This window comes from Sphingopyxis sp. (assembly GCF_035998965.1).
GTDB lineage: Bacteria > Pseudomonadota > Alphaproteobacteria > Sphingomonadales > Sphingomonadaceae > Sphingopyxis.
This window is the reverse complement of sequence record NZ_DASYHE010000025.1, coordinates 1-57,671: the sequence shown is the minus strand read 5'-3', so window position 1 is coordinate 57,671 and position 57,671 is coordinate 1. Positions and strand designations below refer to the sequence as shown.

At 62.5% G+C, this 57,671-nt stretch carries 49 protein-coding genes and 2 tRNA genes (1 of these 51 running past the window's edge); 28 read left to right on the top strand and 23 right to left on the bottom strand.

What is annotated here, in order from left to right; translation table 11 throughout:
• The 4 genes from miaB to VGN68_RS03245 all read left to right on the top strand — a co-directional run.
• Nucleotides 1-43 carry the 3' end of a tRNA (N6-isopentenyl adenosine(37)-C2)-methylthiotransferase MiaB gene (gene miaB, locus VGN68_RS03260; RefSeq protein WP_327473835.1) on the top strand. Its footprint begins 1,304 nt before the window's first position, so only the last 43 of its 1,347 coding nucleotides appear in the window; the start codon falls outside the window, past its left edge; it ends in the stop codon at nt 41-43.
• A 180-nt stretch (nt 44-223) separates the two neighbouring features.
• A complete protein-coding gene (locus tag VGN68_RS03255) occupies nt 224-1,231 on the top strand; it encodes a PhoH family protein (RefSeq protein ID WP_293698298.1) in 1,008 nt (335 codons plus the stop codon).
• 302 nt (nt 1,232-1,533) lie between these two features.
• A complete protein-coding gene (locus VGN68_RS03250; protein WP_327473829.1) occupies nt 1,534-3,756 on the top strand; it encodes a TonB-dependent hemoglobin/transferrin/lactoferrin family receptor in 2,223 nt (740 codons plus the stop codon).
• A gap of 22 nt (nt 3,757-3,778) precedes the next feature.
• Nucleotides 3,779-4,753, top strand: a complete 975-nt coding sequence (locus VGN68_RS03245; protein WP_327473826.1) for a DUF6607 family protein — start codon at nt 3,779-3,781, stop codon at nt 4,751-4,753.
• 188 nt (nt 4,754-4,941) lie between these two features.
• Here VGN68_RS03245 and VGN68_RS03240 read toward each other — a convergent pair whose 3' ends face one another.
• Complete coding sequence (locus VGN68_RS03240) at nt 4,942-5,319, bottom strand: DoxX family protein (RefSeq protein ID WP_327473824.1); 378 nt, start codon at nt 5,317-5,319, stop codon at nt 4,942-4,944.
• Nucleotides 5,320-5,457: 138 nt separating this feature from the next.
• Between VGN68_RS03240 and VGN68_RS03235 the strand changes: the two genes are divergently transcribed.
• From VGN68_RS03235 to VGN68_RS03210, 6 genes are all read left to right on the top strand, one after another.
• Nucleotides 5,458-5,913 carry a carboxymuconolactone decarboxylase family protein gene (locus VGN68_RS03235; protein ID WP_327473822.1) on the top strand — a complete coding sequence of 152 codons (456 nt, stop codon included), beginning with the start codon at nt 5,458-5,460 and terminating at the stop codon, nt 5,911-5,913.
• Entirely contained in the window at nt 5,913-6,779 is an 867-nt protein-coding gene (locus tag VGN68_RS03230; protein ID WP_327473820.1) for a sigma-70 family RNA polymerase sigma factor, read from the top strand. Before VGN68_RS03235 ends, VGN68_RS03230 begins: the two co-directional genes overlap by 1 nt.
• Nucleotides 6,780-7,181: 402 nt before the next feature.
• Nucleotides 7,182-7,688: an rRNA maturation RNase YbeY gene (gene ybeY / locus VGN68_RS03225; protein ID WP_327473818.1), complete on the top strand. Its 507-nt coding sequence runs from the start codon at nt 7,182-7,184 to the stop codon at nt 7,686-7,688.
• Nucleotides 7,689-7,707: 19 nt separating this feature from the next.
• On the top strand, nt 7,708-8,649 hold the full coding sequence (locus VGN68_RS03220) for a hemolysin family protein (RefSeq protein ID WP_327473816.1): 942 nt from the start codon (nt 7,708-7,710) through the stop codon (nt 8,647-8,649).
• A gap of 40 nt (nt 8,650-8,689) precedes the next feature.
• Nucleotides 8,690-9,847 (top strand): glycosyltransferase family 1 protein, encoded by a 1,158-nt coding sequence (locus VGN68_RS03215; protein WP_327473814.1) that lies wholly within the window; start codon nt 8,690-8,692, stop codon nt 9,845-9,847.
• Nucleotides 9,848-9,854: 7 nt separating this feature from the next.
• The gene (locus VGN68_RS03210) at nt 9,855-11,177 is read left to right on the top strand and encodes a replication-associated recombination protein A (protein WP_327473812.1); all 1,323 of its coding nucleotides are present in this window, start codon (nt 9,855-9,857) and stop codon (nt 11,175-11,177) included.
• A 29-nt stretch (nt 11,178-11,206) separates the two neighbouring features.
• Here VGN68_RS03210 and VGN68_RS03205 read toward each other — a convergent pair whose 3' ends face one another.
• Entirely contained in the window at nt 11,207-11,623 is a 417-nt protein-coding gene (locus tag VGN68_RS03205; RefSeq protein WP_327473810.1) for a GFA family protein, read from the bottom strand.
• A 190-nt stretch (nt 11,624-11,813) separates the two neighbouring features.
• On the opposite strand from VGN68_RS03205, the gene VGN68_RS03200 reads away from it, so the two are divergent.
• The 5 genes from VGN68_RS03200 to VGN68_RS03180 all read left to right on the top strand — a co-directional run bounded on the left by VGN68_RS03200 (nt 11,814) and on the right by VGN68_RS03180 (nt 16,789).
• On the top strand, nt 11,814-13,505 hold the full coding sequence (locus VGN68_RS03200; protein ID WP_327473808.1) for a hypothetical protein: 1,692 nt from the start codon (nt 11,814-11,816) through the stop codon (nt 13,503-13,505).
• An 86-nt stretch (nt 13,506-13,591) separates the two neighbouring features.
• Nucleotides 13,592-14,824: a glycosyltransferase family 2 protein gene (locus VGN68_RS03195; protein WP_327473805.1), complete on the top strand. Its 1,233-nt coding sequence runs from the start codon at nt 13,592-13,594 to the stop codon at nt 14,822-14,824.
• The gene (locus tag VGN68_RS03190) at nt 14,821-15,744 is read left to right on the top strand and encodes a glycosyltransferase family 2 protein (RefSeq protein ID WP_327473803.1); all 924 of its coding nucleotides are present in this window, start codon (nt 14,821-14,823) and stop codon (nt 15,742-15,744) included. The genes VGN68_RS03195 and VGN68_RS03190 overlap by 4 nt, the downstream gene beginning before the upstream one ends.
• Nucleotides 15,745-15,746: 2 nt before the next feature.
• A complete protein-coding gene (locus tag VGN68_RS03185; RefSeq protein ID WP_327473801.1) occupies nt 15,747-16,376 on the top strand; it encodes a class I SAM-dependent methyltransferase in 630 nt (209 codons plus the stop codon).
• The gene (locus VGN68_RS03180) at nt 16,370-16,789 is read left to right on the top strand and encodes a GtrA family protein (RefSeq protein ID WP_327473799.1); all 420 of its coding nucleotides are present in this window, start codon (nt 16,370-16,372) and stop codon (nt 16,787-16,789) included. Before VGN68_RS03185 ends, VGN68_RS03180 begins: the two co-directional genes overlap by 7 nt.
• Here VGN68_RS03180 and VGN68_RS03175 read toward each other — a convergent pair.
• From VGN68_RS03175 to VGN68_RS03155, 5 genes are all read right to left on the bottom strand, one after another.
• Entirely contained in the window at nt 16,779-17,474 is a 696-nt protein-coding gene (locus tag VGN68_RS03175) for a class I SAM-dependent methyltransferase (protein WP_327473797.1), read from the bottom strand. The genes VGN68_RS03180 and VGN68_RS03175 overlap by 11 nt on opposite strands.
• A gap of 2 nt (nt 17,475-17,476) precedes the next feature.
• Entirely contained in the window at nt 17,477-18,124 is a 648-nt protein-coding gene (locus VGN68_RS03170; RefSeq protein WP_327473795.1) for a 2OG-Fe(II) oxygenase, read from the bottom strand.
• 233 nt (nt 18,125-18,357) lie between these two features.
• Nucleotides 18,358-20,655: a phosphoenolpyruvate--protein phosphotransferase gene (gene ptsP, locus VGN68_RS03165; RefSeq protein WP_327473793.1), complete on the bottom strand. Its 2,298-nt coding sequence runs from the start codon at nt 20,653-20,655 to the stop codon at nt 18,358-18,360.
• A gap of 90 nt (nt 20,656-20,745) precedes the next feature.
• Nucleotides 20,746-21,501: a hypothetical protein gene (locus VGN68_RS03160; RefSeq protein ID WP_327473791.1), complete on the bottom strand. Its 756-nt coding sequence runs from the start codon at nt 21,499-21,501 to the stop codon at nt 20,746-20,748.
• A gap of 32 nt (nt 21,502-21,533) precedes the next feature.
• A complete protein-coding gene (locus VGN68_RS03155; protein WP_327473789.1) occupies nt 21,534-22,538 on the bottom strand; it encodes an NAD(P)H-dependent flavin oxidoreductase in 1,005 nt (334 codons plus the stop codon).
• A 190-nt stretch (nt 22,539-22,728) separates the two neighbouring features.
• Here VGN68_RS03155 and VGN68_RS03150 point away from each other — a divergent pair, with 190 nt between their 5' ends.
• From VGN68_RS03150 to katG, 3 genes are all read left to right on the top strand, one after another.
• On the top strand, nt 22,729-22,899 hold the full coding sequence (locus tag VGN68_RS03150) for a YezD family protein (protein ID WP_327473787.1): 171 nt from the start codon (nt 22,729-22,731) through the stop codon (nt 22,897-22,899).
• Nucleotides 22,900-22,989: 90 nt separating this feature from the next.
• Nucleotides 22,990-25,524 (top strand): TonB-dependent receptor, encoded by a 2,535-nt coding sequence (locus tag VGN68_RS03145; RefSeq protein WP_327473785.1) that lies wholly within the window; start codon nt 22,990-22,992, stop codon nt 25,522-25,524.
• A gap of 317 nt (nt 25,525-25,841) precedes the next feature.
• Complete coding sequence (gene katG / locus VGN68_RS03140; protein WP_327473783.1) at nt 25,842-28,040, top strand: catalase/peroxidase HPI; 2,199 nt, start codon at nt 25,842-25,844, stop codon at nt 28,038-28,040.
• 110 nt (nt 28,041-28,150) lie between these two features.
• On the opposite strand, the gene VGN68_RS03135 is transcribed toward katG, so the two are convergent.
• Complete coding sequence (locus VGN68_RS03135) at nt 28,151-28,579, bottom strand: hypothetical protein (RefSeq protein ID WP_327473781.1); 429 nt, start codon at nt 28,577-28,579, stop codon at nt 28,151-28,153.
• A 687-nt stretch (nt 28,580-29,266) separates the two neighbouring features.
• On the bottom strand, nt 29,267-30,514 hold the full coding sequence (locus VGN68_RS03130) for an aspartate kinase (RefSeq protein ID WP_327473779.1): 1,248 nt from the start codon (nt 30,512-30,514) through the stop codon (nt 29,267-29,269).
• A 158-nt stretch (nt 30,515-30,672) separates the two neighbouring features.
• Between VGN68_RS03130 and ubiG the strand changes: the two genes are divergently transcribed.
• Nucleotides 30,673-31,407, top strand: coding sequence for a bifunctional 2-polyprenyl-6-hydroxyphenol methylase/3-demethylubiquinol 3-O-methyltransferase UbiG (gene ubiG / locus VGN68_RS03125; RefSeq protein ID WP_327473777.1), 735 nt, complete (start codon nt 30,673-30,675; stop codon nt 31,405-31,407).
• A gap of 84 nt (nt 31,408-31,491) precedes the next feature.
• On the opposite strand, the gene VGN68_RS03120 is transcribed toward ubiG, so the two are convergent.
• From VGN68_RS03120 to VGN68_RS03085, 8 genes are all read right to left on the bottom strand, one after another.
• Nucleotides 31,492-32,163, bottom strand: coding sequence for a glutathione S-transferase family protein (locus tag VGN68_RS03120; RefSeq protein ID WP_293698219.1), 672 nt, complete (start codon nt 32,161-32,163; stop codon nt 31,492-31,494).
• A gap of 78 nt (nt 32,164-32,241) precedes the next feature.
• Nucleotides 32,242-32,685 (bottom strand): hypothetical protein, encoded by a 444-nt coding sequence (locus tag VGN68_RS03115; protein ID WP_327473773.1) that lies wholly within the window; start codon nt 32,683-32,685, stop codon nt 32,242-32,244.
• Nucleotides 32,686-32,950: 265 nt separating this feature from the next.
• A complete protein-coding gene (gltB, locus tag VGN68_RS03110) occupies nt 32,951-37,480 on the bottom strand; it encodes a glutamate synthase large subunit (protein WP_327473771.1) in 4,530 nt (1,509 codons plus the stop codon).
• Nucleotides 37,481-37,506: 26 nt separating this feature from the next.
• A complete protein-coding gene (locus VGN68_RS03105; protein ID WP_327473769.1) occupies nt 37,507-38,697 on the bottom strand; it encodes a DUF2059 domain-containing protein in 1,191 nt (396 codons plus the stop codon).
• Nucleotides 38,694-39,308: a DUF2059 domain-containing protein gene (locus tag VGN68_RS03100; protein WP_327473768.1), complete on the bottom strand. Its 615-nt coding sequence runs from the start codon at nt 39,306-39,308 to the stop codon at nt 38,694-38,696. Before VGN68_RS03100 ends, VGN68_RS03105 begins: the two co-directional genes overlap by 4 nt.
• Entirely contained in the window at nt 39,305-40,747 is a 1,443-nt protein-coding gene (locus VGN68_RS03095; RefSeq protein ID WP_327473766.1) for an NAD(P)-dependent oxidoreductase, read from the bottom strand. Before VGN68_RS03095 ends, VGN68_RS03100 begins: the two co-directional genes overlap by 4 nt.
• A 158-nt stretch (nt 40,748-40,905) precedes the next feature.
• Complete coding sequence (locus VGN68_RS03090; RefSeq protein WP_327473764.1) at nt 40,906-41,706, bottom strand: undecaprenyl-diphosphate phosphatase; 801 nt, start codon at nt 41,704-41,706, stop codon at nt 40,906-40,908.
• Between the two features lie 74 nt (nt 41,707-41,780).
• Nucleotides 41,781-42,719 carry a complex I NDUFA9 subunit family protein gene (locus tag VGN68_RS03085; protein WP_327473762.1) on the bottom strand — a complete coding sequence of 313 codons (939 nt, stop codon included), beginning with the start codon at nt 42,717-42,719 and terminating at the stop codon, nt 41,781-41,783.
• 202 nt (nt 42,720-42,921) lie between these two features.
• On the opposite strand from VGN68_RS03085, the gene VGN68_RS03080 reads away from it, so the two are divergent.
• From VGN68_RS03080 to VGN68_RS03065, 4 genes are all read left to right on the top strand, one after another.
• Nucleotides 42,922-43,008: transfer RNA gene (locus tag VGN68_RS03080), tRNA-Leu, on the top strand.
• A 217-nt stretch (nt 43,009-43,225) separates the two neighbouring features.
• The gene (locus VGN68_RS03075; RefSeq protein WP_327473759.1) at nt 43,226-44,443 is read left to right on the top strand and encodes a tyrosine-type recombinase/integrase; all 1,218 of its coding nucleotides are present in this window, start codon (nt 43,226-43,228) and stop codon (nt 44,441-44,443) included.
• 72 nt (nt 44,444-44,515) lie between these two features.
• Nucleotides 44,516-44,890 (top strand): MbcA/ParS/Xre antitoxin family protein, encoded by a 375-nt coding sequence (locus VGN68_RS03070; RefSeq protein WP_327473757.1) that lies wholly within the window; start codon nt 44,516-44,518, stop codon nt 44,888-44,890.
• A complete protein-coding gene (locus tag VGN68_RS03065; protein WP_327473755.1) occupies nt 44,862-45,602 on the top strand; it encodes an RES family NAD+ phosphorylase in 741 nt (246 codons plus the stop codon). The genes VGN68_RS03070 and VGN68_RS03065 overlap by 29 nt, the downstream gene beginning before the upstream one ends.
• A gap of 52 nt (nt 45,603-45,654) precedes the next feature.
• Here VGN68_RS03065 and VGN68_RS03060 read toward each other — a convergent pair whose 3' ends face one another.
• From VGN68_RS03060 to VGN68_RS03040, 5 genes are all read right to left on the bottom strand, one after another.
• On the bottom strand, nt 45,655-46,389 hold the full coding sequence (locus VGN68_RS03060) for an NYN domain-containing protein (RefSeq protein ID WP_327473753.1): 735 nt from the start codon (nt 46,387-46,389) through the stop codon (nt 45,655-45,657).
• Between the two features lie 44 nt (nt 46,390-46,433).
• Nucleotides 46,434-47,144 (bottom strand): hypothetical protein, encoded by a 711-nt coding sequence (locus VGN68_RS03055; RefSeq protein WP_327473751.1) that lies wholly within the window; start codon nt 47,142-47,144, stop codon nt 46,434-46,436.
• Between the two features lie 79 nt (nt 47,145-47,223).
• Nucleotides 47,224-47,493, bottom strand: coding sequence for a DUF3892 domain-containing protein (locus VGN68_RS03050; RefSeq protein WP_327473749.1), 270 nt, complete (start codon nt 47,491-47,493; stop codon nt 47,224-47,226).
• A 40-nt stretch (nt 47,494-47,533) separates the two neighbouring features.
• Nucleotides 47,534-47,794, bottom strand: a complete 261-nt coding sequence (locus VGN68_RS03045) for a hypothetical protein (RefSeq protein WP_327473747.1) — start codon at nt 47,792-47,794, stop codon at nt 47,534-47,536.
• 48 nt (nt 47,795-47,842) lie between these two features.
• Nucleotides 47,843-51,178 carry a TM0106 family RecB-like putative nuclease gene (locus VGN68_RS03040; protein ID WP_327473745.1) on the bottom strand — a complete coding sequence of 1,112 codons (3,336 nt, stop codon included), beginning with the start codon at nt 51,176-51,178 and terminating at the stop codon, nt 47,843-47,845.
• A 62-nt stretch (nt 51,179-51,240) separates the two neighbouring features.
• Between VGN68_RS03040 and VGN68_RS03035 the strand changes: the two genes are divergently transcribed.
• The 5 genes from VGN68_RS03035 to VGN68_RS03015 all read left to right on the top strand — a co-directional run bounded on the left by VGN68_RS03035 (nt 51,241) and on the right by VGN68_RS03015 (nt 57,475).
• On the top strand, nt 51,241-52,233 hold the full coding sequence (locus VGN68_RS03035) for a helix-turn-helix transcriptional regulator (protein ID WP_327473743.1): 993 nt from the start codon (nt 51,241-51,243) through the stop codon (nt 52,231-52,233).
• 96 nt (nt 52,234-52,329) lie between these two features.
• The gene (locus tag VGN68_RS03030) at nt 52,330-52,599 is read left to right on the top strand and encodes a DUF4258 domain-containing protein (protein WP_327473741.1); all 270 of its coding nucleotides are present in this window, start codon (nt 52,330-52,332) and stop codon (nt 52,597-52,599) included.
• Between the two features lie 72 nt (nt 52,600-52,671).
• Nucleotides 52,672-53,073 (top strand): DUF4268 domain-containing protein, encoded by a 402-nt coding sequence (locus tag VGN68_RS03025; RefSeq protein ID WP_327473738.1) that lies wholly within the window; start codon nt 52,672-52,674, stop codon nt 53,071-53,073.
• Nucleotides 53,073-56,180: an AAA family ATPase gene (locus VGN68_RS03020; protein WP_327473736.1), complete on the top strand. Its 3,108-nt coding sequence runs from the start codon at nt 53,073-53,075 to the stop codon at nt 56,178-56,180. The genes VGN68_RS03025 and VGN68_RS03020 overlap by 1 nt, the downstream gene beginning before the upstream one ends.
• The gene (locus VGN68_RS03015) at nt 56,177-57,475 is read left to right on the top strand and encodes an McrC family protein (protein ID WP_327473734.1); all 1,299 of its coding nucleotides are present in this window, start codon (nt 56,177-56,179) and stop codon (nt 57,473-57,475) included. The genes VGN68_RS03020 and VGN68_RS03015 overlap by 4 nt, the downstream gene beginning before the upstream one ends.
• A 71-nt stretch (nt 57,476-57,546) precedes the next feature.
• Here VGN68_RS03015 and VGN68_RS03010 read toward each other — a convergent pair.
• A tRNA-Thr gene (locus tag VGN68_RS03010) sits at nt 57,547-57,622 on the bottom strand.
• Nucleotides 57,623-57,671 lie beyond the last annotated feature (49 nt).

The window sequence follows — 57,671 nt, the reverse complement described above, 5'->3', positions numbered from 1 at the left end:
GAACAGTGTTGCCGCTGAGCCATTGATGGAAGCGGTCGCCTAGTGCGGTCAGCCGACCTTAAAACCGTTTGTCCTGAGCTTGTCGAAGCCTGTCCTGAGCGCCTGCAAGGCAGTCGAAGGGGACCGTTCTTTCTTTCGACGTTGCAAGAAGGGCTGTGCTTCGACAAGCTCAGCACGAACGGATTCTCATACCGCGTCTTTTGACTGAAAGAGCCCTGCCCATATGTCCAAACGCCCGCTGACCGCCTCGACCCCCGCCGAGCCCGGCGACCGCGTCCGACTGACCGCGGAATTTGAGCGAACGCAGCTGTTGGGCATATTGTTTGGCGAGTTCGACCGCAATCTGGTCGGCATCGAAAACCGCCTCGGCGTATACATCTCAGCGCGCGGCAACCGGGTGCAGATCGAGGGCGAGGCCGAAGCCGCGGCGCGCGCGCGCGATGTGCTCCTCGATCTCTACAACCGCATCGAACAGGGGCAGGAGGTCGACGCCGGGATGGTCGACGGGGTGATCGCGATGTCGGCGCAGCCGACCCTCGCGGGCATCATCCGCCACGACAAGGACGAAGCGCCAACGGTGATGATCCGCACGCGCAAAAAGACGATCGTGCCGCGCGCCCCGTCGCAGGTGCCCTATATGAAGGCGCTGGCGCGGGACGATGTGATCTTTGCGCTCGGCCCGGCGGGGACAGGCAAGACCTATCTCGCGGTCGCGCAGGCGGTGGCACAGCTGATCACCGGCAGCGTTCAGCGGCTGATCCTGTCGCGGCCCGCGGTCGAGGCGGGCGAAAAGCTCGGCTTCCTGCCCGGCGACATGAAGGAAAAGGTCGATCCCTATCTGCGCCCGCTCTACGATGCGCTCCACGATTGCCTGCCCGCCGAACAGGTCGAACGCCGCATCGCCAGCGGCGAAATCGAGATCGCACCGCTTGCCTTCATGCGCGGCCGTACGCTCGCCGACGCCTTCATCATTTTGGATGAGGCGCAGAATACGACAATCCCGCAGATGAAGATGTTCCTCACCCGCTTTGGCATGAACAGCCGAATGGTCATCTGCGGCGACCCCAAACAGGTCGATCTGCCGATCCCGGCGTCATCGGGGCTGGCCGACGCGGTCAGCCGGTTGGAGGGCGTCGAGGGCATCAATGTCAGCTACTTCACCAGCGCCGATGTTGTGCGTCACCCGATCGTCGGGCGGATCGTCGATGCCTATGAAGGGCCGGGGGCTTAACTCCTAAAAATCCTCCCTGTGGCGAAGCCATGGGGAGGGGGACCACTTGCGCAGCGAGGTGTGGAGGGGCGCCGCGACTTTGCGCAACGCCCATCCGTCAGTCCTTCGGACTGCCCCTCCCCATGGCTTCGCCACAGGGAGGACTGCTTTAGTCTCACCGCGCATAACGCTGCGTACAAATCCCCATATCGTTGAAGTACCATACGCAAACGAGTCGCAATAGCATAAAACTTGACCCCTTGATTTCGCGCGCCTAGAGCGACGCTATTGCGAATCACTCGCAACCAAATAGGGGAAGAGTTTTGACTAGCTACCGTTCGCCGTCCACCGTCCGTCTCGCGGCGGGTACCGCTCTGGGTTTCGTGCTCGCCGCGACCGCCGCGCCGGTCTTTGCGCAGGACAATGACGGCGAGTATTGGGCGGCGCGCAAGAGCCAGATCGTCGTCACCGCGACGCGCACCGCCGTGAAGGTCGAGGACATCCCGGTCACCGTGACCGTCAAGAATGCCGAACAGATCGCCGACGAACTGGTCACCGACATCCGCGATCTCGTCCGTTTCGAGCCGGGGGTCAGCGTCCAGCGTCAGCCGGCGCGCTTTGGCGCCGCGCTGGGCGCGACGGGGCGTGCGGGTAACGACAGCTTCAATATCCGCGGCATCGGCGGCAACCGCGTCCTGATCCAGGTCGACGGCGTCCGCGTCCCCGACGGTTTCACCTTTGGCGCGCAGGCTTCGGGGCGCGGCGATTATGTCGATCTCGGCCTGATCAAATCGGTCGAGATCCTGCGCGGCCCGTCGTCGGCGCTGTACGGTAGCGACGGGCTGGCGGGCGCGGTCAGCTTCATCACCGCCGACCCCTCGGACTTCCTTGAGGAAGGCAAGAGCGTTGGCGGCCTGCTCCGCGCCGCGTACAGCAGCGCCGACAAGGAGTTCAGCGAAACCGGGATCCTTGCGGGCCGCAGCGGCGACTGGTCGGCGATGGCGGCCTACACGCGCCGCGATTATCAGGAGCTCGACAATCAGGGGACTGTCGGCGGCACCGGCGCCGCGCGGACACGGCCCAATCCGCAAGACGGCCGCTCCGACGCCGCCCTCGCGCGCCTCGTTTACGATCCCGCGAACGGCCACAAGCTGCGCCTGACCGGCGAATATCTCGACACGCACCTCTATACCAACGGCCTTTCGGGCCTCAGCGCCTCCGTCGACCGGCTCGAAGGCTTCGACAGCGGAACCCGCAAGCGCGTCTCGCTCGACTGGAGCTGGGAAGGCGGGGGGGCGATCGATTTCGCGCGCGTCGCGCTCTACTGGCAGGACGGCGAGGATCGCCAATATACCGAGGAGGATCGCACCCCGCTCGCCGACCGCACGCGGCTCAACACTTTCGAGAACCGTGTCGTCGGCGCGTCGGCCGACGCCCGCGCCGATTTCACGACCGGCGCGATCGCTCACCGCCTGGTTTTCGGCGGCGACATCAGCCAGACGCGCCAGCGCGGCCTGCGCGGCGGCACCGTGCCGCCGGCGGGCGAGACCTATCCGACGCGCGCCTTCCCCAGCACCGATTTCACCCGCGCCGGGCTGTTCGTCGGCGACGAAATCGCGATCGCCGACGGGCGCCTGCTGCTCTACCCGGCGCTGCGGTTCGATTGGTACGATCTGTCCCCCGACAACGATCCGCTGCTGCCGACCTTTGCCGGGGCGAGCCAGGATGGCTCGCGCCTGTCGCCGAAGTTCGGTGCAGTCTGGAAAATCACCGATCAGGTGCGGCTGTTCGCCAATTATGCGACGGGCTTCAAGGCGCCCGAGCCGGGACAGGTTAACCAGTTCTTCGAAAACCTGACCTCGCCCTTCTTTTCCTACCGCTCGATCCCCAATCCCGATCTCGGTCCCGAACGCAGTGAAAGCGTCGAAGGCGGCATCCGCTTTGCCAGCGATGCGGTCAGCCTCGACGTCACCGGCTTTTCGGCGCGCTACAAGGATTTCATCAGCCAGGAACAGATTGGCGGCGCGGGGACGATCGCCAATCCGATCCTCTTTCAATTCGTCAATCTCGACCGCGTCCGGGTCAAAGGGGCCGAGGCGCGGTTCGAGGGGCGAGCGTCGTCCGGCCTGTATGCGACGCTCGCCCTTTCCTATGCCAAGGGGGACGTGATCGATCCCGCGGGCGCGCGCGCACCGCTGTCGACGATCGATCCGTTCAAGCTGGTCGCGGGGGTCGGCTATCGCGAAGCGCAGGGGCGTTTTGGCGGGCAGTTGATCATGACACACAGCGCCCGCGTCAGCGCATCGCGGACCACCGGCATCTGCACCCCCGACTGTTTCCGCCCCGATGCCTTTACGATCCTTGATGCGACGGCGTTCGCCCGCATCGTTGACGGGGTGACGCTGCGCGCCGGGGTCTTCAACATCCTCGACAAGACATATGCCTGGTGGAGCGATGTCCGCGGCCTCGCGTCCACCTCGACCGTCACCGATGCCTACACCCAGCCCGGCCGCAACGCGTTCGTGTCGCTCAGCTTCCGTTTCTAACCACGATCGAAGGACAGCCATGATGAACAAATATCGCAAGTTCGCTGCCACGCTGCTGCTGTGCGCCGTAGCGCTCCCCGTTGCCGCCCCCGCGCACCCACCGATCGCCGCTGATGCTGCCGCGGCCAATTTCGAGCAGGACCGCACCGATATCCTAGCGATGGCGGGCAATTACCGCGTTCGATTTGACATGCAGGAATCGACGCGCTGGGATCCGTCCTATCAGCCTCTCGAGCCCAAGAAATCGGGCGGCAACGAGGTGGTGCGCGTGATCGAGGATACGGGTCGCAAGATCGTGCTGCAACACCTGCTCGTCATCGAGCATGAAGGCAAGTCGCACATTATCAAGCATTGGCGGCAGGATTGGGAATATGAACCCGCCAAAATCCTCGCCTATTCGGATCGCAACAGCTGGGCTTGGGAAGATGTCCCCGAACGCATGCGTACGGGGCGCTGGTCGCAGACTGTTTATCAGGTCGATGACAGCCCGCGCTATGCCGGCTGGGGCCAGTTCGAGACACAGGGCGGCGTCCGCCGCTGGCGGTCTAGCTGGACCTGGCGCCCGCTCGCGCGCCGCGACGCGGTGCGTAACCCGGTCTATGACCGCTATCTGTCGATCAACCGCCACCAGAGCTCGCCCGACGGCTGGGTCCACTGGCAGGACAATACCAAGATGGGAACAAAGGACGGCAAGCTGGTGCCGGTCGTGCAGGAATATGTCCTCAACACCTATACCAAGAACGACCAGTATGACGTGAAGGCCGCCGACGATTATTGGGCGGCGACAAAGGATTATTGGGCCGCGGTGCGCGCCGAATGGGACCGCGTCGCGGCGACAAAGGGCGGCATTGCGATCGACGAGGAAGCGCAGACCGGCACCGTGATCAGCGGCCGCCTGCTCGAAATCGCGGACGAGGTGCAGGACAAGAAGCAGACCACCGCCAAGGCCATCGCGGAGGCGAAGAAACTGATCGAGGCGAATACCCGCAAGCTGTGACGATCTTCACGATGTGAAGCCTGCAACCGGGGGGCGGCCGCATCGGTCGCCCCCGTTTTGTGGTGGTGCGATGCGATGTCGGTTTTGGGGGAGGAAGCTGCTCTTGACGATCCTCCCCATGGCTGCGCCACAGGGAGGATCAATGTCAGCTATCGGTCGAAAACCGCCATCAACCCCTTGCTGCGCTGTTATTTCCGCGATCCATCCACGCTCCAGATCCCCGCTCCGCGCGTCGCGATGAACAGGAAGATGAAGCAGTAAAGCGCAATCGTCTCGCCGCCATTGGCGATCGGGAAGGGGCTTTGCATCCCGTGCGCGACCCAATAGCCGACCGCCGACATGCCGCTGGCGATGAACGCCGCGGGGCGGGTGAACAGGCCGACGGCGATCAGCACGCCGCCGATCAGCTCGATCGCGCCTGCGGCTTGCAGCATCGGAGTTAACGGATAGGGAAAGGCGGTGGGGAAGTTGAAGAACTTTTGCACCCCATGCGCCATGAACAACAGACCCGCGATGATGCGCAGCAGCGCATAGGCCTGTTCGCCGAAACCATCGAGAAACTTCATGATTGGACCCCTCCTCATCATTATCGAGGCGGGCAAGCTACCGGATTTTCACGTCCGTGCGGAATTTTTTGCGTGCCATGTCACAGCCGCCGATCCTGTCTCGTCATGTCGGTACAAACCAACCAAAGGAGACAGATTATGACCGTCGTAACAGACCCCTTCGCCGCGGCGCCGCAGCTGATGAAACAGTGGATGGGCGTCAGCCTTGCGGTGCAGGACAGCCTGGAACCGAGCCTTATCGAGCTGGTAAAAATCCGCGCCTCGATCCTCAACGCCTGCGCCAATTGCATCAACATGCACACCGCCGAAGCCCGCGCCAAGGGCGAGACCGAGCAGCGTATCTATCTGCTCGCGGCGTGGCATGAAGCGCCGGTCTATACCCCGCGCGAACGCGCTGCGCTGGCGTGGACCGACGCCTTGACCCGTCTGGCCGAAGGCCACACACAACAGGCGGCAAAAGACGGGCTTGAAGCGCATTTCACGGCGGAGGAACAGGTGAAGCTGACGCTGATGATCAACATCATCAATGGCTGGAACCGCATCGCGGTCGGTTTCGACCTCTGGCTCGAAACCCCCGCGGCCAAGGCGGCCTGATGACCCGACCGGGTTCCCATGACGCGGCGGGCGCGGCGGTCAGTTTTGATCCGCTGCGCCCGCTGCTCACCCGCGTCGCGTACCGCATGCTCGGCTCGGTCGCCGATGCCGAGGATGTGGTGCAGGACGCCTTCATCCGCTGGCTCGGCACCGATCGTGCCGACGTGCGCGAGCCCGCGGCGTTCCTGCGCCGCACCGTAACCCGGCTCTGCCTCGACCAGATCAAATCGGCGCGCCGCCAGCGCGAAACCTATGTCGGTCCCTGGCTCCCCGATCCGTTGGTCGAAGAGGAAGAAGAGGACGATGTCACGTTGCCGCTGATGCTCGCACTCGAACGCCTGTCGCCGCTCGAACGCGCCGCCTTCCTGCTCCACGATGTTTTCGGCGTCGAATTCGACGAGGTGGCGAAGACGATCGATCGTGACCCCGCGGCGACGCGCCAGCTCGCCGCGCGCGCCCGCACCCACGTCCGCGACGCGCGCCCGCGCTACAAGCTTGAGAAAGAGCAGGGACTCCAGATCGCCAACGCCTTCTTCGCCGCTTCGCGCAGCGGCGACATGGCGGCGCTCGGCGCCATGCTCGCCGCCGATGTCGGCCTGTGGTCTGACGGCGGCGGCAAGCGAGCCGCGGTGACCGAGCCGGTGTTCGGTCACGACATCGTGCTAAAGCTGCACCGCAGCCTGGCGGTGCTGTTCGGCAAATATGGCTCGACGCTGGTCCACGCCGGGACGATCAATGGCCTGCCGGGTTTTGTGACGCGCGAGGCTGACGGCGAACTGCAAACCACCGCGCTGGAGATCGAGGATGGCAAAGTCGTCGGCATCTATGTGATGCGTAACCCCGACAAGCTGGCGCATGTGCATTGAGGGTGATGGGCGGAGTGCGGATCAGCGATCCTCCCCCAGCGGGGGAGGGGGGACCACCCAAAGGGTGGTGGAGGGGCACAGGAGGTCATCGCAGCACTGATCTGAAAGGGCTGACCTTTTCCGGGAGCTCAGTGGAGGCCCACCTCCTCACCAGCAAGCAAACCGATGGTGCCCCTCCACCAGCTTCGCTGGTCCCCCTCCCCGTTCCGGGGAGGATCGGCTTGCGCCCGCTCCCCAACTCAAAGCAACTCCAGCCGGATCGGAAAAAACGCTGTCCTACATTCCCGCGCCGCGGTAGCGGATAGGTATGACCTTCAACGATCGTCCAGCAGGCGCGCGGAAAACGCGAATTGCGAGTGAAGTTGCGCAGTTTTCCGCCATTTCCCTTGCGCGAGATATTGCGTGCTGAGCGTCGAAACCCATGAAGCTACCCCCTGGCCTGACGCGCTCGATTGGGAAGATCGCGCCGCGGAAGCCGTCGCCGCCGCGCTCGCGCTGACGCCCTTCGCATCGCTTGCCCAGGCTGCCCCGCTGGTCGAAATCGCGGTGCGGCTGACCGACGACGCCGAGGTCCAGACGCTCAACCGCGATTTCCGCGGCAAGGACAAACCCACGAACGTGCTGTCCTTTCCGCAAGTGCAGGACGATCTCCTCGAAGGCCTCGCCAACAGCGACGATGGCGAAATCCTGCTCGGCGACATCGTGCTGGCGCGCGAAACCTGCGCGCGCGAGGCGGACGAGAAGGGCGTGTCGATCATCGATCATGCGACGCACCTGATCGTCCATGGCACGCTGCATCTGGTGGGATATGATCATGGCGACGACGTCAGCGCCGGGGCAATGGAGGCGTTGGAAGTGAAAGCGCTTGCATCGCTGGGCATCGCCAATCCATATGCGGATCAGGATTAACAGAGGAACCGCAAGATATATGCCCGACGACCAAGGGTCTTCGAACCGATCGGAAGACGACAGTAGGTCCGGCCTCTGGGCCGGGCTTCGGACATTGTTGTTCGGCGGCGACAAGGAACCGTCGCTGCGCGAACAGATCGAAGAGGTCATCGACGAGGCTGAGGAAGAGGGGCCAGACCGGCGCGGCAGCAACATTGTCGGTGATATGTCGCCGATCGAGCGCAAGATGCTGCGCAACCTGCTCCATTTCGGCGAACAGACGGTCGACGATGTCGCGGTGCCGCGCGCCGACATCATCGCGATCCCCGAAAGCGCCAGCTTCGACGAAATCGTCGCGCAATTTGCCGAGGCGGGCCACAGCCGCTTGCCGGTTTACCGCGAAAACCTGGACGAAGTGGTCGGCATGATCCACGTCAAGGATGTGTTCGCGGTGCTCGCCGAGGGGCGCCCGCCGCCGCCGCTGATCGACCTGCTCCGCCAGCCGCTCTATGTGCCGCAATCGATGGGGGTACTCGACCTGCTCGCCGAAATGCGGGCGAAACGCACCCATCTGGCCATCGTCATCGACGAATACTCTGGGACCGAAGGCTTGCTGACGATCGAGGATCTCGTCGAGGAAATCGTCGGCGAGATTGAAGACGAGCATGATGACGAGCCGACCGCGCTGTTCATCGCGGGCGATGACGGCTGCTGGAACGCCGATGCGCGCGCCGAACTCGACGATGTCGGCGAAGCGATTGATCCTCGGCTCGCCGAGATCGACGAAGATGTCGATACGCTCGGCGGCTTGGCCGCGGTGCTTGCGGGCCATGTACCGCAGGTCGGCGAAATTTTGTTCCACCCAAGCGGTTGGCGGATCGAGGTGACCGAGGCCGACGAACGCCGCGTTCATCGCCTGCGCCTGCACCCGCCCGTCGTCGTCGATCTGGAAGCTTCGACCGAGCGCCGCGAGGAGTTCTGACGAATTGCCTTTGTCGGCGTGAGGGACTAGCTGGGTCCCAATGGACGTCTCCGACCTGCGCATCGCCCTGTTCAGCGGCAATTACAATATGACCGTCGATGGGGCGAACAAGGCGCTGAACCGCCTTGTCGGCTATCTGCTGGCGCAGGGCGCCGCGGTGCGGGTTTATTCGCCGACCGTCGCCAACCCCGATTTCGAACCCACGGGCGATCTGGTCAGCGTACCCTCCTTCGCAATCCCTGGCCGCAGTGAATATCGCATCCCGGTCACTTTTTCATCGCGGGTGCGGCAGGACATCGCCGCTTTCGCACCGAATATCCTCCATATCTCCAGCCCGGATCGCGTGTCGCGACAGGCGGCCTCGTGGGCGCGGCGGCGGCGGTTGCCGGTCGCCTGTTCGGTCCACACGCGCTTCGAAACCTATTTCCGCTATTACAACCTGTCGTTCCTCGAACCTGTGATGGTGGCGTGGCTGCGCAAATTGTACCGCAAGTGCGACGCGCTGATCGCGCCGTCGGAGAGCTTTGCGCAGGTGCTGCGCGACCAGCGGATGAATTACGATATCGGAATCTGGACGCGCGGCGTCGAGCAGGGCGTGTTTCATCCGGGCCGCCGCGACATGGCGTGGCGCCGTTCGCTGGACATCGCCGACGACGTTCCCGCCATCGCGTTTCTGGGACGGCTGGTGATGGAAAAGGGGCTCGATGTGTTCGCCGACGCGATCGATGTGCTGGCCCGGCGCGGGGTGCCGCACAAGGTGGTCGTCATTGGCGAGGGGCCGGCCGGTGACTGGTTCGAATCGCGGCTTCCGAACGCCAGCTTTGTCGGCTTTCAGGGCGGCGAAGACCTCGCCCGCGCGCTCGCGTCGTGCGATATCTTTTTCAACCCGTCGGTCACCGAAACCTTTGGCAATGTGACGCTGGAGGCGATGGCGTGCGGACTTCCCGTGGTCGCGGCGCGCGCCACGGGGAGTGCCAGCATTGTCAAGCACGGCCGGACGGGGTATCTGGTCGCGCCGGGGTCGATCACCGGTTTTGCCGACCATCTTCAGCGCTATTGCCGCGACATGTCGCTCCGCGCCGACCATGGCGCGGCGGCGGTGACCGAAAGCGGCGCGTATCAATGGGATGCGATCAACCAGGCGGTCGCCGACACCTATCTGCGCCTGATCCGCCAGAAACAGCGGCGCGGGGGCTGATCGTCCGATGGGCGGAGACTTGTTCGGCAGCGACACCCCGGGACAACGCGAAGCCGCTGCAACCGGCCCGGTGCCACTCGCCGAACGTCTCCGCCCCCGCGCGCTGACCGATGTCGTCGGGCAGGACCATCTGACCGGACCCGAAGGGACGATCGGCCGTATGGTCGCGGCGGGGCAATTGTCGTCGATCATCCTGTGGGGGCCGCCCGGCACGGGAAAGACAACGATTGCGCGGCTGCTCGCAGAGGCGGTCGGCATGCGCTTTTCGGCGCTGTCCGCGGTCTTTTCTGGCGTCGCAGATTTGCGGACGGCGTTTGCCGATGCCGAAAAAATGGCCGCAGCGGGCAAACGAACCTTGCTGTTCGTCGATGAAATTCACCGCTTCAATCGCGCGCAACAGGACGGCTTCCTGCCCTATGTCGAGCGCGGCACGGTGGTACTGGTCGGCGCGACGACCGAAAATCCTAGCTTTGCCTTGAACGCGGCGCTGCTGTCGCGGGCGCAGGTGCTGGTGCTCAACCGCCTCGGCGAGGATGCGCTGAAGCAGCTCGTCGCGCGTGCCGAGGGCGATATCGGACGCAGCTTACCGGTCACCGACGAAGCCCGGGCCGCTTTGGTCACGAGCGCCGACGGCGACGGACGCTTTCTGCTCAACCAGGTCGAGACGCTGTTCGCCGCGGCGATCCCTGATCCCCTCGATCCGGCAGCGCTCGCGCAGTTCCTGCACCGCCGGATGCCGGTCTATGACAAGGACCGCGACGGTCACTACAATCTGATTTCGGCGCTGCACAAGGCGCTGCGCGGATCCGATCCGCAGGCGGCGCTCTATTATCTCGCGCGAATGCTTGTCGCGGGTGAGGAGCCGCTCTATGTGCTCCGCCGACTGGTGCGGTTCGCAAGCGAAGACGTCGGCCTCGCCGATCCACAGGCGCTGGTGCAATGCCTTGCCGCCAAGGACGCTTATCAGTTTCTTGGTTCGCCCGAGGGCGAACTGGCGATCGTCCAAGCATGCCTCTATCTTGCCACCGCCCCGAAATCGAACGCGGCCTACGCGGCGCAGAAGGGGGCTTTCGTATCGGCGCGCGACACGGGATCGCTCGCGCCGCCCGCCAACATCCTCAACGCGCCGACCAAGCTGATGAAAGACCTCGGTTACGGCGCGGGCTATGCCTATGACCATGATGCGCCCGATGGCTTTTCAGGAGCCGATTACTGGCCGGACGGCATGGGCGCGCAAACCTATTATCAACCGACCGACCGCGGTTTCGAAAAACGGATCGCCGAACGGATGGCGTGGTGGGACGAACAGCGTCAGACGCGGCCGTCCTGACCGGATCGTCGGGCCATCATCGGCCAGCCCTATTCGAACGGCGGATAGCGCTCAAATGCAGGCAGGCTGTCCAGATTTTCCATCCACCCTATCCGCTCGGCGGTCTGGATCTGCACCTGCGCCGGGATCATCCCGGGATCGTCGAGGGTCGCCGACTGAACATCGATCTGTCCCGGAAAAATCGCTTCGCTGGTATAGAACAGCCCGGTCCCGCATTCGCCGCAAAAATGGCGCCGGCCATGTTCGGACGACGCATAGATTTTCGGCGTTCCCGTGATTTCGATTTCGTCCTGCCCGACCAGCGCCCAGCCGACCATCGGCGCGCCGGCATGGCGGCGACAATCGCTGCAATGGCAGAGCGAGTGATGCTGTACCGTGGTGCTCATCGAATAACGGATCGCGCCGCAATGGCATTGGCCGGTGGCGCGGGGGGACGAATCATCCATAGCCTTTCTCCTTTGCTATAAGAACATAACATAAACATGTGCTATGGCGCAATTGCTTGGCGGCTTGATATCCCCGATTGAGCACCATGATTGCCGTCGAAAATCGATGCCGCAGCGACGTTGATGGCATGTCCACTGGGCTGCAACCGGAATTAACGTCGAATTATCCATAATGTGGCAAGGCGTTGCGATGACGAATAAACAGCTTTTCGGCTTAACCGTCCAACGACCGATGGTTTTTGCCGCGATGGCATTTGTTGTTGCCGCAATGCAGGGTGCCAACGTCAATCTAAGCCTCTTCTTTCTGCATCGCCAAGACCGCTGGTTGTTGCTCGCAGGCGCACTGTTGCTAGCGTTTTGTTTTTGGCGTCTTCCCGTGCGCGAACAGGCTCTTGCAGGTAGTTGGCGGCTGGCTTTGACCATCGGCATCTTGATGGCGACTGTCGCCTTTGCGGGGCATTATTTCATCCTGTCCGGCTATGATCTGAGCCGCGATGAGCAGATGGCGACCTTTGATGCGCAGGTTTTTGCGCAGGGACAGCTTGTTGCACCGCTAAGCGGTATCTGGCGCGATCATGCCGACGCGCTCAATACGATGTTTATGTATCCCACCAGCCAAACCGCGGGCTGGATATCCGCTTATTTGCCGTTGAACGCTCTGCTGCGAACACTGTTTGGTTTTGTCGGCGACCCTGCCTTGTCCGGTCCCGTCATGCTGTTGCTGGGCGCTTTTGCGCTGTGGAAATGTGCACGACGAATATGGCCCGCCGATCGCGAAGCGGCGGTGGTGGGGCTTTTACTCTATCTTGGATCAGGGCAGATCTTGTTCAATGGCATGACCGCCTATGCCATGCCGGCCCACCTTGCCCTGAACCTCTGCTGGCTCTGGCTTTTCTTGCGCCGAACGCTGTGGACAGATGTGGCAGCGCTGGCGGTCGGTTTTGTCGCGGTTGGGCTTCATCAACCAGTCATGCATCCGATGTTTGCTGCACCGATCCTCTTTCTGCTCGTCCTTGAGCGCGACTGGCGCCGTGCCGCCGTTTACTTCTTTGGCTATGCTGCGATTGGAGCGTTCTGGGCTTGGTGGCCCAACGCCATGTGGGCGTTAGTCGAGGCCAACGCGGTAGTCCCCAAGGAACAAGGGATCGACTATCTCAGTCGGCTCGTCCTTACAGTGACGCAGGGCGATGGTTTGCGTATCGCCAATATGGTCGCAAATATCCTTCGCTTTTTTGCTTGGCAACACTTGCTGCTATTGCCGCTCCTGCCGCTGGGGCTGATGATCGCGCGTAAGGATAGGCTGGCGGGTGCATTGACCGCCGGCCTATTGCTGACAATCGCGGTTATGTTCGTCATCTTGCCGTACCAAGGGCATGGCTTCGGTTATCGCTACCTGCACGGCCTGATCGGCAATGCCATCCTGCTCGCGGTTTATGGCTGGGTGGCGCTCGGTGATGCCCAGGCGCGTTGGCGGCCCATATTGCTGCGAACCACGGCGGTGGGGCTGGTCATCATGTTGCCGTTGCAAGCCTGGATGGCGCATTCCTTTTATGCGCCGTCGGCACAGGTGTCGCAGCGTCTTTCGGCGATCAACGCCGACTATGTTGTGATCGGGGCAGGCGATGCGCCCTTTGCTGCAGACCTGGTTATCAACTCGCCTTTTCTGATCGAACGCCCGACCAGGCTGTTGCGCGAAGCTATGAGGCCCGCCGCGCTGCGCGCCGTTTGCAAGCCAAAGCCGCGGGTTGCCATGGCCGGACGGACTGAATTGGCGCCGATCTTCAGCTATTATCGCCTGGAACTTCCTCCCGCTTCCACCACTGCTCGCACATTTGCCAGCGACCTGCGGCGCGCCGGTTGCCAAATCATCCCGATCCGGTGAAGCCAAGCTGCGCGCTCGAGTTTTTATGGGATGTTAACCACAAGTTCCTAGACTTGACAGAGTGCGGATTTCTGGGGAGTTTTTGGATGTATCAGCTTCTGGCCGAGGCGGCGACGCTCGATCGGGCGAAGCCACTGGGTGTGACGATTGTTATGCCGTGCCTCAACGAAACGATCAGCCTGCCCCATTGTATCGCGAACGCGCACGACGCGCTGCGGTTGATAGAGGACCGTTTTGGCTTGGCGGGCGAAATCGTCATCGCCGACAACGGGTCCACTGATGGCAGCCAGGCGCTTGCCGAATCGCTCGGCGCACGGGTGATCGCGGTGCCGCGGCGCGGCTATGGTGCGGCGCTTATCGGTGGCTGCCGTGCGGCCTATGGCGACTACATCCTGATGGGTGATTGCGACGGCAGCTATAATTTCACTGAAGGCGTCGCGATGATTGGCAAGCTGATCGAAGGCCATGATCTTTGCATGGGCTCACGCTTCGACGGCGGGATCGCGCCCGGCGCCATGCCTTGGAAGAACCGCCATATCGGGAATCCGGCGTTGACCGGCGTTCTCAATCTCTTCTTCCGTTCAGGCATTAACGATGCCCATTGTGGATTGCGCGCGATCAGCCGCGATGCGTTCGCGCAGTTGGGGCTTTCCGGCGAAGGCATGGAATTTGCCAGCGAGATGGTCATCAAGGCCTCGCTCAAGAAGATGCGTGTCGCCCAGGTTCCCGCAACCCTGTCGGTCGATCTGCGCGACCGCGCGCCGCACCTGCGCCCTTGGCGCGACGGCTGGCGCCACCTGCGCTACCTGTTGATGCTCAGCCCGACTTGGGTGTTCGGCGTGCCAGGAGTGACTGCGGTTCTTCTTGCGGCCATTATATTTGGCGTCGCGGGAGCTTATGCGACCGGTCTGGTGGCGGGAACGCCATTCTTTGGCGTCAGCTGGTGCGTCATCGCAGCGTTTCTGGCGACTTCCGGCCATTTCTGCCTGCTCATGGGGACGGCCATGCACCTTCATGGGGTACGAAGCGGTTATCGTCGTTTGCGTCCTTCGATTGCCCGTCTGGGACAGATCGTCACGTTAGAGACCATGCTAGTCGCGGGTCTTGCGCTGATCGCCGTTGCGCTGTTCACGCTGGGGCTCGTCGGGATGCAATGGACTAAGGGCGGCTTCGAGGCATTGAAAGATCCGCTGCCGCTGATCGGCGGCGCTGCGCTTGGCGCGATCGGCCTGCAGACGGCGTTTGGCGCTTTCGTGCTCGCGATTATCGCCGGAAATGACAATCGCCTTGCGCCGGCTGCGGAAGCGGCCGGCGGATGAAGCGCCCGTTGCTCTCGGTCGTCATGCCCGTCCATGGCGGCGGACAATGGCTCGATGAGGCTCTGGCGAGCGTCCAGGCAGGCGATCGCGACGAAGTCGAAATCGTCATTCGCGATTCGAGCCCTGGCAAATCCTGCGAGTCGATCGTGATGAGGCACGCTGGCAGATTGCGGATCGATTATGCTTATTTGCCCGAGATACCGAGCTGGACGCGAAAGACGAATATGGCCGTCAAGGCGGCGAGCGCGGCGCATGTATGTCATTTGCATCAGGATGATCTTTGGCTTGAGGACCGGCTCGCGGTCGCACGCCAGATGATCGCGGCGGCGCCCGATGCCGCACTTTTCCTGACGCCCGCCCTCATTGTTGATGGACGAGGGAAGCGGCTTGGTCGGTGGCGCCCGCCTTTTCATGACGGTTTCATCGATTCCGCCGACTATCGCGACGCGTTACTGGTCCAGAATTCGATAGCAATTCCCGCACCCATCTTTCGCCGCAATGCCTATCTCGCAGTCGGCGGGATGGACGAAAGCCTGTGGTATACGCCCGATTGGGATTTGTGGTTCAAGCTGGCGAAACTGGGGCCAGTTTATTATGATTCGCGTGCAGTTACCGCTTTTCGCATTCACAAAAACTCGCTGACGATGACCGGTGATCGGCGTGAGTTGGCCGAGCAGATGGACCTGGTCCTCGAACGCAACTTGTGCGCCGACGGAAAAACCGAACGCATCAGCCGCACGTCCGCAAAAATCAACGCGCTACTATCGGATGCCGCGCTTGGCCACCCCTATGCTATGATCAAGGCCGTCGCTATTTTCCTTTTGCTTGGTCCAGCCGAAGGCAGCCGCTACATTCGCTATTCACGCATTGTCGAGCGGGTCGTGCCGCGAATCAAACTGCGTTTTGCGGGGATGATTTAAAGATGGCGCTTGGCTCGCTTGTCCGCAAAAGCTTTGGCCGTCACGAGCATCGCGTCGCCGAACTGTATCGCGGCGCCTTCATGGATCTTCGAGACTACGCGGGCAAGATCGGCGATTGGGCACCAAAGGCTCGCCGCATTCTGGAAGTTGGCTGCGGCGAGGGCGCGGTAACGGAGATTCTTGCCGAGACCTATCCCGATGCCGATATTCTGGCGATCGACATCGCATCCAGTGCAGGGCGTCTCTATCGCGGCCGGCCCAACGGCGTCGAGTTTCGGCAGGCTCCGATTTTCGATATTGCCGCTGAATATCCCGCGTCATTCGACTTGATCACCTTGTCGGACGTACTGCATCACATTCCATCGGAGTTGCACCCGGAAATTCTCGACGCAGTCCACCGCTGCTTGGCGCCGGGGGGACGGTTCGTGCTCAAGGATTGGGCGCGGACGCCTACCCCCATACATTGGCTCTGTCATGCCGGCGACAGGTGGCTGACCGGCGACCGGGTGCACTATCTCACACCGCTGGAAGCGATGACGCTGGTGACATCGAGCGTTCCCGATTTCATGCTGATCGCGCAGGGCCGTATCGGTCCTTGGAGAAACAATTATTCGCTGACGTTTCAATGTTGAAGTCGCTGCTCGACAACAGGCCGACACGCTATCTTGTCGTGGGTGCGATCTGTGCAGTCGCAAATAATATCATATTGATCGCCGGTGATGCGGCGGGGTTGCATTACTGGTTCGCAGTGCTTTTGACCTTCGTGCTGATGGTGCCCCCAAGTTATGTCGCCCACGCTTTGTGGGTGTTCAGGGTTCGGGCAACATGGCACGCTTTTGGCCATTATGTGGCCGGAACGCTGTCGAGCCTTGTGGTCGCTACGCTGGCTATCGGGTTACTTTGCGGCGTTCTGCTGCTTCCGATGGTCGCCGCTGCGCCGATCGCTACGCTGACGATGGTGCTTTACAATTATCTGATGACGCGCTGGGCCGTGTATCGTGGTCACGTCCGAGCCATGCCGTCTTTCGCCGATCCTACAGCCTAATCCGCACGATGTAGCCAAAGCTGCGAAGTGGAAAAAGGCGCTCATAGGCCCGGATGATGGTTTCGACCGCCTTCACCGCAATTCGCTTGGGTCCGGTCGATTGCAACAACATTTCGGTTGCGTAAAAACGGTAGGGAATAATGTCCCAGTCGCGGCAGCCGGCACGCTGGCACAATGTGTTCAGCGTCTTGTATGTCGAAGTCAAGAGATGGTCGCGATGCTGTGCCTCGCGGCTGATCGTGCCGAGCAGGGCGTTCGCGAACGAGGCGCCGTTAGGGGTCGAGATCAGCATTTCGCGACCAGGATAAGACAGTTTTATCCTAGAGAGGAATTGAAGCGGATTCTCGATATGCTCGATGAACTCGCCGGCGACGATGATATCGACAATGTCGGGCGCGACATCCGGGTTCGTGCCGTCGCCCTTAATGATTCTGGAATTGGGCCCGGTCACCAATCCGTCCACCGGCAGATGTTCGGATAGGTCGATCCCGGTCACCTGCTTGGCGAGCGCGGCGATACGCTGGTGGAGCCATTCGTTCGTATTCTGCTTGTCGAGCGCCGTCTCGTCGAGGCAGCCGATATCGAGCACACGTTTGCCGCGGCAGCGCTCGGCGATGAAACTGACGCGCTCCACCGGGCGGCCTATGTGCAGGCGTTCGAGCGTCTGATAGGCAAGTTGCGGCACGGCTAATGCTTGTCGCGCTGATAGACGTGAGGGTTGTGCCACAACGCGCCGCCCGTGGAATTTAATATGGTGGTACGGAGCGCATTGTCCGCCCGCATGGCAAAGTCCGCGAGTCCGCGACCATGTTCGGCGCGAAAAGTCGTGGCGTGAGAATAGTTCGTCGCGCCGGGCGCCGCGCGGGAAAAATAATAGTTGGAGACACAGCACCGGCGTCCGTCGTGCCTGACCTCGTTAACAGAATGCCATGACTGGTCGTCGGTCAACATGATCACAAGGCTGTTGAAAAGGCTTGGGATGGTACGCGGTTTTCCGCGCGGTCCGTTGTCCCAAAGCTGGAGTGAGCCACCGAAATCTTCGCGCCATCCGGGCGTGACATAAAAGAGCAGGTTGAGAGCGCGGTAGCGTTTGCGATCCTTGTCGTGCGAATTGTCGAGATGCGGGCGCAGATAGGCGCCTTTCGACATTGCGCTGATTCCGCCGGCATAGAGATCGGCGTCGGGTTCGAGCGTGGCGAGTCCGGTTATGTGGCCGACCAGATCGACGACACGTGGATCCTGAAACGCATAGACGATCTCTTCGAGGAGCGGGTCATGCTCGTCCATCTGCGCCACGACGTGCTTGTTTTCCTTTATCGAGCGTTTCAGAATCATTCGCTCCGAGGCAGGAAAGGCACGATAGACCTGTTCGACCAAATCGGTGGGAAGGATGTTCTTCGCTTGGCACGCTGCAATTCGTCCCGCCGTCCCGAATTCTCGGCCAAGCCTCTCGACCTCTGGATTGAGCCGGGCGACGATCAGATCGGCGATTTCGGTGCGGTTCATCATCGTGGTCCTCTATGCCCGGTTGACCATGATATGGTTAAGGAATTGCTAAATCCGCCGCATCAGTCGCCAAGATCCACCCCATGCGTCTCGGCCCACGCCTGATACTGCGCGCGCGGGTTCGACGACGGTTGGGCCAGCATCGTTGGCATTTCGGCGCGTAGTGCGCTGAGATCCAGCGAGCGGATCATGGCTTTGACCGGGCCGACCCCGGCGGGGGTGATCGACAGGCGTTCGATGCCGACGCCGAGCAGCGCCATGGCTTCCAAAGGCCGCCCGCCCATCTCGCCGCACACGCCCAGCGCGACCTTCGATCCCGATACCGTCCGCACGACACGCGCCAGATAGCGCATGACGATCGGCGACAGCCAGTCGTAGCGTTCGGCGAGGCGCGGGTGGGCGCGGTCGGCGGCGAACAGGAATTGGGTGAGGTCGTTGGTGCCGACCGACAGGAAATCGAGATGCGGCAGCATCAGGTCGAGCGTTTCGAGTAGCCCCGGCACTTCGAGCATGGCGCCATAACGGATCGCGACCGGCAGCTTTTTGTTATGCTTCGCCAGCCATGCCCGCTGCCCGACGAACAGGTTGCGCGCGGCTTCATATTCCCACGGTTCGGACACCATCGGGAACATCACATTGAGCGTGCGCCCGGCGGCGGCCTCCATCAGCGCGCGCGCCTGCACCTTGAGCAGCCCTTCGCGTTCGAGCGCGAGGCGCAGGGCGCGCCAGCCCATCGCAGGATTTTCCTCCAGCGCGCTGTCGCCGACATTCATATAGGGCAGCGCCTTGTCGCCGCCGATGTCGACGGTGCGAAAGATCACCGGCCGGTCGCCCGCCGCGTCGAGCACGTCGCGATAGAGGCGTTGCTGGCGGTCGCGCGACGGCAACGTCGCCGACACCAGAAACTGGAATTCGGTGCGGAACAGCCCAATGCCGCGCGCGCCGGTCAGGTCGAGCGCGGCGATATCTTCGCGCAGCCCCGCGTTGATCATCAATTCGATCGGCACGCCATCCTTGGTGACCGCGGGCAGGTCGCGCAGCGCGGCGAGGTTGGCGCGGCGCTTCTGCGAAATCGCCAGCTTGGCGTCGAACGCATCCTGCACCGCCTGCGTCGGGCGGACATGCAGCGCGCCCGCCGCGGCATCGAGCAGCAACAAATCGCCTTCACGGATCGAAGCGCGCACGTCGCTGACGCGGCCGATTACGGGAACGCCCATCGCGCGCGCGACGATGATGACGTGGGCGGTGAGCGAGCCTTCTTCGAGCACGACGCCCTTCAGGCGGCGACGGTCATATTCCAGCAGTTCGGCGGGGCCGAGGTTGCGCGCGATCAGGATCGAATCCTGCCGCAGGCCCATTTGCGCCGCGGTCCCCATCTGCCCCGACACGATGCGGATCAGCCGGTTCGACAGATCCTCCAGGTCGTGCATGCGGTCGCGCAGCAAGGCATCGTCGATCTGGCGCATCCGCATTCGGGTGCGTTGCTGGACGCGCTCGATCGCGGCTTCGGCGGTGAGGCCGCTGTCGATCGCTTCGTTGATCCGCCGCGACCACCCTTCGTCATAGGCGAACATCTTGTACGTCTGGATGACTTCATCATGCTCGCCGCCAACCCCGAAGTCGGCCTGGCTCGCCATGCGGTCGATCTGTTCGCGCATCTTGTCGAACGCGGCATAGACGCGGTGCCGTTCGGCTTCGGTATCTTCGGCGACGGTATGTTCGATGGTGATGCGCGGCTGGTGGAACACCGCGACCCCGGCGCCCATCCCGTCGACCAGTTTCTGACCGGTCAGCCGCTGCGCCGACTGGTCAGCGGCGGCGGCGTCGGTGCGCGCGGCGGTGTCGACCAGGTCGGCGTTGGTGATCAGTTCGGACAGCACCATGGCGACCGTTTGCAGCGTCTCGATCTCGATGTCGGCGTAGCGGCGCGGGTCGGCATGCTGGACGCAGAGGACGCCGACGGCGCGTTCGCGGCGGATGATCGGCACCCCGGCAAAGCTGTGGAACAATTCTTCGCCGGTTTCGGGGCGGTACGAAAAGTCGGGATGCGCCGCCGCCTCGTCCAGGTTCAGCGTTTCGATCTGGTCGGCGATCATCCCGACCAGCCCTTCGCCAAGGCCAAGACGGGTGACGTGCACCGCCTCCTGCTTCAGCCCGCGCGTCGCATAAAGTTCCAGCGCCCCGTCGCGGAGCAGATAGATCGAACAGACCTCGCTATCGAGGCATTCGCCAATGATGCCGACGACCTGGTTGAGTTTGCCCTGCGCGTTGGCGCGCGACGCCATGACCTCGTGCAGCCGGGTCAGGATGGTCCGCGCCGACTGAGCGGCCGACGAAGGGGGAGGCGGGGCGTTGGTCATTCGCCCTCTGCTAACAGATGGATGCGCCGAGCGCCATGACCCCCGCGCCCCGTCGCGGCCAATCTATTCTTCGCTGTCGCCAAGCTTGCGTCAGTTGGTCCCGACCGGCGCGGTCGGCCCCTGCGCCGCACCCGGCGGCGTGGCGGTCGTCGTTGTCGGAGCGAAGGGCGTAGCCGGTGCGGGTGCCGTCATGATCGCCGGCGGCGGGGCATATTTGGCATCCCATGCGACGACATCATACTGATATTTGGCGTATGCCTCGTAAAACTCATGGAAGGGTTCATCGAGCCGCGCCAGATGTGCGGGCGCTTGTTCGACGACCTGTGCGGTCGGCGTCGACGAGACCATCTGCGCAATTTCATTGGCGCGGGTGCAAAAGGCGCGCTGCGCGGGGGGCTGCGCGAAATAGTTGAACAGCTGGGTCGACAGCTTGTCACGCGCCGCGGTGCCGTTCGTCTTGGTTTCCTTGCCCAGCTGCGTGATCACATTTTTCTCGGTCGAGCGGATGACCTTGCCATGCGCCTTGATGATATTGTTGTATGCCGACACCAGAGTCGTTTCTTCCAAGCCGCGGCAACCGATGGCGGCGACGTTCAGCCCGATCTTGAGCTGCCAGAAGGCGCGGTCGCCGGTGACATTGCTGTTCGCGGTGACAAATTTGCCGTCGATCCCGCGACCCGGCAGGATCTGCGTCAGCGAGGCGTTACCCGGCGGCAGCGGGCGCGGCGGCACGACGATAACCACTGGCGGCGGCGGCGGTGCAGGGGGCGGCGGAGGGGGCGCTTTGGTACAAGCGGCAACGCTCGCCAGCAGGCCGACCACGATGATCTTGCGCGACAAATTCATGAACTTCTCCCCAGCCGCCATATCATGCGGCATCAACCCCGAGCGTGCAATGCGGCGTCGGCCTGTTGCACCAAAGTTGCGATGATATCGGCAACGCTCTCTTCTTCGGATACCATACCGACAGATTGCCCTGCCATTAACGAACCATTTTCGACGTCGCCGTCGATCACCGCGCGGCGAAGCGCACCGGCCCAATAATGTTCGATTTCCAACTGCGCTTCCATCATGTCGACCTCGCCCAAATCAAGCTTGTTTGCGACCTCGCGCTGCTTGGCGGTGAACGCCTCGGTCCCGGCATTTTTGAGCGCGCGCACGGGGATGACCGGCAGGCGCGGGTCGATCTGGACACTCGCGACGGCTTCGCGCGCTGAAGCGCGCATGAACGCCTTTTTGAAATTGGGATGTGCGATGCTTTCGGTGGCACAGACGAAACGGGTGCCGAGCTGGACGCCCGAGGCGCCCATCTCCAGATAGGCGGCAATCGCTTCGCCGCGACCGATGCCCCCGGCGACGAAGATCGGCACCTCGTCCGCCAGCGTCGGCAGGATTTCCTGCGCCAGCACACTAGTCGATACCGGGCCGATATGGCCGCCGGCTTCCATCCCCTCAATCACTAGCGCATCGACGCCCGACCGGACGAGCTTTTTGCCCATCGCCAGCGTCGGCGCAAAACAGATGACCTTGGCTCCCGATGCCTTGATCGCCTCCAAGCTGCCTTTGGGCGGCAGACCGCCCGCCAGCACGACATGGCCCACGTCATGTTTGGCGCAGATGTCGATCAGCTCGAACAATTGCGGATGCATCGTGATCAGATTGACGCCGAACGGCTTGGTCGCCAGCGCCTTGGTCGCGGCAATTTCGGCATCGAGCAAAGCGGGTGTCATCGCGCCGCATGCAATCACCCCAAAGCCGCCGGCATTGCTGATCGCGCTGACCAGATGGCGTTCGGAAACCCAGCTCATCGCGCCGCACAGGATGGCGTAGTCGCTGCCGAGCAGTTCGGTCCCGCGCGCCATCAATTCGTTCATTTTGCTCATTGAGGCTGCCTTTGCCAGCAGTAGGACTCGCGCGCAATCCCTACCGGTGTCGCCGCCAGCGGCCCGTCGCAGATGCGAATCCATTTGGCGCGGCAACCGAACCTTTCGGCGCAGAAAGCAAATCAATTATTGTCAACCAAAACACTTGTCATATGCTTGGGCGGCGAATCCATCAGGGAAAGGAATAATCATGAGCACTGCCGAGGAGACCGCGAAAGCCGGGTCCGAGCAGACGCCGCGCGCCGTGCAGACGGTGCTCGACGCGCTTGAAAAGCTAAAATTCGGGGCGATCCAGCTGACCGTCCATGAAGGACGGCTGGTGCAGGTCGATGTGACCGAACGGCACCGCTACCCGGGCTGATCCCTGCCACTCCCAAGAGGGACTCTCCCCTCATCCTGCCGCAGACCGGACCACCGGATGTGGCAATTTTCTTTGCAACAGGAAATTGTCATGACCGCAAAATACCCGTCCGTCCGCCGCCGCCGCGTGCAGGCATCATCGCTCACTTTATCACTCCTGCTTGTGCTGGGCGCCACGCCCGCCGCGGCGGAGGAAACATCCGCGGCAACGGCGGCGGAGGGCGTTTCCGCTGACGCCGCTGCGCAAGTCGATGACGACGTCAGCCGCGGTGACATCATCATCGTCACCGCCCGTCGCCGCCAGGAAACCGCGCAAGAGGTTCCCGTTGCGATCTCGGTCATTCGCGGTGATTCGATTGAGGCGACCGGCAACTTCAACGTCGTGAAGTTGCAGCAGCTCGCGCCGACCTTGCAGGTTTACACCACCAATCCGCGCAACACGTCGGTCAACATCCGCGGCATCGGCGTGCCGTACGGCCTGACCAGCGACGGGTTCGAACAGGGCGTCGGCATCTATGTCGACGACGTCTATAATTCGCGCGTCGCCGCCGCGACCTTCGATTTTCTCGACGTCGATCAGGTCGAGGTACTGCGCGGGCCACAGGGGACGCTCTATGGCAAGAACACCACTGCTGGAGCGATCAATATCACGACCAATCAGCCGACCTTCGATTTCGAAGGGCGCGCCGAGGTCAGCGTCGGCAATCTGAACTATCGACAGGCGAAAGCCGCGGTCTCGGGACCGCTGACCGACAAGATTGCGGCCCGGATCGCCGTCGCGGCGACGAGCAGGCGCGGTACCCTGTTCAACACGCGCACCGACCGCTGGATCAACGAGCAGGATAATCTGGGCCTGCGCGGCCAGCTGCTGTTTCAACCCAATGAGGGTCTCAGCATCACGCTGGCGGGTGACTATAGCAAGCAGGATCCCGAATGCTGCGGCACCGCCTTCGTACGCGTCGGCACAACACAGCGGGCGCTCAACCGCCAATATGATGCGATTATTGCACGGCTTCAGGCCGCCAATCCCAATTACAATTACATCGTGCCGAGCCGGAACGTCTATGATCGCCTGACCGACATTGATGCCAGCCTGAGCGCCGGCAATAAAATTGGCGGTGCGTCGCTGCGTGTGAAATGGGACATTGGTCCCGGCACGTTGACGTCGATTACCGCATGGCGCTTTTGGGATTGGCTGCCCGAGAACGACCGCGATTTTACAGGCGCTTCGGTGGTTTCTCGCTCGCAGAACCCGTCGCAGCAGGATCAGTACAGCCAGGAGTTTCGTTACAATTACGAGGGCGATAAAGTCGATTTCGTTGTCGGCCTGTTTGGCTTCAAACAGCGGATCGACACGCAGGGAACCGAACAGCAAGGTATCGATGCGGCCCGTTACAGCCTGGCGCCATCGACCGATCCGAACAATGTGTACAACCGGCCCGAGGTGTTGAACGGCCTGACCGCGTCCAATACGCAGTTCCTGAAGGCCGATAGCGCTGCGCTTTACGGTCAGCTCAGCTACAAACTGACCCGGGAGCTCACCATCCAGCCCGGCCTCCGCGTCAATTACGACAAGAAAGAGGGCTTCTATCAGCGCGTGGTGACGACGGGCGCGGGGCAGCTGATCACCAGCTGCGCACCCTCGGCGACCGCTGGCAATGCGGTGCTGACGGCGCAATGCGGCGTCTATCAGCCGCAACTGACGCAGCCGTCGGTGAGCGACTGGAATTTCAGCTATGACCTGAATATCAACTACAAGGTTGCGCCAGATGTGCTCGCCTATGCGACATACGCCAAAAGCTTCAAGACCGTCGGCATCAACCAAAATGGTCTGCCGCTCGACACCAACAACCAACCGGTGCTGAGCGCGAGCACGGTCAAACCGGAATCGGTCAATCATTTTGAGATCGGGCTCAAGACGCAGTTCCTGGACCGCTTGGCGACATTCAACCTCACGGCGTTTCGCACCGAAATCAAGAATTTCCAGGCGACGGTGAACGGCGGCCAGTTCGGCACGGTGCGCGGCTATTTGGCCAACGCCGAGAAGGTGGTCTCGCAGGGCGTCGAGGCCGATTTCAAAATCCGCACCAGCGATCGATTTACCGCCTATGCCAATGGTGCTTATACCGACGCCAAATATAAATCGTTCACCAACGCGCCATGCCCGCCCGAATTGTCCGGCGGGACGTTCCAGCCGGCCAATGCGGCGCCCGATTATTCGCAGCCCGGGGTTCCGGGCGCGCTCAGCCCGCGGCAGTGCGATATATCGGGCTTCGACCTGCCCGGCGTGTCGAAATGGGCGTTTTCCTATGGCGCCGAAACAAACATTCCGGCCACGCTGCTGGCGAAGGACGGCCAGGTCTATCTGGGCATCGATGGCAATTACCGTTCGCGCTGGAATTCGAACGCGTCGCCGTCGATCTACACCGACGTCAAAGGCTATGCCCTGACCAACTTTCGCGTCGGTTTCCGGGCCGATGGCTTCGACGTCTTCGGCTGGGTCCGCAACGCCTTCGACGTCAGATATATCGAGACGCTTCAGGTCGCGCCGGGCAATGTCGGCCTGATTGCCGGTCAACCGGGCGATCCGCGCACTTGGGGCGGAACAGTGAAGTTCAGCTTCTAATCGGTCGGTCAGTGCCGAATTGGAAAGGGGCCGTTCCCGGATCAGGGGGCGGTCCTTTTTCGTGCCGCCGACTCCCCAACCTGCCGATCGCTCTCTTTCGTCGGGGCGTGGCGGTTCCGCGATAGACGCGATACCAATGCGGCCAAAGGCGTGCCTATAATCGGACCAGTCAATCACTGAATTCACCTTATTCGGTTAGGTCGATTGAAAGCACCGGCCTATCGTCGTCCTATTAGTGGAAGGCTGAGGCCATGGATTCGTCATGCTCTCGTCATCCAGCCGCTGCACCAGTTCAAAACCATAAAAGGAGAGACTGTATGAACGACCAGACCCCCATCGACGCCGCGGGTGGTTGCCCGGTTCACCAGCCGGGCGGCGTGCGCTCGCTGCTTGGCCGCACCAACAAGGATTGGTGGCCCGACATGCTGGCGACCGAAGTCCTCACGCCGAACGGCCCGTCGAACCCGATGGGCGATGATTTCGACTATTCGAAGGCGTTCGCCCTGCTCGACTATCAAGCGCTGAAAGATGACCTGAAGGCGCTGATGACCGACAGCCAGCCCTGGTGGCCCGCCGACTATGGCCATTATGGTCCCTTCTTCATCCGCATGGCGTGGCACGCCGCCGGTACCTATCGCACCGCCGATGGGCGCGGCGGCGCCAACAGCGGGCAGCAGCGTTTTGCGCCGCTCGACAGCTGGCCCGACAACGGCAATCTCGACAAGGCGCGGCGCCTGCTGTGGCCGATCAAGCAGAAATATGGCAACAAGATCAGCTGGGCCGACCTGTTCATCCTGACCGGCAACGTCGCGATCGAAAGCATGGGCGGGCCGGTGTTCGGCTTCGGCGGCGGCCGCGCCGACGTGTTCGAGCCCGAGCGCGACATTTATTGGGGCAGCGAGGACAAATGGGTCAATGAGGGCGTTCAGACCCGCATCGATCCCGACAAGGGCATGGAAGCGCTCGAAGGCCCGCTCGCCGCGATCCAGATGGGTCTGATCTATGTCAACCCGGAAGGGCCGGGCGGCAATCCCGATCCGCTGCAATCGGCGCGCGACATGCGCGCGACCTTTGAGCGCATGGCGATGAATTCGGAAGAAACCGTCGCGCTGACGGCGGGCGGCCACACCTTTGGCAAGGCGCATGGCAATGGCGACGCTTCCCTGCTCGGCGCGGCGCCTTCGGGTGGCGATCTGGCGGCGCAGGGCTTCGGCTGGGTCAGCAGCCACGAAAGCGGCGGCATCGGCGAGCATGCGGTGACCAGCGGCATCGAGGGTTCGTGGGTCAACACCCCGACTGAGTGGAGCGAGAATTATTTCCGCCTGCTGCTCGATTATGATTATGAGCTCGTCCGCTCGCCCGCGGGCGCGCAGCAGTGGCAGCCGATCAACCAGAAGCCGGAGGACATGGCACCGGCGGCGTGGGATCCGAACATCAAGGTTCCGACCATGATGACCACCGCCGACATGGCGCTGAAAATGGATCCGGAATTCCGCGCGATCAGCGAGAAGTTCCGCAACGACCATGAAGCGTTCAAGGATGCCTTTGCCCGCGCCTGGTTCAAGCTGTGCCACCGCGACATGGGGCCGAAGGTTCGTTACCTTGGCCCCGAAGTTCCGGCCGAAGACCTGATCTGGCAGGATCCGATCCCCGCCGGTACGATGCCGTCGGACGCCGAAGTTGCGGCGGTAAAGGACAAGATCGCGGCGAGCGGCCTGACCGTCAGCCAGCTGATCAAGACCGCATGGGCGTCGGCCAGCACTTATCGCAAGTCGGACCACCGCGGCGGCGCCAATGGCGCGCGCGTCCGGCTGGCGCCGCAAAAGGACTGGGAGGTCAACGAGCCCGAGATGCTGGCCAAGGTGCTGAGCACTCTCGACGGCCTGCGCGGATCGATGTCGATGGCCGACGCCATCGTGCTTGGCGGTGTGGTCGGGCTGGAAAAGGCGATCAAGGATGCGGGTTTCAGCGTCGCAGTGCCGTTCACCGGCGGCCGCGGCGATGCGACTGCCGAACAGACCGACGCCGCCAGCTTTGACGTGATGGAGCCGGAAGCCGACGCGTTCCGTAATTACATCGGCAAGAAGAAGCTGGCGGTGAAGACCGAGGAAATGATGCTCGACCGCGCCTCGTTGCTCGGCCTGTCGGTGCCCGAAATGACGGTGCTGGTCGGCGGGCTTCGCGTCCTCGGCGCCAATCATGGCGAGCGGGGCCACGGCCACTTCACCAAGCGTTCGGGCCAGCTGACCAACGATTTCTTCGTCAACCTGCTCGACATGACCAATGTCTGGAAGGCCGTCGATGGGTCGGACGATCAGGAATATGTCGCCACCGATCGCAAGAGCGGCGGCGAAACCTGGCGCGCGACGCGGGCCGACCTGGTGTTCGGTTCCAATTCGGAACTGCGCGCGGTCGCCGAAGTCTATGCCGAAACGGGCCATGAAGAGAAGTTCGTCAAGGACTTCGTCAAGGCCTGGACGAAGGTGATGAACGCCGACCGGTTCGACCTGGCCTGATCGGGACCAGCCGACCAGACGACGGGTCGCGACCCGCCCCCGGGGACATGGGCCTGGGGGCGGGTCTTTCTTTTTGGGCTTAAAGCCACAAAAGCCCCGCATGGGCGCATTCAAACTGTGTCCTTTGTGGCTTTAAGGGGCGCGGCATCCTCGCGTATTGCGGCGCGCACGACGTCCATGTCGGGGCCACCGGTGACGTCGATCGCGCCGCCGCGCAGGATGCGGACGGTGGTGACGCCGTTGAGCGCCCGGTCCATCGCATAGTCGAATTGGCGGATGCGACCCATCGAGAGCGCGCGGTCCCACGCGGCGGCGAAGCTTTGCGCGCCTGCGCGATCGCGGAGGCGATAGGCAGAGCGGCGCCCCATGCCGACGGCTCGCGATGCCTTGCCCACCGATCCCATCGCTGCGAGCGCACGGATGAAATTGGCCTGCGTTTCGGGTGTCCAGCCATCGGCGCGGTGGCGCTGTTGCGTCACGGGCGCGAAGGCGAGGCAGGTATCGGCGAGCAGCTGCTCGGGCGGGGCGGTGTGTTCCATCTAACAGTATGAAGCATGGCGAAATATTGTAGGAAAGCGCTTTTTTGAGGTGGCGGGGTGGGCCTTTGCACCGTCGCTGCCCACCCCCGGCCCCTCCCGCCTGCGGGAGGGGATGAGAAATGTCCGCTACTGGTCGTTTGCGGTCATTCCGAGCAAATCGGCAGCGAACGTCGGAAATGGGGCGGGAAGTGGACGGCGCCGATCCTCCCCGGAACGGGGAGGGGGACCAGCGAAGCTGGTGGAGGGGCACCATCGGTTTGCCTTGACGCAGAGATAGTGCTCCATGGCGAGGTTCCCGGAAAAGCGTGACCCATCCGGTCCAGCGCTGCGTAAACCGCCTGTGCCCCTCCACCACCCTTCGGGTGGTCCCCCTCCCCCCTTGGGGGAGGATCGCTTAGGTCCGCAAGTGGCCGTTTTCCGACATTCGCTCCAAATGGGCGGCGAACGACGAGGGTGGCGTACGAACCCGACGTCCTGTGGTTTCGTCATCCCGGACCCTTCGACAAGCTCAGGACAGGCTTGATCCGGGATCCATAGCCGCGCTGTCGTCATGAATCCCGGATCAAGCCTGTCCTGAGCTTGTCGAAGGGTCCGGGATGACGATAAGGTGAAAATCTTCCCCATGGCTTAGCCACAGGAGGGAGGATGACGTGCGCAACCGGTCGTTAGCCGCCGTGCCAGCGATGTTCAGTCGGCATCCAGCCCATAGGCGGTGTGCAGCACGCGCACCGCGAGTTCGGTTTCATCCTCGTCGATCAGTACGCTGACCTTGATCTCGCTGGTCGAGATCGCCTGAATGTTGATGCCGCGATCGGCGAGCGCGCGGAACATCGTGCTGGCGACGCCCGCATGGCTTTTCATGCCGACCCCGACGACGCTGATCTTGGCGACCTTGTCGTCGCTGATGATGCGGTTGAAGCCGATCTTTTCCTTTGCGGCGTCGAGCAGGTCGATCGAGCGCAGCAAGTCGGTCTGGGGGACGGTGAAGGTCACGTCGGTCTCACCCTTGTCGCGGCCGACGTTCTGGATGATCATGTCGACGTTGATCCCCGCCGCGGCGAGCGGGCCAAAGATGTTGGCAACGCCGCCGGGCCGGTCGGGCACGCGGGTGACGATGACCTTGGCTTCATTCTTGTCGTGGGCGATGCCGGTGATCAGCTGCCGTTCCATCTGATGTTCCTCTATTTCCTCGTCGCTGACGATCATCGTGCCGCGGGCGGGGGCTTCGTCGCCCTCGACAAAGCTGGAGAGCACTTGCACGCGCACACCCTCTTTCATCGCGAGCCCGACCGAGCGGGTTTGCAGCACCTTGGCGCCAACGCTCGCGAGTTCGAGCATTTCTTCATAGGTGACATAATCGAGCTTGCGCGCGCGCGCGACGATGCGCGGGTCGGTGGTATAAACCCCGTCGACGTCGGTATAGATGTCGCAGCGGTCGGCCTTGAGCGCCGCGGCAACCGCGACCGCGCTGGTGTCCGACCCGCCGCGGCCGAGCGTCGACACGCGGCCGTCGTCCATCAGCCCTTGAAAGCCCGGGATCACCGCAACCTCGCCGCGCGCCATCGCAGCGCCGAGCGCGCCGGTGTCGATGTCGGCGATGCGGGCGCGAGCGTGCGCTTCTTCGGTACGGATCGGCAGCTGCCAGCCGAGCCAGCTGCGCGCCGGGGTGCCCATCGCCTGCAAGGTGAGCGCGAGCAGGCCCGAGGTCACCTGTTCGCCCGCCGCGACAACGACGTCATATTCGGCGGGATCGTAACGCGGGTTGGCCTCGCGGCAGAAATTGACCAGCCGGTCGGTCTCGCCCGCCATCGCCGAGACGACGACCGCGACTTCGTTGCCCTGCGCGACTTCGCGCGCGACGAGTTTCGCGACGGTGCGAATCCGCTCGGTGCCCGCCATCGACGTGCCCCCGAATTTCATCACGATCCGCGCCATCTCGCCCTGCTTTCAAGAAACTGGTTTCTGCCGCAACATTCGAACAATTCCGCGGCGCTCGGCTGTTAGGCAAGGGGGCGCGCGAAGGCAAGAGGAGCGGGCGCCGCAGCGGATAGAATTTCTTGCATGGGGCGAGGGGGAGTGCCACATCGCGGAGCATGAGCAGCGACACGATCAACCCGCATGAAGCCGCCCATTTCGGGGCGCTCGCCGCCGATTGGTGGGATCCGCTTGGGTCGTCGGCGATGCTGCACAAGCTCAATCCGGTACGGTTGTCCTATATTCGCGCGCAGATCGACGCGCATTGGCATGTCGACGCGCGCGAGCGGTTTGCCCTGGCAGGGCGGAGCGCGATTGATGTGGGGTGCGGTGCGGGGCTGCTGGCCGAGCCGTTGGCGCGGATGGGCGCCAAGGTGACCGGGGTCGATGCGGCGCCGGAGAACATCGCCGCGGCGCAGGCCCATGCCGCGGGGCAGGGGTTGGAGATCGGCTATTTTGCGGGCGAGCTCGCCGCGCTGCCCCCTGCGAAGTTCGATCTTGTCACCTCGATGGAGGTGGTCGAGCATGTGACCGATCCTGCGGCATTCATCGCGCAGCTCGCGGCGCGGCTGGCACCGGGCGGGCTGATGATCCTGTCGACGCCGAACCGCACGATGCTGTCGAAGCTGCTGCTGGTCGAGGCCGCCGAACGGGTCGGCGCGGTGCCGCGCGGGACGCATGATTGGGACCAGTTTCTGACGCCCGAGGAGCTGACCAAGTTGCTCGAAGAGGCGGGGCTGGAGGTGATCGACCGCACCGGTCTGGCGCCCTCACCCGCCAAGGGCTTCAAACTCGGCGGCAGCGAGGCGCTCAACTATCTGGTCGCGGCGCGGTGGCCGAATAGCAGGGACTGACTGCACGTCGCCCCCGCGAAGGCGGGGGCCGTTGGCAACCTTGCGCCATGCCGACAGCGACCCCCGCCTTCGCGGGGGCGACGGTCAGAAGTCGACGTCTTCGTAGTATTTCGGGGGCGTCACGATCTCCATGCGCTCGGCTAGAAGCGGTCGAAAGCTGGGGCGGGATTTCAGGCCCGAATACCATCCTTTCGTCTGCTCATGCCCCGTCCAGTCGATGCCGCCCAGATAATCAGCGACCGAGATATGCGCGGCGGCGGTTAGGTCGGCCAGGCTCATCGTTGCGCCCGCGAGCCAGGTGCGGTGATCGATGAGATAATCGACATAGTCGAGATGGTTGTTCGCAGCCTTCATCGCCTCGCGCAGCGCGCCGCCGTCGGGGGGCTGGCGGTGGACGATGCGTTTTTGCATCCGCTCGAACAGCAGAGGCCCGGTGACTTCATAATAAAAGTCATGGTCGAACCAGGCGGTCAGGCGGCGGATTTCGGCGCGGTTGGCCGCGGTGCCGTTGATCATCGCCTTGCCTTCGACGGTTTCCTCGAAATATTCGGCGATCGCCATGCTGTCGATCAGCACCTGGCCGCGCGCCTGATCGACCATCACCGGGGTGCGCCCCGCCGGGTTCAGGTCGATGAATTCATCGCGACGTTCCCACGGCGATTCGCGCACCAAATCATAACCGACGCCCTTTTCGCCCAACAACAGGCGGACCTTGCGCGAAAAGGGACAGAGCGGGAATTGATAGAGTTGCCACATAAGCTTGGCATAGCGGCAGCGGGGCGCCGCGCGCAACGGCTAAGGCGCAGCGCGGCCATTCTGGTTGTGGATTGTCGCTTAGCGGCGCCGGGCGGCGCGTTCGCGTTCCCATTGCGCGGCCATATCGCGCGCCATGTCCTTGAGCACCGGCGCATATACCGCGAGTGCTGAGGCGGCTTGTCCGGCCATGCGCGTCGTGGCGCGGACATCGGCGCCCATGCGATCGGCATAATCGGGGTCGCGGCCCGCAACCTCGCCCAGCGTCGCATCGCGCGGGATATAGGCGGCGTCGGATTCGGGATCGACGCGGGCGATGGCGTCGGCGAGCGGGCCGACCGGCATCTGCATCAGCGCGCCGACGATCGCGGTGATCGTGTCGGCCATGCGGTCCTGGGCCACCGGATCGTTCAGCGTCGCGACGGTATCGCGCAGTTCGGGGTCCGCGGCGGCCGCGGGCAGCGGCGCAGCGAACGCGAGCAGGGGGAGGGCGATCAGGGCGAAACGGGGCGTTGGGCGAGTCATGGGCTGTCATCCTTTCAGAGGACGCAAGGTTCGGTAAAGGCGGTGTGCTTAGCGATGTGACGCTTTCGCTGGGCTGAACGTGGGCGTGCGTTGCGGTGAAGTGAAGCCGGAACGGGATGAGCGATCCTCCCTGTGGCGCAGCCATGGGGAGGTGGCAGCGCGAAGCGCTGACGGAGGGGCGCTGGCGCAAACGTCGCAGCCCCTCCACCACTCGCTTCGTGAGCGGTCCCCCTCCCCATGGCTTCGCCACAGGGAGGATTAGCGCCTATTCCGCCGCAACGACCTCGGCCTCGGCATCGCTCAGCGGATGCGTGAGGCGGCTGAGCATTTCCTTCGGGCACACCTGCCAGAACTGATCCTTCCAGCGGTCCCAGTCGGCCAGGATCTCGCTCGACCATTTGCTGCCGGTGGCCTTGGCATGATCCTCGACCAGATCCTTCACCACGCCTTCCCAATGCGCGCTGTCGATCCTTTGCCAGACGATCGATTCGGCGTTCGCACGACGTTCGAACAGGCCGTCGGTGTCGAGGATGAAGGCCATGCCGCCGGTCATCCCGGCGCCGAAGTTCGAGCCGACGGAGCCGAGGATCACGGCAACGCCGCCGGTCATATATTCGCAGCCGTTGGCGCCGCAGCCCTCGACGACGACCTTCGCGCCCGAATTGCGGACGGCGAACCGTTCACCAGCCTGACCCGCCGCGAGCAACGTGCCCGACGTCGCGCCATAAAGGACGGTGTTGCCGATGATGCTGTTGTGCTGGCTGACAAGCGGGCTCGACACGGTGGGGCGCACGACGATGCGGCCGCCCGAGAGGCCTTTGCCGACATAGTCGTTGGCGTCGCCGAACACTTCCAGGGTGATGCCGCTGCACAGGAAGGCGCCGAGCGACTGGCCCGCGGTGCCGCGCAGGCGGACCTGGACATGGTTGTCGGCGAGCCCGTTCATGCCGAACTTGGCCGTCACTTCGGCGGACAGGCGGGTGCCGACGGCGCGGTGGGTGTTGCGGACATTGTAGGTCAGCTGCATCCGCTCGCCGCGCTCGAACAGCGGTTTTGCGTCGCTCAGGATCTGGGCGTCGAGGCTGTCGGGGACCGGGTTGCGGAGCAGCCCGTGCGAGCGGCGCTGGTTGTCGGGGGCGTCGACCTTGGCGAGGATCGGGTTGAGGTCGAGATCGTCGAGATGTTCGGCGCCGCGGCTGACTTGGCGCAGCAATTCGGTGCGGCCGATCACTTCGTCGAGGCTGCGGCAACCGAGCTTGGCCAGGATTTCGCGCACTTCTTCGGCGATGAAGGTCATCAGGTTGATGACTTTCTCGGGCGATCCGGTGAACTTCGCGCGCAGCTTTTCATCCTGGGTGCACACGCCGACGGGGCAGGTGTTGCTGTGGCATTGGCGCACCATGATGCAGCCCATCGCGACGAGGCTCAATGTGCCGATGCCATATTCCTCGGCGCCCAGGATCGCTGCGATCACGATATCGCGCCCGGTCTTGAGCCCGCCGTCGGTGCGCAGGCGGATGCGGTGGCGCAGGCCGTTGAGGGTCAGCACCTGATTGACTTCGGACAGCCCCATTTCCCACGGCGTGCCGGCATATTTCACGCTCGTCTGGGGCGAGGCGCCGGTGCCGCCGGTGTTGCCGGCGACAAGGATGACGTCGGCGTGCGCTTTCGCCACGCCGGCGGCGACGGTGCCGATGCCCGCGCTGGAAACCAGCTTCACGCAGACGCGCGCCTTCGGGTTGATCTGCTTGAGATCATAGATCAGCTGCGCCAGATCCTCGATCGAATAGATGTCGTGGTGCGGCGGCGGGCTGATCAGCGTCACCCCCGGCGTCGCGTGACGCAAACGCGCGATGAACTCGGTGACCTTGAAGCCGGGTAGCTGGCCACCTTCGCCGGGCTTGGCACCCTGCGCGACCTTGATCTCGATCTCGTCGCACGCGCCGAGATATTCGGCGGTGACGCCGAAGCGGCCCGACGCGATCTGCTTGATGTTGCTGTTGGCATTGTCGCCATTGGCATAGGGCTGATAGCGTTCGCTGGCTTCGCCGCCTTCGCCCGACACCGCCTTGGCGCCGATGCGGTTCATTGCGATCGCCAGCGTCTCATGCGCCTCGGGCGACAGCGCGCCGAGCGACATGCCGGGGGTGACGAAGCGCTTGCGGATCTCGGTGATCGCCTCGACGCTGTCGAGAAGCACACCCTGCTGCGGATAGTTGAACTCCATCAGGTCGCGGAGGTACACCGGCGGCAGGTCAGCGACCCCCCGCGAAAATTGCAGATAGGTCGAATAGCTGTCGGTCGCGACCGCGGTCTGCAACAAATGCATCAGCTGCGCCGAATAGGCGTGCGTTTCGCCGCCCGCGCGTTGGCGATAGAAGCCGCCGATGGGCAGGGTGGTGGCGCGCTTGTCGAACGCCGCCTCGTGCTTCTCGGTCGCGTTGATGAACAGCGATTGATAGCCTTCGCCCGAAATCTTTGCGGGCATGCCGGGGAAGAGGTCGTTGACGAGGGCGCGGGAGAGGCCGACCGCCTCGAAATTATAGCCGCCGCGATAGCTGGAGATCACCGCGATCCCCATTTTGGCGAGGATCTTGAGGAGGCCGTCGTCGATCGCCTTGCGGAAACGCAGGCGGCAATCGTCGAGTGACAATTCGCTGCCGAACAATCCGCGCGCATGACGGTCGGCAATCGCGGCTTCGGACAGATAGGCATGGACCGTGGTCGCGCCGACCCCGATCAGCACCGCAAAGGCATGGGTGTCGAGCACCTCGGCCGAGCGCACGTTGATCGAGGCGTAGCTGCGCAGCCCCTTGCGGACGAGGTGCGTGTGGACGGCGGCGGCGGCGAGCACCATCGCCATGCCGACGCGATCTTCGCCGATGCTCTGGTCGGTCAGGAACAGCTCGCTGCGCCCGGCGCGCACGGCATCCTCGGCCTCGCGGCGGACGCGCGCAATGGCTTCGCGCAGGCTTGCGGCATCGCCGCCGACGGGGAAGGTGCAATCGATGTCGGCGACTGCATCGCCGAAATAGGCGCGGAGCCGATCCCAATCGTCGCCGACCAGCACGGGGGAGTCGATCACAAGAACGTGGTCGCTCTGCCCCTTTTCGTCGAGGATGTTGGCAAGGTTGGCGAAGCGCGTCTTCAGGCTCATCACATGCCGTTCGCGCAGACTGTCGATCGGCGGATTGGTGACCTGGCTGAAATTCTGGCGGAAAAATTGCGCGACGTGGCGCGGCTTGTCGGAGATGACCGCGAGCGGAGTGTCGTCGCCCATCGACCCGATCGCCTCCTTGGCGTCCTCGACCATCGGCGACAGGATCAACTCCATATCCTCCATGGTCAGCCCTGCCGCGACCTGGCGGCGCAGCAATTCGCTGCGCTCGAAGACGGGCAGGCTCGATTTGCCGCCCTTGGGCAGGTCGGCCATCGTGCGGAAGCCTTTGACGCGCGCGCCATAGTCATGCGCACCCGCGATCTTGTCCTTGATCGCGCGATCTTCGTAGAGGGTGCCTTCCTCCAGATCGACCGCGATCATCTGGCCGGGGCCAAGGCGGCCTTTTTTGCGGATGCTCGCTTCGGGCAGCAACACCATGCCGCTTTCCGACCCGACCACCAGCAGATTGTCGGCGGTCAGCGTGTAGCGCAGCGGGCGGAGCGCGTTGCGGTCCATGCCGGCAACCGCCCAGCGACCGTCGGTCATCGCGAGCGCGGCGGGGCCGTCCCACGGCTCCATAACGCTGGCGAGATAATTGTACATCGCCTTGTGCGCGTCGGGCATTTCGGGCTCGTTCACCCATGCCTCGGGGACGAGGATCAGCTTGGCGGTCGGCGCGTCGCGCCCGGCGCGGCACAGGGTTTCGAACACGGCATCGAGCGCGGCGGTGTCCGATGCGCCTGCGGGGATCACCGGCTTGATGTCTTCCGAATGCTCGCCGAACGCCAGGCTGGCCATCTTGATCTCGTGGCTTTTCATCCAATTCTTGTTGCCGCGGATCGTGTTGATTTCGCCATTGTGCGCGAGGCAGCGGAACGGCTGCGCCAGCCACCATTGCGGAAAGGTGTTGGTCGAATAGCGCTGGTGGAAAATCGCGACGCGGCTTTCGAAAAGCTTGCTCGTCAGGTCGGGGTAAAAATCGGCGAGGCTTTCGGCGAGGAACAGCCCCTTGTAGATGATCGAGCGGCACGACAGGCTGCACACATAAAAGTCGGCGATCTGCGCCGCGATCACCTTTTTCTCGATCCGGCGGCGGACGAGGTAGAGCTGCTTTTCGAATTCGGCGAGCGACGCTTCGTCGGGCAGCGGCCCGGCGATCATGATCTGCTCGATCTCGGGGCGCGTGCGCTGCGCCTTGTCCCCGATCACAGAGACATCGACCGGAACCTGGCGCCAGCCATAGATGGTAAAGCCCGCGTCGATGATTTCGGCCTCGACGATCGTGCGGCAATGCTCCTGCGCCTCCAGGTCGGTGCGCGGCAGAAAGATCATGCCGACGGCAAGCCGGTTCGGGCGCACCTTGTGCCCCGACGCGGCGATCGCATCGTCGAAGAACCGCACCGGCAGGTCGACATGGAGCCCCGCGCCATCCCCGGTCTTGCCATCGGCATCGACCGCGCCGCGGTGCCAGACGGCCCGCAAGGCTTCGATCGCTGCCTCGACGACGCGGCGCGACGCCTTGCCGTCGGTCGCCGCAACCATGCCAACGCCGCACGCATCGGATTCCAGGTCGGGGCGATACATGCCGTGCTCGGCAAGCCGGGCGTGTTCAGGGGTGGGATAGTGGGTCATCATTGTCGTCCTGACGGGGTGGCCGACGCCTATTCGGGGGCGTTGGCGATTAGTCGATCGCGGGCTTTGCTGACCGCTTCGATTTCCGCTTCGAGCGCAGCCGACGATGCAGCATCGGCGGCGGCTTGCAGGTCTGCGACGCGCTGGCGTTCGGCTTCGGACCAGTTGCTGCGGTCATAGGCGGGATCGTCGCTGCCATAGTCGGTCGCAGCAGCTGCTGCGTCCGCGGCGGCATCGGCAGCATCTGCGGCGGCATCGGCGGCCGTGTTCGTCGAATCGGTGTAATCCGCCGCATCACCGGCAGCATCCACCGCGTCGGTCTTCCACATGTCGCGCTGGTCCTTCAGCACCTGAACATCGACCTTCATCAGCTTGGCGAGCGAGGCGAGTTCCTTGTCGCTGAAGTCGGACAGCTGCTTTTCCTTAGGCAGCTCCTTCATGTCCTTTTCGATCTGCGGCCCGCGCTCCATGAATTTGGTGATCAGCGGTGGCAGCGCCTTCATCACCGACACCATCACTTCGGGATCGGCCTGCAACGCCATCCACTCATTGGCATAGACGCTGCCGGTCGGCGTCGCGAGAAAGCTGTTGAGATCGGTGAGCTGCGCCGCACTGAATTTGCGGGCATAGGCTTTCGCCATGCCGGCCCGCATCGGCGCCTCCATATCGGTCAGCGCTTCGCTGATCAGCGGCTTGATGACGCCGATGACCTGGTCTTCGCGTTCCTGGCGATAGGGATCGAACATATCGGCGATCCGGGTCTTCGTCGCGGCGTCGAGCGCGCCGATCTTGTCGCTTTCGACCCCGGTCTTGATCGACAGCATCAGGTCCGACTGGCCGCCGATCTCGGTCATGATCGTCTTGAACATCTTGCCATAAAGAGCGTCGATCATCTTTTCCAGACTGCCGGGGGGGATCAGCGTATTCATTGTCCGCTGCGCCAGCGTCAGGCGAGCTGGCTCGATCGGCGGCAGGCTGGCGGTATCGAACATCTTCTCGACCATGGCGATCGCCGCATCCATGTCCTTCTGCATCTTGGCCTTGGATTCGGCGGCATAGGCCTTGCTGTCCAATTCGTCCTGCTCATCGGCAGCGACGACCTCGGCAACCGGCGCTTCCTGCGCCGGGGCGGCCAGCGGCGCCAACGCGAACGTTCCGGCGAGCAGCATCGTTTTGAATCTGGTCGCCTTTTGGATCCATCCCAAGTACTTCGTGCTCATGCTTTTTCCTCCTCGGGCCGACCCAGCGCTTTTTCCATTTCCTCTTGCAGCTTCTTCAATTCCTCAGGCAGCTTTTCCATGCTTTTTGCCATCGAATTTCGCTGCCATTCGGCGACGTCCGGATCGGACATAATTCCCATGGCCTCCGTCACATAAAGCTGACCGGTGGGGGTACTGAAGAAAGCCTGCATTTCATTCATTTGCGAGGACGTGAAGCGACGCGCGTAAGCGCGTGACATTGCTTCGATCAACTCGGGCATCTGAACCTTTAGCTGGTCGATTGCGGACTGAGTTTGTCGTGCAAGAAAACGATCGAAAACTGGCGCGATATCGGCATTATCAAGGACGCCCCGTTCGTCCAGGCCTTGTCTTATGCTGGGTAAGATATTCGCCATCATGGCGGTTATCATCTGCTCGACCATTGCGTCGCGTTGCTCGGGCGGCATTATGACCGACATCAATTGCTGCGCCGCAGCGAGCCGTTCAGCGCTTGGTTGGACGGTCGACACAGGTGCTTGCGCGTGGGCTGATATCGGCATCGCGATCATCGCAACACCCAGAAGCACCGATTTCCATTTTGACACGAGCATGATCCTTCCCCTGTTGGTCATGCTGCCTTCTTTTCGCTTTTTGCTTTCGCCTTCAACCACTTTGCCATCTGGTCGCTGACATCGCGGCCATCGCGGATGCCCCAGACGACCAGGCTGGCGCCGCGGACGATGTCGCCCGCCGCAAAAACGCCCGGCAAACTCGTCATCATCGTCTGGTGATCGACGCGCAGCGTGCCCCAGCGGGTGACGCTGAGGTCGGGCGCCCCGAACAGATTGGGCAGCTCCTCGGGATCGAAGCCCAGCGCCTTGATCACCATGTCGGCGGGCAGGTCGAAGGTGCGGCCGGGATCGACTTCGGGGCTGCGGCGGCCGCTGGCGTCGGGGGCACCGAGCCGCATACCTGCGACCGCGACCTGCTTGACATGCTTGTCGGCGGTGAAGCTTTCGGGCGCCGACAGCCAGACGAACTCGACGCCTTCTTCCTCGGCATTCGACACTTCGCGCAGCGATCCCGGCATATTGTCGCGGTCGCGGCGATAGAGGCATTTGACCGACTTGGCGCCCTGGCGCACCGCGGTGCGGACGCAGTCCATCGCGGTGTCGCCGCCGCCGATGACGACGACATGCTTGCCCGCGGCGTCGAGGCGGCCGTCGTCGAAGGCGGGGACTGAATCGCCAAAACCCTTGCGGTTCGACGCGACGAGATAGTCGAGCGCGGGGATCACGCCCTCGGCTTCGTTGCCGGGGACGTTGATCTCGCGTGCCTTGTAAACGCCGGTGGCGATCAGCAGCGCATCATGTTTCTGGCGCAGCGCGTCGAGCGTTGCGTCGCCGCCGACTTCGAAGCCCAGGTGGAAATGGATGTCGCCCGCGGCGAGCCGGTCGATGCGCCGCATCACGACGTCTTTCTCCAGCTTGAAGCCGGGGATGCCATAGGTCAGCAGCCCGCCGGCGCGGTCGTGGCGGTCGTACACATGCACCTCATGCCCCGCGACGCGCAGATATTCCGCCGCGGTCAGCCCAGCGGGACCGGCACCGATGATGCCGACCGACTGGCCGGTCGCTTTGCCGGGGTGCAGCGGTTCGACCCAACCCTCGGCCCAGGCAGTGTCGGTGATATATTTCTCGACACTGCCGATGGTAACCGCGCCATGGCCCGAAAATTCGATGACGCAATTGCCCTCGCACAGGCGATCCTGCGGACAGATGCGGCCGCAGATTTCGGGCATCGTCGAGGTGGCGTTGCTCAGCTCATAGGCCTCGCGCAGCCGCCCTTCGGCGGTCAGGCGCAGCCAGTCGGGGATATGGTTGTGCAGCGGGCAATGGACCGAGCAATAGGGGACGCCGCATTGCGAGCAGCGCGCCGCCTGTTCATCGGCATCGGGCGCCGCATAGCGCGCCGCGATCTCGCGAAAATCCCGCGCGCGATCCTCGGCGGAGCGCTTGTCCGGATAATGTTGTTCGCGCTCGACAAACTGGAGCATGCGATCGGCAGCCATGCAATTTCCCCTTCTGAGCGGGGCAGATGCATGGTCAGACCGGCTGTGTCACGGAAGAATTGCCAGTTAGGTAAGTTTAACTGTCCTAAAATTGCACCCCTTCGAGAAGCGCGGCGTCGCCGGCGCAATTATCTTTCACATCTAGTCCCAGTCCGGTCCTATCTTAGGCCAAGCCAGATCAGCGCGACGGTACCAAGGATGATTCGATACCATGCAAAAGGCGCAAAACCGAAGCGGCCGACGATCGCGACCAGCGCCTTAACCACCGCCAGTGCGACGACAAAGGCGACGCCCAGCCCGATCGCGATCGCGGTCAGATCGTCGATCACCAGCACATCGCGATCTTTCCACAGCGAATAGACGGTGGCACCCATCATCGTCGGGACCGCGAGAAAGAAGCTGAATTCGGCGGCGGTCTTGCGCTCGACCCCCATCAGCAGCGCGCCCATGATCGTCGCGCCCGACCGGCTGACTCCGGGGATCATGGCGATGCACTGGATGATGCCGATGATGATCGCGGTTTTGAGCGGCATTGCCTCGACGCTTTCGACCTTCACCACCTTGACCATGCGTTCGATCGCCAAAATTGCGATCCCGCCGACAATCAGCGCGACGGCGACCGTCGTCGGCGACTGGAGCAGCGCGCGGATCGCTTCATAGGCGACCGCGCCGATCAGCATCGCGGGCAGAAAGCCGATCAGGATATTGCGGGTAAAGGCGATCGCCTCCGGGTCAGTGCGCAGCAGCCCCATGCCGACGTTCCAGAAGCGCTGGCGATAGGCGACAAGCACCGCAAGGATCGCACCGAGCTGGATCGAGATCTTGAACGCCGCCGACCCCTCGCCGGTAAAACCGAGCAGTTCGGCGGCGAGGATCAGGTGGCCGGTCGACGACACCGGCAGAAACTCGGTCAGCCCTTCAATGATGCCGAGCAGGATGATGGTCGCGAGGTCGTGCATAGAATGTCCTGAGGTTGATCACCCCAGCGACCATGGCGATCGGGCGGGGCAGGCCGTGGCCTGAATCGTCGATCTTATGCGGGCTTTTGCACCGCAAAACGGCCATGGCGGCGATATTGCACCAGCCAATCGTCGGCGACCGACGCCAGCGAGGTCGGTGTGACCCCCAGCTCGGCGAGTCCCGCCGCGCCATCGGCGACGACATTGTCCTTCTGCAGCATCAGCCACTGGTCCTTGGTGATCGGCGCGCCGGGCGCCCAGCCAAGACCCGATGCAAGCGCTCCGGCGACGACGTCGGGGACGTCGACGAACAGCGGTGCGCGGCCAGTCGCATCGGCGATCCAGCGCTGCAATTCGCCCATCGTCAAAACCTGTGGCCCGCCCAGCTCGAAAGTCTGCCCCGCGGCGGCATCGCCCAGCGCGGCAACGACGGCGTCGGCGACGTCGCCGACATAGACCGGCTGGAACTTCACGTTCGGGGCGACGACCGGAATGACCGGCGCCATGCGGATCATCGCCGCAAAACGATTGATGAACTGGTCCTCGCGGCCAAAGACGATCGAGGGACGCAGGATCGTGGCAGCAGGGAAGGCGGCGCGCACCGCGGCTTCGCCATCGCCCTTGCTTCGGCCATAGGCCGACGCGCTGCCCTGATCGGCTCCGATCGCCGAGACATGGACGAGCGTGCGCACACCAGAGGCTTTTGCGGCGGCGGCAACATGCCCTGCGCCGTCGGCCTGCACCGCCTGCATATTGTCGAACGCACCGACCAGGTTGATCACCGCGTCGCTGCCTTGGACCGCGCGCGCGATGCTGGCGGGATCGCGGACATCGGCGGCAACGAACTGCGTCTGGCCGAGCCCGCCCAGCGGTTTGAGGAAGGTCGCGGCGCGCGGGGTGCGTTGCGCGATGCGGACGCGGGCGCCGCGCGCGAGCAGGCGCTGCACGACATAGCGGCCGACGAAGCCGCCGCCGCCCAGCACCGTGATCAATTGCCCGTCGAGTTTCTGCATAGCGTCCGCCTGTGATCGATTCTTATGGGGTGGCGCGGCCTGCGCCCGGTGGTTTCCCATGCCGTGAAGCAGCGAAGGGGGCAAGGGGCGACAGCGGCCGGATAGCCTGAAACCGGCCCCTTTGCGATAAAATATGCCGTGACCCGCGCGCCGCGGTTGACAAGCCGCCAGCCCCGCCGCTAAGCGCCCGCTCCTACCCCGTGCCCAGATGGCGGAATTGGTAGACGCACCAGCTTCAGGTGCTGGCGATCGCAAGGTCGTGGAGGTTCGAGTCCTCTTCTGGGCACCATTTACCCCTCTCCTGACATCCCAGAACCATCGACAAAACGGCAGAAATCTGCCATTTTCTCCTTGGTCTTGTCTTTTGGTGTCCGAGGATATTTCACTCGATCTCACTCGAAATGGGGCCACCGGAATAGGCGATGGCCCCACGGCCATTTTCTGGTGGCCCCATCGCTGGCTTGAGATGTCGCACCGGCTGAGACCTGCTTGCAGGAGTTGAGTCGATGTCCCTTACCGATGTTATGATCCGTTCGCTTAAGCCGGAGGACCGCCCCTACAAACGCGCGGACGCTGGAGGCCTCTATCTGGAGGTGCGCCCGACAGGCGCAAAGCTCTGGCGCTTCAAGTATCGGCACCTCGGAAAGGATAACCGGATCGCGCTCGGGGCGTATCCGGAAGTGCGCTTGGCCGAGGCGAGGCAATTGCGCGACGATGCCCGGCGTAAGTTGCGCGAGGGCGTGGACCCGCTCGCCGAGCGCAAGCGCCAGAAGCTGATCGCGCAGTTCAATGCCGGAAACACGTTCGGTGACATCGCCAAGGAGTATATCGACAAGTCGGTCGCCGAGGGGCGAGCCGATGCGACGACGGTGAAGGCGAACTGGCTCCTCGACCAGCTCAAGCCTATCGCGGCCATGCCTGTCGCCGACCTCAAGCCCGTTGAGGTTCTAGCTGTGCTCAAGAGGATCGAGGCGCGCGGCAAATATGAAACGGCGCGTCGCGCCCGCTCCTTCGCCAGCAGAGTCTTCCGATATGCGGTCGCCACCGGAAGAGGTGAGAGCGATCCTACCGCCGTGTTGCGGGGGGCGCTGATCGCCCCGCGTGTGACGCACCACGCTGCGCTCCTGGAACCGGATGCAGTCGGTACGTTGCTGCGGTCTATCGATGCTTATACCGGAAACGCTATAACGCGGCTCGGGTGTCAAATCGCGCCCCATGTGATGGCAAGGCCTGGAGAGCTGCGTAAAGCCCTGTGGTCAGAGATCGATCTCGACAATGCGGTATGGAATATCCCTGCTGAGCGCATGAAGATGCGCCGGCCTCATGCCGTACCATTGTCGCGTCAGGTCGTGAACTATTTGAGGGAGCTTCACGAGCTTACCGGACCCGAAGGGTTCGTCTTTCCTGCCTTTCACACGTTTCGCCGGCCAATGAGCGAGAACACCCTCAATCAGGCGTTCCGCCGCATGGGATACTCCACCGGGGAGGTGACGGCTCACGGCCTGCGCACCACCGCTTCTTCGCTCTTGAACGAAAGCGGCAAGTGGCATCCCGATGCCATCGAGCGGTCACTGGCGCATGCGGACGCCAATGTCGTTCGCGGGACGTATAATCGAGGGCGTTATTGGGATGAACGGGTAGCGATGCATCAGTGGTGGAGCGATTATCTCGACGCTCTACGCGCGTCTGACGAAGACCAGATCTCGGCTCTAACCGCAAAATGAAGTGCCTCCGCTTGCAAAATCCGGCCTTTGTTCCTATGAATGGAAATATAGATTTTCATTCTGGAGAATGTCATGGCGACACGGCTGGCCTCGCAGGCGGATCAGGGACGAGTTCTCTCAGAAGCGGTTGCGCGCGTCGCGACGTGCTGGAAACTGACGAACGAGCAGTTGGGCTCGGTGGTCGGTATTTCCGCTGCTACGGCTTCGCGGCTTCGTTCCGGCAGTTATCAACTTCACCGAGCCGAGAAGGCGTTCGAACTTGGGCAGTATCTCGTCCGGCTTTTTCGCAGCCTCGATGCGCTCATGGGAAGCGACGATGCGGCGTCGACGTCTTGGTTGAAGTCGGAAAACTTGGATCTTGGCGGCAGACCCATCGATCTGATCCGCACGATCCGCGGTCTGAACGACGTGGCCGACTATGTCGATGATTACCGCGCCCGCGTTTGAGCGAACGCCGAAGCCGGAGCATCTTCGCGCCTACAGTGGGAAGCTGTGGCGGATCGTCGAAGCACAACATCGGATTTCGACCAACCGTCTGGCGGCGGGCACCGACGATCAAGCGTTGCTCGAGCAGCTTGTGGAAGAAGTGAAACCGAACTTGCCGGTCGCGGCGCGACATCTCCACTATCTGCTCGCGACGCCGTTTCGCTACGGGCATAAGAGTAGCTCGAGATTTCGCCGCGCCGGCGAGAAGCCCGGCATCTTCTATGCCGCAGAGGCGATTGGCGCTGCGATTGCCGAGACAGCCTATTGGCGGCTGCGTTTCTACTCCCGGTCGCCTGGATTTCAGCCGCCGAGCACGACCGTGGAACACTCGGCAATCAGTGTCTCGGTAGCGATGGATCGTCTTCTCGACCTGTGTGCAGAACCATTTGTTGCGGGGGCGTCGCTGTGGATGGCGCAGGACGACTATTCCGCTTGCCAGCAATTTGCGTCTGAAGCGCGAGAGATTGACGCGCAGGCTATTCGCTACGCGTCCGTTAGAGATCCTCAGCATCGCGCGGACGTGGCCCTGTTGGACCCATCGGTCTTTCGTGACCCAGCGCCCCGCAACGCTCAAACTTGGCATATTCGCTACGAGCAAGGCGAGTTGATCGCTCTTCGCGCTTTTCCGTCGGAGGAGCGGTTTAGGTTTCGGCCTTCAGACTTCGGCCTCTGACTGAGCTGTTTGCCAAGGGAGTTGAGTCAGACGATCAGCGATTGCGGTGCAGCTATTTTGTCTTGATGTAAACCCGAAGCTGGTCGCGCCTAATGTCGAAGGCGCCAGATTTTTCGATCAACAAGACGAGCTTGGCGCACCCGTAGCTGCGTGGATCGAAATCGGGCATCTCTGCCAGAAGTCGGCTTCCAACCGCGCTTAGCGGGTACCAGCCATCCAGATCGTCGAGCTGGCCCAGCGCTGCTTGGATGAGCGGGATCGCCTCCGTCGGCTTTAGTTTGGCCGTTTCGGGTTCAGGCTCGGGGCCGCCGCCAATCGCCGTTATGCCTTCAGCTTCGTCGAGCGTAAGGTTCTCGGTGTAGATGAAGCGCTTGCACGCCTGACGGAAACTTTGCGGCGTTTTCTGTTCTCCGAAGCCATACACGGCGACGCCTTGTTCTCGTATTCGGGCGGCAAGGCGCGTGAAGTCGCTATCCGACGAGACGAGGCAAAAGGCATCGAACCGTCCCGAATGCAGAAGATCCATAGCATCGATCACGAGCGCGATGTCGGACGCGTTCTTCCCGATCGTATTGGCGAAATTCTGGTGCGGCATAATGGCATGTGTGGCCAGAACCTCCGCCCAACCCTTGAGCCGCGTGCTAGAAAAATCGCCATAAATGCGCCGGACGCTCGCTTCGCCTATCGTGGCAATCTCTTTGAAAAGGCCTGCGGCTATCCGCGGCGACGCGTTATCGGCATCAATAAGAACTGCGAGCTTGGCAGGATGTTCGAGCGTCGTTGACATGGAACGACCATGCCAGACGGCAATAAAGAAACATTGAAAGCCGCCTACTCGATGATTTCGGCCTTGGCGCAATTCATCTCGAAGTCGAGCAGCGCGCGCCGCCACCGCTCGCGATTGGCGCCCGGAACGATACTGAAGAATAGAAGATTGGGAGCAACGCGCCCGCGAATAACCGGGAAGTCCGCCGGACTTCCTACCAGTGAGACGAGCTTGATTCGAATATCGATCGCTCGCTGTACCGGGTCGCATTGGCGAGCGAACTGGATTGCAACGACAGACTTGCCCGCAGCCACATAGTCCGCGGCTTCGCTGAAGAGCGAATATTTGGGCCGGGTTCGCGCGGTCATTGAGGTCACCTCGAAGCCGTTATCCGGATCGAGGAAAATCAGGTCGGCCGGCTGCAATTCGGCGATCGCGTTCTGGTGCCAGCTTCCACGGTCATCCGCAGGAACGTGGGCCGCAAAGTAGCAAGTGTCGGGCGGTAGAATCTCCCACGAGGCTACGTTCGAAAGCTTGCGGTCGGCGACCGTATCGAACTTGCCGATCTTTTCGAAGAGCTCGGCATCCGCATCACGCCAAACCCCGCCTTTGAGATGATGACGCTTTTCGCCATCATTGTTGCCCGGGCGGTCAACCTGATCGGGCGTCGTAAGGTACCAGTTCACCCCGATCCGAAGCTCGAGAGATTTGCTCAGATGCCGGAGCAGGGCGTACTTCAAGAAGTCGTGAGAATCCCCGAGGTACCGCTCCTGCATAATTTTCTTTCTGTTCGTTGATCATCTCGGGGCGCCGGATCCAGGCCCTACCGCGTAATGCGATAGGGCCATTTAGATGTTAGCGAGGACATTCCGGAAGCGCGAGGAGGTTGTCATTCCACTTTCCGTCGGCGTAGGTGCGAAGATATTTGCCGTTCGCTCCATTCACGACGCCGATATCGCCCCGGTTGTTTCCGACAAGGGTGTAGAAGGTGTTGGTCTTCGCCTCGATCGAATCGATGACCTGCTGGCGCGTCCAGTGCCAGGTCGCTCCGCCGAGGTAGGTGATCCCTTCATAAGGATCGTTGCGCGGCTGCTTATTGATGCACGTCACTTGCACGTCTGCCATGAGCTTTTCCTTTCCAAATCTGCTTAGGGGGCGTTGGGCCTCAGGCGGCCCGTTTGTGAAAGATCGGCGCCTGCACTCGGCCGGCGGTCTCGAAGAAGAGCACTTCGTCCTGCGAGAGGCGGAGAAGCTGCTTCGCACCGAGCGCGAAATATTCGCCGGCCCGGACCAGCCAGAGCTGGCGGTCGGTCGGAAGATTGGCCTTCGCGAGAAGCGAAGCCGTGTCGATCACCTCGGCGTCGATTGCCAGCAACTGCCCGTCAACGTCGACGATGTGGCGAAGTCCGATATCCCAGTAGGCCATGAGCGAATCTCCTTTCGTTCGATGAAAGCAGATTCGCACCTCAGCATGTCAGAAGCTGTCACCCCCATGCTCGCGAAGCAAACAAAGTGCATTTACGAGCATCATTTCCTCGACGGTGCGGCAGGGTGTTTCGAGAAGTAGGGGACTTGCGAAGACGACCGCCGACGTCTGCGCTCGCGAGACGGCGACATTGATCCTGTTCAGCGAGAAGAGGAAGTCGATGTCGCGCGGCAGTTCTTCGCCGCTCGATGTCGTCATGGAGACGAGGCACACCGGTGCCTCCTGCCCCTGGAAGCGGTCGACCGTGCCGACACGGACAGCCGCAGGTAGCGCGGCGCGCAGCGCATTCACCTGAGCATTATATGGTGCGACGACCAGAATATCGGTGTGACCGATGACGCGCTCGCTGCCATCGCGCGCGCGATAGGTTGCGCCGGTCACAGTCTCGATCTGCGCCTTGATGGCGTCGATCTCTTCGGGGCTGACCTGCGAGCGCCCGAAATGCTCGATCGCGCGGACGCCCGCACCGACGAGCGAACGCCCGTCGGTAGCGAGCAGTGATTGACTGCCGGCGGCATCGTCCGAGTGCAGCTTGCCTTCATAGACGGCGACCGAGATATAGTCGCAGACCGCGGGGTGCATTCGGCGGCTTACCGGCATGAAGATGCCGCGATCGGCTGGAACCACGCGGTGCCCGTCGATCAGATATTCGAGGCAGGAATCGCCGCTCCGTCCGGGGTGCGTACCTTGAAGCGGCTGCGGCAGCTGCATCGGATCGCCGACGAGGACGAGATTGCGGGCCGCGCGCGACATGGCAATGATGTTGGCAAGCGAGACCTGTCCCGCTTCGTCAACGAAGAGATAGTCGTAGGCCGGCGCGTCATATCTAGCGAAATGCCACGCCGTAGCGCCGACGACATCGGCGGTCCCGATTTCAGGCGCGTCATTCTCGCTCACAAGGACGATGCCGGGATGGGCATTTTCATCGTCATCGTCGGCAGCCTTCTGAACCACACTGCATCTGACTCCGTCGGTCGCGCTCCGATCCGCGACCGCTTCGAGGAGGTTGGTGATCGCCTTGTGGCTGTTCGACGAAACCGCAACGCGCTTGCCTGCACGGACGAGGTCGATGATCGATAGCGCACTGACATAGGTTTTGCCGGTGCCGGGCGGTCCCTGGATCGCCAGGGTCGATTGATCCATGGCGGCAATTGCGGCGCTGGTCTGCGCCGGGAGATCGCCTTCGGCGTCGATGATGCCCTTCGGCCGCGCGCCGTCGCGAAACGTCGGCGCCGCGCGCGTGAGCAATTGTTCTATGGCCCTGGCCATGCCGGGGTTGTCGATGATGGCGTCGGTTACCGCTGCAACCGCAGCGCGCAGCGTCGCGTTGCCGATCGGCTTTGCCGGAATGAGGTCGAGCCGCTCGGGCAGCTCGCCTTTGGTCGTCGAGCGGCGCAGCACGAGCAGATTTTTCTCGTGGTCGATCTCGCGCAGATCGACATCCTCGGGCATCGCGGCGGGTTTGACGCAAGGCTTGCGGCCCGCCCTTAATTTGGTCTCCTGCGGCGGGAAGCGATAGGTTCGCTCGAACGACCTTGCCGTCACTTTAATGGGATCGCCGATCGCCTCGAGGCCCTGGACGCATTCAAGGTCATCGACGAGTTCCTCGCTCTCCTGCGCGAGACGATCGAAGATCGCCCACCATGCGGGCTTGTCTTCGCGCTTGTGGAAGAAGTTGAGGTCAAGCAGCAGGTCGGCGATGTCTTCGCCGAGCCGGTCACGGACCGGAAGGAGCCGCTCGCGCAGCGCCGCCATCTCATCGTCCTCAGCCTCGACATTCGCGAGCGGGCCCCCGTCGGGTACCTCTCCGAGCTTCGGCCAAGGCAGGCCTTCAGGGCGAACGTCGCGGATCAGCCAGTCGCGCAGCAGCTGCGTCGAGATGCAGTCGGTGCGGTTATAGTCGTAGATCTTGTCTAGCAGCTCGCCGTCCTGCGTTTCCCGCCAGCGCTCGTAGAAAACGACGCTCGCGCCCGCGGTTGCGACATCCGCCTCGCGCTTCTCCATATAAAAGGCTTCGAGATCCTTGATCGAATAGCCTTTCTCGGAAGCGATCAGCGATCCGGACACCACACGGAACAGGTCGACGAACCGCCGCTCACGCTGGAGCTGGTCCATGACGGCCTCGCCGACGCGATGTTCCGCAGTCAGGCGGCGAAGCGCCGCAATCTCATAATTCGCATAGTGGTATATGTGCGCCTTCGGGTGGCGCTGGAGATGCGCCGTGAAGAATTGCAGTAGCTCCGCCACCGCTTCGCCCTCGGCGGCACGGTCATGCGCCCAGAAGGCGCGGAAGCTCCATTCGCCGGCCTCGCGAAACCAGATGCCGTGGAGATATTCGAGGCCGCCCTCATAATAGGGATCGCCCTCGATATCGTAGAAGAGGTCGCCGTCGTCGGCTTCGGGCAGCAATCCGAATCCCTTGCCGGGCTCATAGTCGCGAAGCGCAAATCCCGGCGGACCGCCGGCGCGGCGCCCGGCCTGGAGCCGCGCCTGCGTCTGAAGCCGCGCCTGCGTCTCGGGAGCGAGCTTTGGGATGCGCTGGTCATGGACCGCGAGACCGCCGAGCGTTTCGATGCCTGCGGCCTCGACTTTTCCGCGCTGCGACCTTGTCATGCCGGCTACCAAGGCTAGGCTGTCCGCCTTGTCCCACTCGTCGCGGCAATGTTCCTTCCAGCGACAGAGGCCGCAGCTTGAAACAGGCTCGGCCCGCGTTTCCGGCCGGTCGGCCAGGAAGGTTTCGAACACCGCCCGTGCGTGGCGTGCGTAGGATGCCACGTCGGCGAGCCGCACCGTGAAACGCGAGCCGTCGCCGAGTTGGAGATGCGCGGATTCCGGCCGGATGCCCTGAAGGTCGGCGATCAGGTCGGAATAGAGCGAGAGCTGGAGAATATGTTTGGGGTCGGGTTTGCGCTTCAGCTTGGTATCGACAACCTCATAGGACCAGCTTCCGAGATCGGAAGGGCGCTCCACCCGTTCGAGAAAGTCGGAGTAGCCGCCCCATGCGCCGCCGAGCAGCGCACCCTGAAAAATGATGTCCGGGCCGGCCGCCATCGCCTCGCGTGTGAGCCGGACCGACTCTTCCAGCGTGATCCCGTCCTTGGGAATTTCGACGACATTTTTGCCCTGCGCTTTGAGCGCGTCGAGAAAGGCAAGTTCGTGGGCGTCGCCCTGCTTCTGAAGAAGTTCGGCTTCTTCGCCATCCTCGCACGGCGCGATGTCGCCGGCCTCGATCAGCCGCAGATCGAGCGTCGTCGCGTGCCTGCATCCCTTGAACCGCATGAGGTCCGAGGCGGAAAGCCTGAGAGCGTCGTCGATCATCCGCATACACAATCCCCTTTATTCCGCTATGGCAGGTCGGGACGACAAAAGCTGTCATGGAGAATCGAATGTCGTTTGCAAAGGCCCAGGACCTTCTCAAGCTCGCGATGATGGCGACGCGCCGCAGCGGGGTGTCACTCGAAGAGATTGTCGAGGAGTTCGGCTGCGTCCACCGATCGGCGCAGCGCATGACAGCCGCCCTTGAAACGGCCTTTCCACAGACCGAGCCGGAAGACGGTGACGATCGCAAGCGGCGATGGCGCATCCCTGCCCGCGCGGTAGCGCCCCTGCTATTGCCGTCGGCCGAGGAACTGGCGGTGATGACGACGGCAATACGCCAGCTCGATGCGGCTGGCATGGCGACCGAGGCTGCGACCTTGCGCCAGATGGAACGGAAGGTGAGAGCACTGATTCCCGCTCATGCCGGTACAAGGCTGGCCGTCGATGAGGAAGCGCTGCTCGAAGCGCTGGGATATGCCGCTCGGCCCGGGCCGCGGCCAGCCGGGACGAGCGAGGTCGACAGCGCGATATCGGAGAGCCTTAAGGGGCCCTTCCTCCTCCGCATCTCGTATCGGCGTCGGACGCAGGACAAACCTACCGAACGTGTTGTCGCCCCGCACGGCCTTTTGCTCGGTGTGCGCCGCTACCTCGTCGCGCGCGACACGGCCAAGCCGGCGACGGCGCCGCTGCGCCATTACCGGGTCGAGGAGATCTACTCGGCCGAGGTGCTCGACACGAGCTTCGAGATCGATCCCGGCTTCAATATCCGCGAACATTCCGAAAAGGGCTTTGGCTCGTTCGAGAATGCTGCCGAACATGGCGACGTCATTTGGCGCTTCTCGCCAGACGCTGCACCCCATGCCCGGCGGTTCGTGTTCCACCCTACGCAGAGTGTGGAGGAAGAGGCCGATGGCTCCTTGCTCGTGCGCTTCAAGGCCTCGGGACATCTCGAAATGTGCTGGCACCTCTATTCATGGGGGAAGTCGGTCGAGGTGCTGCAGCCCGCTCGGCTTCGCCAGATGGTGCATGGACACCAGCGCGAGTTTGAGGCTCTGCCGTAAGGGGCTAGGCCCAATTTGACCTCAGTCTCAGCGGGTGACAGTTTTTGTCGCCCCAATTTCCTATTTTGGATGCTCGGCAACCATTGGGAGGACGACATGGGACTCACGAAGCATGCGAGGCAGCGCATCCAGCAGCGTGGAATTTCGACCGAAGCGGTGGATGCAATCCTCACTTATGGCACGCGTCGGCGGCATCGCGGCGCGGACATTTATTATCTCCTCAAGAAATCTCGGCGGCGGCTGTCCGGCGCATTCGGGCGCGAGCGCTACTCGAAGCTCGAGCGCGCGCTCGACAGCTATGTCGTCGTCAGCGACGACGGGGCGATCCTCACGGCGGCGCATCGTCTGCACCGGCTGAAGTTCTGACGCTCGATGTTTGATCGGCTTGACGCCCGTCAGCTTAGCTGGGATTCGGAGGCCGTTGGGGGAGGTATATTGGTGAGCGGGGATTTGCAGGATTATCTGGCTGATTTCGCAAGAGCGGCCGAGGCCAGGGGGCTGCCCGCCAAGGCGCCTGGAGCCAATTGGGTTTCTTTCACGCCGATCATCCGGGGATCGCATGTAAGTCTCAGCGTCGCTCGTCATCAAATCCAGGTCAATCTCAACAATGAGAATGACTTCGATCGGAAGCAGTTCGACCAGCTCTACGCCTCTCGACATGAGATCGAGGCTGAAGTGGGCGAGGGCTTGATTTGGGAGAAGAAGGACGGGCGCAAGAAGACAGCGATTCGCGTTACGTTTGAGAGCGGATATGAAGATGGTGATTGGGCAGGCCAACATGCGTGGGCTCTCGAAATGGTGAGCAGATTTCATCGCATCTTTGGGCGCCGCCTAGCCTGATGCGGAGCGACGATTTCAAGGCGTGGCTGGTAGCTCAGGGGCAGGCTTCGGCCAGTATCTCGACGCGCCTATCCGACGCGCGCCGTGTTGAATCGCTTTACGGCGACCTCGACCAAGCATTTGAAGGCGATCGGTTCGAGGCGATCCTCGCTGACCTTGCTTATTCGAAGCCCGACGAAGCTAATGGCCGCCCCAATCCAAGCAGGATCGAAATCGACGGAAACGTCTACAACAGTCTGGCTTCATACCGAGCGGCCGTCACGGCCTATCTGAAGTTCTGCGACGGGGACGCCTTAGGCGATACCACACAGGCCGACCGGATCAGGCGCTTTGCTTTCGATAATATGATCAAACCGGCGAGAGACGCGGGTGAAGCCGAGGTCGAGATTGTTTCCGGTGACATTCACAAGGCGATGAGCTTGCAAAACGCCATGCCGGCCGTGTGCTCGGCAATCGGCAGTTCCAAGTTCAACGATTTCGCAGGCGTGAGACTCATCGATCGGCAGGGGCCAGCCAATAGTTCGACCGTGCGCTTCCGATTTGCGCTCAACTCTTCGTCAGCGCGGAGCTGGGCTGAAGCCGAGCTCCAACGTCGCTTCGGTGCGCCAACGCTCGATACCGAAAAAATGGCGGGGTTCGATCTTTCGGATGGCCGGCAAATCGCCCTGCAGCGCGACACCAAGACCGTGCAAATTTGGTTGGAGGATTGCGAAGCGCCTTCGTCCATCCCCGCGGCGCAAGTGCGGCATTATCTGGCGGAGCAGCCGCGGCACTCGAACCTTCCGGCCCGTCTGTCGCACGCGGCTCGCGGCGGACAATCGCCCCGCCGGGTATCGCTTGTTCAAACCCCCGATGCGAAAACCCTTGGGGCCGTGCTCGACTGGTATGAGGCTCAGTCGGCCGGCGGGATCGACCGCGCTGCGCTCGCGCATTACCGGCGGCTCTTTGAGGCCCGATACCCCGATTTTGTCGACTTTGAGCAGAGCGGCGGCGGATATGCTGAAGAAGAGCGTCACTATAAGGACCAGCTGATCAGCCTTGCTAGCGCGGCCACTGCTGAGCCGCAATCGGTGAAGAAGTTAGGCGGTCGGCTGCTCGACATTCTAGTCGGTCGCGGCGGAGCGGCGAGCAATCTCCTTGGCTACCGGACGAATATTCGCATCGCAGAAATTCGTTCGGCTTTCCCGGACAAGCTTGAGTTCGCGATCGGCCAGCTTGCACGCGCGGAGGATATTTCGGCGGCGATCTCGGACTGCGTAGAACAGATATGGCCCATTCTTTCCGAGGGGCAGACGAGCAAACCCTACAGCGAGAGCCGGAATATTCCGACGATGGTCGCGGCGCTGCTTCGGCCGAGGGAAGCTTATGGTGTTAATACCGAACCGCTTCAGAACAGCGCAAAGGCGTTAGTGGGCCATAAATTGTTCGGCTGGAATGCGATGACGGCCGACGAATATGGCGAGGCCCTCTCGATGGCCCGTTTGATCGAAGTGATCATGCGGGATGAGTGGAACTGGAAGCCTCGGGATCTCTGGGACGTTCAAGGGTTCATCTGGGCCGTCAATCGCGCCGATCAGCCGACACTTTCACACGAAGAGGGCGGTACGCCCGTCTCCCGCAAGGACAATGCCATGCCGACCAACCTCATCCTTTATGGCCCGCCGGGGACAGGCAAGACGTTCGCGACCGCTCGCGAGGCCGTTCGGCTTTGCGATGGCGAGGCGCCGGAGTCCGAGATCGACGTCCGCGCTCGCTATGCCGAGTTGGCAGGCGCGGGGCAAATCCGTTTCGTCACCTTCCATCAATCCTATTCCTACGAAGATTTTGTCGAGGGCCTGCGGCCTACGACAGGAGGCGACGGGCAGGAGACTGCGACCGGTGGTTTCAGTCTGGAGCCGACCCCAGGCATCTTTCGCGAGATAGCAACTGTCGCGGAGCAGGCGATGCGCAGTTCCGAGGGCAGCGAACCCTTCGACATGTCAGGTCGCCGCGTCTTCAAGATGTCGCTCGGACGGGCTGGTAGCGAGGACTATATTTTCGACGCCGCCATCGAGGGCAACTATATCGTCCTCGGATGGGGAGGCGACATCGATTGGTCCCCTTATGCGGGCTACGAAGCGATCCACGCGAAATGGAATGAGTTGCATCCTGGGACCAACGGGAATGACGCTAATATCGTCCAGACCGCGCGCTTCCGCGCTGATATGCGCGAGGGCGATCTTGTGGTGGTTTCCTACGGGAACAACCGGTTCCGCGCTATCGCCGAGGTCATGCGGCCTTACGAATATAATCCCACCGGCGAGCAGGATTATAATCACCGTCGTGCCGTCCGCTGGCTGTTCGTCGCGGACGAACCGTTGCCGATCAGCTTCTATAGCCGGCCCTTCATGCAATGGTCCTGCTACCTTCTGAATGAGGAGCATCTCAACAAGGAGGCGCTGGCTCTGTTTCTCCCGGGCAGTGGCCGCAGCGCGCTTGAGCCAGCGCAGTTTGTGCTGATCTGCGACGAGATCAACCGCGCCAACATCTCCAAGGTCTTTGGCGAGCTCATCACGCTGATCGAACCCGACAAGCGTCTTGGCGCGCCCTATGAATTGCGGGTCACGCTCCCTTATTCGAAACATAGCTTTTGCGTGCCATCGAACCTCCACATAATCGGAACGATGAACACGGCCGATCGGTCAATCGCGCTTCTCGATACCGCGCTTCGTCGGCGCTTTATTTTCCGCGAAATCATGCCGGAGCCGGAACTTCTGAGCGACGTCGAAGACCTCGATCTGGCACTTCTGTTGCGGCGGCTGAATGATCGGATCGAGTATCTGTTCGATCGCGAGCACCAGATCGGGCACGCCTTCCTGATCGGGTGCCGGACGCGCTCGGAGGTGGACGATGTTTTCCGTTTCCGTATCATCCCGCTCCTCGCCGAATATTTCCATGAAGACTGGGCCAAGATAGCTGCGGTTCTAGGCGATCCGGCCGGCGAGCGCTTCCTCGTTCGCGAACTATTGACGGCGCCGCCGGGCATCGAAGCAGAATATGGGGGCGAACGACATCGCTGGCGCGTCCGGGACAGATTTGAGGCTGACGCCTACGCTGGGCTGCAATGATCCACCGAACTGTCAGCGAGTGGAACTACCTGACGATCGACCCGCCGGGTGACGGCGCTTTCACGCGCGACCTTGCCGACCGATTGATTGCGGTTGCGGGAGCGGCCGATGTCGGCGGCGCAGATGGCGGGCGCATTTTTACCGATCATCACCGTCGGCTTCGCGCGCAGCAGGTGGTCGGAGTGATTGCCGCCCAGGGATGTTCTGTCGAAATCCTGCCGAAGATCGAGGGCCTCGGAACCGCGGAGGACGAGACCGGCCGAACCAATATCCGAGGACGCCTGATTCATATGCTCGCGGCGGCATATGATCTCGATCTATCGGTGGGCGAGGCTGTTCAGCTCGGATCGCAAAAGCACACGATTCTCGAAGTTCTGATCGGGCTGTTTTGCCGTCGCCTCAATGATGCTCTCCGGGAAGGCATGCCGCGCCGCTATGTGGAGCAAGAGGATGATCTCGCCGTGCTTCGAGGTCGTCTTGATGTGCAGCGTCAGTTTACGACGCTCGCCTTCTCACCCCAGAAGATGGCATGCCGGTTCGAGGAATTGACGCCCGACATCCCACTTAATCAGGTCTTCAAAGCGGCAATAGGGCGCCTTGCACAAGTATCGCGAGCACCCGAGAATCAGCGGCGTCTTCGAGAACTCGACTTGATCTATTCCGACATCTCGCTGGTGCCGATCGGAGCGCTTCGTTGGGACGCCATCACGCTCGATCGAACCAATCACAGGTGGCGGGGGTTGCGCGACCTTGCGCGACTGCTGTTGCAAGGCGATTACCAGACGACGTCCCATGGTCGCGCTCCGGGATTCTCGCTTCTCTTCCCGATGAACGATCTTTTCGAGATTTACATCGCGCGAATGCTCGAAAAGGCTTTGAAGGGGACAGGCCTATCGGTGCGTGCTCAGGACCGGCGGCATTATTGCCTCGTCGATAGAGCAGGATCGCGCCGCTTTCAGGTTCGACCTGACATTGTCGTTTATCGAGGCTCCGAGCCGGTCATGGTCATCGACACGAAGTGGAAGCGCATTTCGGACAGGATCGAAGACCCCAAGCAAGGTGTGGGACAGGCCGACGTTTACCAGATGATGGCCTATTCCCGGCTGTACGGCTGCCCTCGGGTCATGCTCCTCTACCCGCATCACGCGGGGTTGAACTCGCAAGGCGAGACGGGGCGCTACCACATTGCTGGCTGCGATCACGAGCTCGTAACGGCGACGGTCGATCTATCCGGCCCATCCCTTGTTCAACAGCTGCTCGGCCTGTGCGACGAAGTTTCACCAGAGTTTGCCTGAGAGAAGTTGGGTGCGTGCAGGCAGCACTCGATGCGATTGCATCAAGCTAAGTTACTGAATTATGGGGTCGATGGTGCCGCTTACAGGACTCGAACCTGTGACCCCATCATTACGAATGATGTGCTCTACCAACTGAGCTAAAGCGGCAACGAGGGGCGCCTCTACCAGCGTGTCGGCGTGAAGACAAGCGTCGTAG

Excerpts from the sequence above, each read along its gene's own strand:
- VGN68_RS03255 (WP_293698298.1), top strand. The coding sequence starts at position 224 with ATGTCCAAACGCCCGCTGACCGCCTCGACCCCCGCCGAGCCCGGCGAC.
- VGN68_RS03245 (WP_327473826.1), top strand. The coding sequence starts at position 3,779 with ATGAACAAATATCGCAAGTTCGCTGCCACGCTGCTGCTGTGCGCCGTA.
- VGN68_RS03240 (WP_327473824.1), bottom strand. The coding sequence starts at position 5,319 with ATGAAGTTTCTCGATGGTTTCGGCGAACAGGCCTATGCGCTGCTGCGC.
- VGN68_RS03235 (WP_327473822.1), top strand. The coding sequence starts at position 5,458 with ATGACCGTCGTAACAGACCCCTTCGCCGCGGCGCCGCAGCTGATGAAA.
- VGN68_RS03230 (WP_327473820.1), top strand. The coding sequence starts at position 5,913 with ATGACCCGACCGGGTTCCCATGACGCGGCGGGCGCGGCGGTCAGTTTT.
- VGN68_RS03220 (WP_327473816.1), top strand. The coding sequence starts at position 7,708 with ATGCCCGACGACCAAGGGTCTTCGAACCGATCGGAAGACGACAGTAGG.
- VGN68_RS03215 (WP_327473814.1), top strand. The coding sequence starts at position 8,690 with ATGGACGTCTCCGACCTGCGCATCGCCCTGTTCAGCGGCAATTACAAT.
- VGN68_RS03210 (WP_327473812.1), top strand. The coding sequence starts at position 9,855 with ATGGGCGGAGACTTGTTCGGCAGCGACACCCCGGGACAACGCGAAGCC.
- VGN68_RS03205 (WP_327473810.1), bottom strand. The coding sequence starts at position 11,623 with ATGGATGATTCGTCCCCCCGCGCCACCGGCCAATGCCATTGCGGCGCG.
- VGN68_RS03200 (WP_327473808.1), top strand. The coding sequence starts at position 11,814 with ATGACGAATAAACAGCTTTTCGGCTTAACCGTCCAACGACCGATGGTT.
- VGN68_RS03195 (WP_327473805.1), top strand. The coding sequence starts at position 13,592 with ATGTATCAGCTTCTGGCCGAGGCGGCGACGCTCGATCGGGCGAAGCCA.
- VGN68_RS03190 (WP_327473803.1), top strand. The coding sequence starts at position 14,821 with ATGAAGCGCCCGTTGCTCTCGGTCGTCATGCCCGTCCATGGCGGCGGA.
- VGN68_RS03185 (WP_327473801.1), top strand. The coding sequence starts at position 15,747 with ATGGCGCTTGGCTCGCTTGTCCGCAAAAGCTTTGGCCGTCACGAGCAT.
- VGN68_RS03180 (WP_327473799.1), top strand. The coding sequence starts at position 16,370 with ATGTTGAAGTCGCTGCTCGACAACAGGCCGACACGCTATCTTGTCGTG.
- VGN68_RS03170 (WP_327473795.1), bottom strand. The coding sequence starts at position 18,124 with ATGATTCTGAAACGCTCGATAAAGGAAAACAAGCACGTCGTGGCGCAG.
- ptsP (WP_327473793.1), bottom strand. The coding sequence starts at position 20,655 with ATGACCAACGCCCCGCCTCCCCCTTCGTCGGCCGCTCAGTCGGCGCGG.
- VGN68_RS03160 (WP_327473791.1), bottom strand. The coding sequence starts at position 21,501 with ATGAATTTGTCGCGCAAGATCATCGTGGTCGGCCTGCTGGCGAGCGTT.
- VGN68_RS03155 (WP_327473789.1), bottom strand. The coding sequence starts at position 22,538 with ATGAGCAAAATGAACGAATTGATGGCGCGCGGGACCGAACTGCTCGGC.
- VGN68_RS03150 (WP_327473787.1), top strand. The coding sequence starts at position 22,729 with ATGAGCACTGCCGAGGAGACCGCGAAAGCCGGGTCCGAGCAGACGCCG.
- VGN68_RS03145 (WP_327473785.1), top strand. The coding sequence starts at position 22,990 with ATGACCGCAAAATACCCGTCCGTCCGCCGCCGCCGCGTGCAGGCATCA.
- katG (WP_327473783.1), top strand. The coding sequence starts at position 25,842 with ATGAACGACCAGACCCCCATCGACGCCGCGGGTGGTTGCCCGGTTCAC.
- VGN68_RS03135 (WP_327473781.1), bottom strand. The coding sequence starts at position 28,579 with ATGGAACACACCGCCCCGCCCGAGCAGCTGCTCGCCGATACCTGCCTC.
- VGN68_RS03130 (WP_327473779.1), bottom strand. The coding sequence starts at position 30,514 with ATGGCGCGGATCGTGATGAAATTCGGGGGCACGTCGATGGCGGGCACC.
- ubiG (WP_327473777.1), top strand. The coding sequence starts at position 30,673 with ATGAGCAGCGACACGATCAACCCGCATGAAGCCGCCCATTTCGGGGCG.
- VGN68_RS03120 (WP_293698219.1), bottom strand. The coding sequence starts at position 32,163 with ATGTGGCAACTCTATCAATTCCCGCTCTGTCCCTTTTCGCGCAAGGTC.
- VGN68_RS03115 (WP_327473773.1), bottom strand. The coding sequence starts at position 32,685 with ATGACTCGCCCAACGCCCCGTTTCGCCCTGATCGCCCTCCCCCTGCTC.
- gltB (WP_327473771.1), bottom strand. The coding sequence starts at position 37,480 with ATGATGACCCACTATCCCACCCCTGAACACGCCCGGCTTGCCGAGCAC.
- VGN68_RS03105 (WP_327473769.1), bottom strand. The coding sequence starts at position 38,697 with ATGAGCACGAAGTACTTGGGATGGATCCAAAAGGCGACCAGATTCAAA.
- VGN68_RS03100 (WP_327473768.1), bottom strand. The coding sequence starts at position 39,308 with ATGACCAACAGGGGAAGGATCATGCTCGTGTCAAAATGGAAATCGGTG.
- VGN68_RS03095 (WP_327473766.1), bottom strand. The coding sequence starts at position 40,747 with ATGGCTGCCGATCGCATGCTCCAGTTTGTCGAGCGCGAACAACATTAT.
- VGN68_RS03090 (WP_327473764.1), bottom strand. The coding sequence starts at position 41,706 with ATGCACGACCTCGCGACCATCATCCTGCTCGGCATCATTGAAGGGCTG.
- VGN68_RS03085 (WP_327473762.1), bottom strand. The coding sequence starts at position 42,719 with ATGCAGAAACTCGACGGGCAATTGATCACGGTGCTGGGCGGCGGCGGC.
- VGN68_RS03075 (WP_327473759.1), top strand. The coding sequence starts at position 43,226 with ATGTCCCTTACCGATGTTATGATCCGTTCGCTTAAGCCGGAGGACCGC.
- VGN68_RS03070 (WP_327473757.1), top strand. The coding sequence starts at position 44,516 with ATGGCGACACGGCTGGCCTCGCAGGCGGATCAGGGACGAGTTCTCTCA.
- VGN68_RS03065 (WP_327473755.1), top strand. The coding sequence starts at position 44,862 with ATGTCGATGATTACCGCGCCCGCGTTTGAGCGAACGCCGAAGCCGGAG.
- VGN68_RS03060 (WP_327473753.1), bottom strand. The coding sequence starts at position 46,389 with ATGTCAACGACGCTCGAACATCCTGCCAAGCTCGCAGTTCTTATTGAT.
- VGN68_RS03055 (WP_327473751.1), bottom strand. The coding sequence starts at position 47,144 with ATGCAGGAGCGGTACCTCGGGGATTCTCACGACTTCTTGAAGTACGCC.
- VGN68_RS03050 (WP_327473749.1), bottom strand. The coding sequence starts at position 47,493 with ATGGCAGACGTGCAAGTGACGTGCATCAATAAGCAGCCGCGCAACGAT.
- VGN68_RS03045 (WP_327473747.1), bottom strand. The coding sequence starts at position 47,794 with ATGGCCTACTGGGATATCGGACTTCGCCACATCGTCGACGTTGACGGG.
- VGN68_RS03040 (WP_327473745.1), bottom strand. The coding sequence starts at position 51,178 with ATGCGGATGATCGACGACGCTCTCAGGCTTTCCGCCTCGGACCTCATG.
- VGN68_RS03035 (WP_327473743.1), top strand. The coding sequence starts at position 51,241 with ATGTCGTTTGCAAAGGCCCAGGACCTTCTCAAGCTCGCGATGATGGCG.
- VGN68_RS03030 (WP_327473741.1), top strand. The coding sequence starts at position 52,330 with ATGGGACTCACGAAGCATGCGAGGCAGCGCATCCAGCAGCGTGGAATT.
- VGN68_RS03020 (WP_327473736.1), top strand. The coding sequence starts at position 53,073 with ATGCGGAGCGACGATTTCAAGGCGTGGCTGGTAGCTCAGGGGCAGGCT.
- VGN68_RS03015 (WP_327473734.1), top strand. The coding sequence starts at position 56,177 with ATGATCCACCGAACTGTCAGCGAGTGGAACTACCTGACGATCGACCCG.